Source organism: Peribacillus sp. B2I2, assembly GCF_041261685.1.
Taxonomy (GTDB): Bacteria; Bacillota; Bacilli; order Bacillales; family DSM-1321; genus Peribacillus.
On the sequence record NZ_JBGCCB010000001.1, the window covers coordinates 5,363,378 to 5,421,048 of the forward strand.

At 42.1% G+C, this 57,671-nt stretch carries 56 protein-coding genes (2 of these 56 running past the window's edge); 8 read left to right on the top strand and 48 right to left on the bottom strand.

Annotated features, from left to right (window positions below; translation table 11 throughout):
* The 26 genes from atpF to ABIE66_RS26890 form a co-directional block, all read right to left on the bottom strand.
* A protein-coding gene (gene atpF / locus ABIE66_RS26765) for a F0F1 ATP synthase subunit B (RefSeq protein ID WP_289318259.1) crosses the window boundary here: on the bottom strand, positions 1–237 show its start. The gene continues 285 nt to the left of window position 1, outside the view; only the first 237 of its 522 coding nucleotides appear in the window; its start codon is at positions 235–237; the stop codon falls past the left edge of the window.
* Between the two features lie 166 nt (positions 238–403).
* Positions 404–628: a F0F1 ATP synthase subunit C gene (gene atpE, locus ABIE66_RS26770; protein ID WP_048685857.1), complete on the bottom strand. Its 225-nt coding sequence runs from the start codon at positions 626–628 to the stop codon at positions 404–406.
* A 64-nt stretch (positions 629–692) separates the two neighbouring features.
* On the bottom strand, positions 693–1,388 hold the full coding sequence (gene atpB, locus ABIE66_RS26775; RefSeq protein WP_370016864.1) for a F0F1 ATP synthase subunit A: 696 nt from the start codon (positions 1,386–1,388) through the stop codon (positions 693–695).
* Between the two features lie 22 nt (positions 1,389–1,410).
* Complete coding sequence (locus tag ABIE66_RS26780; RefSeq protein WP_048685860.1) at positions 1,411–1,779, bottom strand: ATP synthase subunit I; 369 nt, start codon at positions 1,777–1,779, stop codon at positions 1,411–1,413.
* Positions 1,780–2,248: 469 nt separating this feature from the next.
* On the bottom strand, positions 2,249–4,474 hold the full coding sequence (locus ABIE66_RS26785; RefSeq protein ID WP_370016865.1) for a S8 family serine peptidase: 2,226 nt from the start codon (positions 4,472–4,474) through the stop codon (positions 2,249–2,251).
* Between the two features lie 85 nt (positions 4,475–4,559).
* On the bottom strand, positions 4,560–5,702 hold the full coding sequence (wecB, locus tag ABIE66_RS26790; protein WP_370016866.1) for a non-hydrolyzing UDP-N-acetylglucosamine 2-epimerase: 1,143 nt from the start codon (positions 5,700–5,702) through the stop codon (positions 4,560–4,562).
* 23 nt (positions 5,703–5,725) lie between these two features.
* Positions 5,726–6,355 carry a uracil phosphoribosyltransferase gene (upp, locus tag ABIE66_RS26795; protein ID WP_289314309.1) on the bottom strand — a complete coding sequence of 210 codons (630 nt, stop codon included), beginning with the start codon at positions 6,353–6,355 and terminating at the stop codon, positions 5,726–5,728.
* Between the two features lie 237 nt (positions 6,356–6,592).
* The gene (locus ABIE66_RS26800) at positions 6,593–7,834 is read right to left on the bottom strand and encodes a serine hydroxymethyltransferase (protein ID WP_289327054.1); all 1,242 of its coding nucleotides are present in this window, start codon (positions 7,832–7,834) and stop codon (positions 6,593–6,595) included.
* Positions 7,835–8,202: 368 nt separating this feature from the next.
* Complete coding sequence (locus tag ABIE66_RS26805; RefSeq protein ID WP_370016867.1) at positions 8,203–8,796, bottom strand: TIGR01440 family protein; 594 nt, start codon at positions 8,794–8,796, stop codon at positions 8,203–8,205.
* 84 nt (positions 8,797–8,880) lie between these two features.
* Positions 8,881–9,327: a ribose 5-phosphate isomerase B gene (gene rpiB / locus ABIE66_RS26810; protein ID WP_289314307.1), complete on the bottom strand. Its 447-nt coding sequence runs from the start codon at positions 9,325–9,327 to the stop codon at positions 8,881–8,883.
* A 167-nt stretch (positions 9,328–9,494) separates the two neighbouring features.
* Positions 9,495–9,710 (bottom strand): hypothetical protein, encoded by a 216-nt coding sequence (locus ABIE66_RS26815; protein ID WP_370016868.1) that lies wholly within the window; start codon positions 9,708–9,710, stop codon positions 9,495–9,497.
* A gap of 367 nt (positions 9,711–10,077) precedes the next feature.
* A complete protein-coding gene (locus ABIE66_RS26820) occupies positions 10,078–10,521 on the bottom strand; it encodes a low molecular weight protein arginine phosphatase (RefSeq protein ID WP_370016869.1) in 444 nt (147 codons plus the stop codon).
* Between the two features lie 143 nt (positions 10,522–10,664).
* Entirely contained in the window at positions 10,665–11,231 is a 567-nt protein-coding gene (locus ABIE66_RS26825; protein ID WP_289327058.1) for a manganese efflux pump MntP, read from the bottom strand.
* A gap of 75 nt (positions 11,232–11,306) precedes the next feature.
* Complete coding sequence (locus ABIE66_RS26830; protein ID WP_289327059.1) at positions 11,307–12,356, bottom strand: L-threonylcarbamoyladenylate synthase; 1,050 nt, start codon at positions 12,354–12,356, stop codon at positions 11,307–11,309.
* A gap of 287 nt (positions 12,357–12,643) precedes the next feature.
* Positions 12,644–13,573, bottom strand: a complete 930-nt coding sequence (spoIIR, locus tag ABIE66_RS26835; protein WP_370016870.1) for a stage II sporulation protein R — start codon at positions 13,571–13,573, stop codon at positions 12,644–12,646.
* A 149-nt stretch (positions 13,574–13,722) separates the two neighbouring features.
* A complete protein-coding gene (gene prmC, locus ABIE66_RS26840; RefSeq protein ID WP_370017124.1) occupies positions 13,723–14,592 on the bottom strand; it encodes a peptide chain release factor N(5)-glutamine methyltransferase in 870 nt (289 codons plus the stop codon).
* Positions 14,585–15,655, bottom strand: a complete 1,071-nt coding sequence (prfA, locus tag ABIE66_RS26845) for a peptide chain release factor 1 (protein WP_289327411.1) — start codon at positions 15,653–15,655, stop codon at positions 14,585–14,587. Before prfA ends, prmC begins: the two co-directional genes overlap by 8 nt.
* A 164-nt stretch (positions 15,656–15,819) precedes the next feature.
* Positions 15,820–16,275, bottom strand: coding sequence for a hypothetical protein (locus ABIE66_RS26850; protein ID WP_289327061.1), 456 nt, complete (start codon positions 16,273–16,275; stop codon positions 15,820–15,822).
* Positions 16,276–16,514: 239 nt separating this feature from the next.
* Entirely contained in the window at positions 16,515–17,120 is a 606-nt protein-coding gene (locus ABIE66_RS26855; protein ID WP_289314299.1) for a thymidine kinase, read from the bottom strand.
* Between the two features lie 137 nt (positions 17,121–17,257).
* Positions 17,258–17,458 (bottom strand): 50S ribosomal protein L31, encoded by a 201-nt coding sequence (rpmE, locus tag ABIE66_RS26860; RefSeq protein WP_053348458.1) that lies wholly within the window; start codon positions 17,456–17,458, stop codon positions 17,258–17,260.
* 149 nt (positions 17,459–17,607) lie between these two features.
* A complete protein-coding gene (rho, locus tag ABIE66_RS26865) occupies positions 17,608–18,897 on the bottom strand; it encodes a transcription termination factor Rho (protein WP_289314298.1) in 1,290 nt (429 codons plus the stop codon).
* Between the two features lie 328 nt (positions 18,898–19,225).
* Complete coding sequence (gene glpX / locus ABIE66_RS26870; RefSeq protein WP_289327062.1) at positions 19,226–20,188, bottom strand: class II fructose-bisphosphatase; 963 nt, start codon at positions 20,186–20,188, stop codon at positions 19,226–19,228.
* A gap of 97 nt (positions 20,189–20,285) precedes the next feature.
* A complete protein-coding gene (locus ABIE66_RS26875) occupies positions 20,286–21,569 on the bottom strand; it encodes a UDP-N-acetylglucosamine 1-carboxyvinyltransferase (protein ID WP_125159891.1) in 1,284 nt (427 codons plus the stop codon).
* Positions 21,570–21,780: 211 nt separating this feature from the next.
* The gene (gene fsa / locus ABIE66_RS26880; protein WP_289314296.1) at positions 21,781–22,431 is read right to left on the bottom strand and encodes a fructose-6-phosphate aldolase; all 651 of its coding nucleotides are present in this window, start codon (positions 22,429–22,431) and stop codon (positions 21,781–21,783) included.
* A 194-nt stretch (positions 22,432–22,625) separates the two neighbouring features.
* On the bottom strand, positions 22,626–23,483 hold the full coding sequence (locus tag ABIE66_RS26885) for a class II fructose-bisphosphate aldolase (protein WP_214744241.1): 858 nt from the start codon (positions 23,481–23,483) through the stop codon (positions 22,626–22,628).
* Positions 23,484–23,729: 246 nt separating this feature from the next.
* Positions 23,730–24,101, bottom strand: a complete 372-nt coding sequence (locus tag ABIE66_RS26890; protein WP_289327064.1) for a response regulator — start codon at positions 24,099–24,101, stop codon at positions 23,730–23,732.
* 318 nt (positions 24,102–24,419) lie between these two features.
* On the opposite strand from ABIE66_RS26890, the gene ABIE66_RS26895 reads away from it, so the two are divergent.
* Positions 24,420–24,950 carry a DUF2529 domain-containing protein gene (locus tag ABIE66_RS26895; protein ID WP_289327065.1) on the top strand — a complete coding sequence of 177 codons (531 nt, stop codon included), beginning with the start codon at positions 24,420–24,422 and terminating at the stop codon, positions 24,948–24,950.
* A 349-nt stretch (positions 24,951–25,299) separates the two neighbouring features.
* Here ABIE66_RS26895 and ABIE66_RS26900 read toward each other — a convergent pair whose 3' ends face one another.
* The 10 genes from ABIE66_RS26900 to ABIE66_RS26945 all read right to left on the bottom strand — a co-directional run bounded on the left by ABIE66_RS26900 (position 25,300) and on the right by ABIE66_RS26945 (position 39,188).
* Positions 25,300–26,907, bottom strand: coding sequence for a CTP synthase (locus ABIE66_RS26900; protein WP_289314294.1), 1,608 nt, complete (start codon positions 26,905–26,907; stop codon positions 25,300–25,302).
* Positions 26,908–27,316: 409 nt separating this feature from the next.
* On the bottom strand, positions 27,317–27,907 hold the full coding sequence (gene rpoE, locus ABIE66_RS26905) for a DNA-directed RNA polymerase subunit delta (RefSeq protein ID WP_370016871.1): 591 nt from the start codon (positions 27,905–27,907) through the stop codon (positions 27,317–27,319).
* Positions 27,908–28,102: 195 nt separating this feature from the next.
* Entirely contained in the window at positions 28,103–28,264 is a 162-nt protein-coding gene (locus ABIE66_RS26910) for a hypothetical protein (protein ID WP_289327067.1), read from the bottom strand.
* Between the two features lie 139 nt (positions 28,265–28,403).
* Positions 28,404–31,670 (bottom strand): fused isobutyryl-CoA mutase/GTPase IcmF, encoded by a 3,267-nt coding sequence (icmF, locus tag ABIE66_RS26915; RefSeq protein WP_370016872.1) that lies wholly within the window; start codon positions 31,668–31,670, stop codon positions 28,404–28,406.
* Between the two features lie 11 nt (positions 31,671–31,681).
* On the bottom strand, positions 31,682–32,332 hold the full coding sequence (locus ABIE66_RS26920) for a TetR/AcrR family transcriptional regulator (protein ID WP_289327069.1): 651 nt from the start codon (positions 32,330–32,332) through the stop codon (positions 31,682–31,684).
* A gap of 115 nt (positions 32,333–32,447) precedes the next feature.
* Complete coding sequence (locus ABIE66_RS26925) at positions 32,448–33,587, bottom strand: acyl-CoA dehydrogenase (RefSeq protein ID WP_289327070.1); 1,140 nt, start codon at positions 33,585–33,587, stop codon at positions 32,448–32,450.
* A 28-nt stretch (positions 33,588–33,615) separates the two neighbouring features.
* Positions 33,616–34,746 (bottom strand): acyl-CoA dehydrogenase, encoded by a 1,131-nt coding sequence (locus ABIE66_RS26930; RefSeq protein WP_289327071.1) that lies wholly within the window; start codon positions 34,744–34,746, stop codon positions 33,616–33,618.
* A gap of 37 nt (positions 34,747–34,783) precedes the next feature.
* Entirely contained in the window at positions 34,784–35,635 is an 852-nt protein-coding gene (locus tag ABIE66_RS26935; protein ID WP_370016873.1) for a 3-hydroxybutyryl-CoA dehydrogenase, read from the bottom strand.
* A 31-nt stretch (positions 35,636–35,666) separates the two neighbouring features.
* Positions 35,667–36,857: an acetyl-CoA C-acetyltransferase gene (locus ABIE66_RS26940; RefSeq protein ID WP_370016874.1), complete on the bottom strand. Its 1,191-nt coding sequence runs from the start codon at positions 36,855–36,857 to the stop codon at positions 35,667–35,669.
* A 201-nt stretch (positions 36,858–37,058) separates the two neighbouring features.
* Positions 37,059–39,188, bottom strand: coding sequence for a (Fe-S)-binding protein (locus ABIE66_RS26945; RefSeq protein WP_289318256.1), 2,130 nt, complete (start codon positions 39,186–39,188; stop codon positions 37,059–37,061).
* 302 nt (positions 39,189–39,490) lie between these two features.
* On the opposite strand from ABIE66_RS26945, the gene cls reads away from it, so the two are divergent.
* Both cls and uvsE read left to right on the top strand, forming a co-directional pair.
* Positions 39,491–40,690 (top strand): cardiolipin synthase, encoded by a 1,200-nt coding sequence (gene cls / locus ABIE66_RS26950; RefSeq protein ID WP_370016875.1) that lies wholly within the window; start codon positions 39,491–39,493, stop codon positions 40,688–40,690.
* A gap of 27 nt (positions 40,691–40,717) precedes the next feature.
* A complete protein-coding gene (gene uvsE / locus ABIE66_RS26955) occupies positions 40,718–41,671 on the top strand; it encodes a UV DNA damage repair endonuclease UvsE (RefSeq protein WP_370016876.1) in 954 nt (317 codons plus the stop codon).
* 51 nt (positions 41,672–41,722) lie between these two features.
* Here the strand turns inward: uvsE and argS are convergent, their stop codons facing one another.
* The 4 genes from argS to speE form a co-directional block, all read right to left on the bottom strand.
* Positions 41,723–43,393, bottom strand: a complete 1,671-nt coding sequence (argS, locus tag ABIE66_RS26960; protein ID WP_370016877.1) for an arginine--tRNA ligase — start codon at positions 43,391–43,393, stop codon at positions 41,723–41,725.
* Between the two features lie 3 nt (positions 43,394–43,396).
* Positions 43,397–43,837: a YwiB family protein gene (locus ABIE66_RS26965; RefSeq protein WP_289314282.1), complete on the bottom strand. Its 441-nt coding sequence runs from the start codon at positions 43,835–43,837 to the stop codon at positions 43,397–43,399.
* A 271-nt stretch (positions 43,838–44,108) separates the two neighbouring features.
* Positions 44,109–44,987 (bottom strand): agmatinase, encoded by an 879-nt coding sequence (gene speB / locus ABIE66_RS26970; protein WP_289327077.1) that lies wholly within the window; start codon positions 44,985–44,987, stop codon positions 44,109–44,111.
* A 14-nt stretch (positions 44,988–45,001) separates the two neighbouring features.
* Positions 45,002–45,829, bottom strand: coding sequence for a spermidine synthase (gene speE / locus ABIE66_RS26975; RefSeq protein WP_053348438.1), 828 nt, complete (start codon positions 45,827–45,829; stop codon positions 45,002–45,004).
* A 208-nt stretch (positions 45,830–46,037) separates the two neighbouring features.
* Here speE and ABIE66_RS26980 point away from each other — a divergent pair, with 208 nt between their 5' ends.
* Complete coding sequence (locus ABIE66_RS26980; protein WP_289327078.1) at positions 46,038–48,107, top strand: transglycosylase domain-containing protein; 2,070 nt, start codon at positions 46,038–46,040, stop codon at positions 48,105–48,107.
* A 148-nt stretch (positions 48,108–48,255) separates the two neighbouring features.
* On the opposite strand, the gene ABIE66_RS26985 is transcribed toward ABIE66_RS26980, so the two are convergent.
* Together ABIE66_RS26985 and ABIE66_RS26990 are read right to left on the bottom strand one after the other, a co-directional pair.
* Positions 48,256–48,765 carry a YwhD family protein gene (locus tag ABIE66_RS26985; protein ID WP_289314279.1) on the bottom strand — a complete coding sequence of 170 codons (510 nt, stop codon included), beginning with the start codon at positions 48,763–48,765 and terminating at the stop codon, positions 48,256–48,258.
* A gap of 38 nt (positions 48,766–48,803) precedes the next feature.
* A complete protein-coding gene (locus ABIE66_RS26990; RefSeq protein ID WP_370016878.1) occupies positions 48,804–49,478 on the bottom strand; it encodes a site-2 protease family protein in 675 nt (224 codons plus the stop codon).
* A 140-nt stretch (positions 49,479–49,618) separates the two neighbouring features.
* Here ABIE66_RS26990 and ABIE66_RS26995 point away from each other — a divergent pair, with 140 nt between their 5' ends.
* On the top strand, positions 49,619–49,804 hold the full coding sequence (locus ABIE66_RS26995) for a 2-hydroxymuconate tautomerase (RefSeq protein WP_061465772.1): 186 nt from the start codon (positions 49,619–49,621) through the stop codon (positions 49,802–49,804).
* Positions 49,805–49,833: 29 nt separating this feature from the next.
* Here the strand turns inward: ABIE66_RS26995 and ABIE66_RS27000 are convergent, their stop codons facing one another.
* The 3 genes from ABIE66_RS27000 to ABIE66_RS27010 all read right to left on the bottom strand — a co-directional run bounded on the left by ABIE66_RS27000 (position 49,834) and on the right by ABIE66_RS27010 (position 52,142).
* Entirely contained in the window at positions 49,834–50,343 is a 510-nt protein-coding gene (locus tag ABIE66_RS27000) for a YwgA family protein (protein WP_370016879.1), read from the bottom strand.
* Positions 50,344–50,375: 32 nt separating this feature from the next.
* Positions 50,376–51,683 carry an HD domain-containing protein gene (locus tag ABIE66_RS27005; RefSeq protein ID WP_148358379.1) on the bottom strand — a complete coding sequence of 436 codons (1,308 nt, stop codon included), beginning with the start codon at positions 51,681–51,683 and terminating at the stop codon, positions 50,376–50,378.
* Positions 51,684–51,920: 237 nt separating this feature from the next.
* Positions 51,921–52,142 carry a YuzB family protein gene (locus tag ABIE66_RS27010; protein WP_048683566.1) on the bottom strand — a complete coding sequence of 74 codons (222 nt, stop codon included), beginning with the start codon at positions 52,140–52,142 and terminating at the stop codon, positions 51,921–51,923.
* A 291-nt stretch (positions 52,143–52,433) separates the two neighbouring features.
* Between ABIE66_RS27010 and ABIE66_RS27015 the strand changes: the two genes are divergently transcribed.
* Positions 52,434–53,180: an RsfA family transcriptional regulator gene (locus ABIE66_RS27015; protein ID WP_370016880.1), complete on the top strand. Its 747-nt coding sequence runs from the start codon at positions 52,434–52,436 to the stop codon at positions 53,178–53,180.
* Positions 53,181–53,429: 249 nt separating this feature from the next.
* Here ABIE66_RS27015 and lipL read toward each other — a convergent pair whose 3' ends face one another.
* Positions 53,430–54,278 carry an octanoyl-[GcvH]:protein N-octanoyltransferase gene (lipL, locus tag ABIE66_RS27020; RefSeq protein WP_289327081.1) on the bottom strand — a complete coding sequence of 283 codons (849 nt, stop codon included), beginning with the start codon at positions 54,276–54,278 and terminating at the stop codon, positions 53,430–53,432.
* Positions 54,279–54,312: 34 nt separating this feature from the next.
* Positions 54,313–55,299, bottom strand: a complete 987-nt coding sequence (gene pta / locus ABIE66_RS27025; RefSeq protein WP_289327412.1) for a phosphate acetyltransferase — start codon at positions 55,297–55,299, stop codon at positions 54,313–54,315.
* Between the two features lie 259 nt (positions 55,300–55,558).
* Between pta and hemQ the strand changes: the two genes are divergently transcribed.
* Together hemQ and gerQ are read left to right on the top strand one after the other, a co-directional pair.
* Positions 55,559–56,308 carry a hydrogen peroxide-dependent heme synthase gene (hemQ, locus tag ABIE66_RS27030; RefSeq protein ID WP_370016881.1) on the top strand — a complete coding sequence of 250 codons (750 nt, stop codon included), beginning with the start codon at positions 55,559–55,561 and terminating at the stop codon, positions 56,306–56,308.
* 399 nt (positions 56,309–56,707) lie between these two features.
* Positions 56,708–57,247: a spore coat protein GerQ gene (gene gerQ, locus ABIE66_RS27035; protein WP_289327083.1), complete on the top strand. Its 540-nt coding sequence runs from the start codon at positions 56,708–56,710 to the stop codon at positions 57,245–57,247.
* A 107-nt stretch (positions 57,248–57,354) separates the two neighbouring features.
* Here the strand turns inward: gerQ and ABIE66_RS27040 are convergent, their stop codons facing one another.
* A protein-coding gene (locus ABIE66_RS27040) for a DUF423 domain-containing protein (protein ID WP_054398573.1) crosses the window boundary here: on the bottom strand, positions 57,355–57,671 show its 3' portion. Its footprint extends 52 nt past the window's final position; only the last 317 of its 369 coding nucleotides appear in the window; the start codon falls outside the window, past its right edge; it ends in the stop codon at positions 57,355–57,357.

The following is a 57,671-nucleotide window of genomic DNA, read 5'->3' on the forward strand; positions in this document are numbered from 1 at the left end:
TTTTACGATTTCACGTTGTTCTTCTAAATATTTAAGTGCTTCTTGTCTGCTAGCTTCCGCTGCTTGAATTTCATTTGCAACATGTTCTTCACGTTGAGTCATGATGCCCATTAGAGGACCCCATGCAAATTTCTTCAGCAACGCTAACAAAATGATAAACATTACTAATTGGTATAACATGTCTCCGCCATTAAAGCCATGAGACGTTGACCCAAGTACAAAGCTGCTTGTTAACACGCTTGGTTCACTCCCTTCACGAGTTTCACTTCTTAAAGCGTTCATTCATATGAACTTTAGAAAACTATGCTCTTAAACTGTATAAAAACAGGATTGTGGACATAAAGGAAAGGCGAAGGTTCACATGGAACGAACTTCGCCATTTTTGAACTTTTTGAAGGTTCTATTAACCACCATATACCATAAACGCAATTACTACTGCGATGATAGGCATCGCCTCAACTAAACCTACCCCGATGAACATTGTTGTTTGAAGCATACCGCGAGCTTCTGGTTGACGAGCGATACCTTCTACTGTTCTTGAAACGATAAGACCATTACCAATACCTGCACCTAGTGCTGCTAAACCAATTGCAATTGCTGCTGCAAGAAGACCTACTGAACCTGTCATTATAAATATCCTCCTTAGATTGTATCAAAATTTATTATTTTTTTAGTTCTAAATGAACTTATAATTAATGGTCGTCACTGACTTTATGAGACAGATAAACCATTGTTAACGTGACAAAGATAAACGCTTGGATACTGCCGACGAAAATACTATAGCCTTGCCATACTAATGTAGGCACAATTGCACCAATAAATCCGGCAGGTCCACTAAATGCTAGCGATCCCGCTAATAAACTCAGCAAAACTTCACCAGCATAAATGTTACCATATAGACGCAGACCAAGTGTCAAGGAGTTTGTAAATTCCTCCACAAGTGTCATTGGGTTTTTATAAGCTTTAAAGTAACCCTTGGCGCCTTTCATTTTTATTGCATAGTAATGCGTTAAACCTAAAACCATGACCGCAAGAGTCAATGTGATAACTGGGTCGGCTGTTGGTGATTTCCACCAAAGCACACCATCGTAACTAATTGCAAACGGAAGACCTAGCATATTGGACACAAAAATGTACATTAGCAAAGTCATACCAAGCAGTTGAAACTGACCACCTGTTCTCCAGTCCATGTTACTATTAATAATACCCTTAACGAAATCCATAATCCATTCCATGAAATTCTGCATGCCAGTTGGCTCCATTGCAAGCTTACGTGTACCAAGCACAGCAAGTATGAACACAACTAGACTAGCAACTGTTATCATTAGGACGTTACTCAAGTTAAAGGTCAGACCCATAAAATCGTGTAAGGGTGCTCCATGATTCAACTATATTCACCTCTCTTCCCCGCTATCGACGTATTAATTGGATGAAAAAATCTATAAAAATGACAATATAAGCTGTCATCAATCCCCATACAACACTTATCAGATGAAAATGCTCCGGAAATTCCAATGCAATGAGTACCGCTAGACCTGCGGATGCCATTCGAGTCATTGTCCCAAGAGATTTTGTTTTCTTTCCTTCATCGAGCGCCTGACTGAACTTTTTCATTTTCTGATTGATCAGCCATAAATTGTATAAACTCAAACTCGTACCCAGTATAAGCCCAGCAAAAACGGCTTGATAACTCGTAAGTCCCCATCCAACAACATAAACCGCCAGAAGAAAAATTATATATTTACTCTGCCTGTTGAACATGATTTTCATTTCTGGCATTTTTCATTTAATCTCCTGAGAAATATTTTCGTACTGAATGAAGCATTGCTTGTAAACCTAGCAAGTCCACAAAGAAGGCCAATTACTAATAGCAGCGGTTCGAATCTTAGGTTCTGACAAGTCATCTTTCCAAAGAGAAGATACCGAACAAAACTGATCCGACTATTTGAGAAAGAATCGCTGACATCAAAGTCATAGCCATTTTTAGTAGGCAATTATTTGACGCAAGTTGCATCCTCGCGGTTGAATTTGGTGGAGGATAGAAGACATTTCATGCTGTAAAAATCTGCATGCAGGGCTACTGAAAACCCTCTCATTTTACATCCTTTGTTAGCATACAATAGGCTAGAATCAATGTCAATGAGTGGTTAGTGAAATTTGTCACAGGTTTGTAATTATTAACGAATTGTTCACAAATTATCTTTTTTATACTATTGACATCCATTTTATTTTACATATTGTCCTGTGTTTACTCAATAAGTAACGTCTTTTCTATCCGATCTTCCCTTCCACCTCTTCTCGCAAAGATTATCGCTTTATACACTCCTTTAGGCGGCAGGTTCTTTTTCAATACATCTTTTTTGATCAAACCGGATGGTGCCGGTCTCGACCAATCCAAATAACCAACGAATTTCAAGCTGTCTTCCTCATAAAGTGCAATCCCGAATTCTTCAGCCCCCCGGGGAAGGTACATTTCGTATCGGTATGTGCCTTCCTGGTCTCCTTGACCGAAATCAAAGCCCATTACCCTAGGATAATCCGGTTCTTCCTTTACATATAAATAAGGAAGGGATATTTTTTTGGTTCCTTCCATTATAAGAAGGTATCCATCAAAGACTCCCTTTTTCAGCTTGGCTGGGTTGACCTGCAGTCCCACTTTAATCTTTTTCTTTTCCCTCGGATTCAAAGTAAGGGATTTCGGCAATTCCCAAGTGAGGCCGGTCTCTTTTAATGGGACCATAAAAGAGTACTTCCTCCTTTCCTTTCCGGTATTTTCAATGATTATCGTTTCATGATGCTCTTCAATTCCTTCTTTTTTGGTATACATTCCAAACGACAATGAGCTTGGATTCAAGAGAGTGTCCACTTTTAATGCTTCGTCGATCTGGATGCGTCCAGCCCCCTGTTCATATGTGTGATACAACTGATTAGCGGACTTCCTCAATGGCTTGGAAGTGCTCATCAATGCAGATTTCACTTGATCAGGAGTCCATTCCGGATGTTTTTGCAGGATTAAGGCGCATGCTCCTGCAACATGCGGTGCTGACATACTTGTTCCATCCAGGGACATATATCCTTTAGGAATGGTGCTCTCAATTTCCACTCCCGGTGCCAATACGTCAGGCTTTATTCCCCATGATACGGTTACCGGCCCCCTAGAGCTAAAATCAGCGAGCCTATCTTGCTCGTTCTTATAAATAAAATTAACGGTTTTGCTGTGCTCTTGCTCCATGATTCGCTTAAGTCGCAATCCATCTCTTCTACTAATAGAAGCAGCAGGGATGTTCATTTCTTTTTCCAAGCTTCCAGTAAAGGTCCCGCTCGTATTATTATAAACAATGACCCCTTTTGCACCTGCTTTTTCTGCATTGGATACTTTTTGCTGGAAGGTAAGTGTGCCGCGCTCCATCAACACAATCTTATCCCGAACATGCTTCAGGTCTTCTTCATTTCCCAGTCCCCCGTATATGACATCCTCAGAAAATGTCAGCTTCCATTTCTCAGAGCCTTGAAACAAGGTTAAATGAGATTGATACTTTTTCGAACCAAGTCCGTAGACCATATAGGGAACCCTTAATGGTGGGGTCGACGCTCCAACGGAAATCGCTTTTTCTGCTGTTCCAGGGGAGCCGACAGTCCATACAGCCGGACCGGAATTCCCGTTTGATGTCACGGCAACGATGCCGCTTTCCACAGCCTTATTCAATGCAAGAGAGATAGGTAAATCAGGGCCATTCACGTTATTCCCAAGAGAGAGGTTCAATACATCCACCTTATCCTTCATAGCTGACTCAATAGCCGTCAGGACTTGCTCTGTATCCCCTGCTCCACCTGGTCCCAAAGCTCGATATGCATATATCTCCGCCTCTGGTGCGACGCCTTTCATTTTTCCATTGGCCGCAATGATACCTGCCACATGAGTTCCGTGTATTGTATCCAGCTCGCCTTGATTTTTGGTTTCCATCGGATCTTCATCACCATCAACCAGATCCCACCCTCCTTTATAAGCACGTTGTAAATCTGGATGTGTATAATCGAGCCCAGTATCGATAATTCCCACTTTTACCCCTTTCCCGGTGATTCGGTGATTCTCCTTATCGAAAAAACCCCTCACCCTGCCTCCTCCTATGTATGGGACACTTTCATCCAACACGGCATGATACATGGATACTTCCGTTACTGCCTGAATTTCATTCTCCTTTTTGAGTTGTTCTATTTCATTCATTTTCCCATGTAAGGAAAATCCATTCAGGGCAACCGAATAAACATTCCTTAATTGAAGGGATGGATATTTTCCAAGCAGTTCTTTGATCTTTTTTTGCTGAAACGCCTTATCCATAGTGACAACAGCCGTTACTTCCTTAGATTCAGATAGTTTTGGTAAAGGAGGCAGAATGACAGATGCCAATCCCTTTTCATTTGAATAAATACATATAAAAAGGAAAACAAACAATATGAACGTTTTCTTTCCCAATATAATCATCCCCTTAGCAGTTATCTTTTCTCAACAACCTTGGAGTATGCAAATAAAAAAGGAAAAGCCGCATGGCTTTTCCTTTTTATGATTCAAATCTAGTTGGTGGTACATTTACTTGCTTAAAATAGTAACGGATGGCTTCAGCTATGCGGACCGAAGCATTTCCGTCCCCATATGGATTTGAAGCTTTGGACATCTTTTCATGCTCCCCTTTATTGGTGAGCAATTCATGTGCCATATTAAATATGGTTTGTTCATCAGTACCCGCCAACCTTAAGGTTCCGGCTGCAATCCCCTCTGGGCGTTCAGTCGTATCCCTTAAAACAAGAACAGGTACACCTAGTGACGGTGCCTCTTCTTGAATTCCTCCAGAATCAGTCAAAATCAGATAGGCTCTAGAAGCGAAGTTGTGGAAATCCAATACGTCCAGGGGTTCGATTAAATGAACCCGCGGATCGTCCCCGAGAATTTCGTTTGCCACCTCTTGAACAACAGGATTTAAATGGACAGGGTAAACCACTTGAACGTCATCATGCTCAGCAATGATTCTCTTGACGGCCCTGAAGATATTCCTCATTGGTTCCCCTAGATTTTCTCTGCGATGGGCGGTTAGTAAAATGAGCCTGTCTTCCCCTAGTCCATTTAAAACCGGGTGGGAATACGTGGACCGTACAGTTGTTTTCAAAGCATCGGTTGCCGTATTTCCCGTCACGAAGATACTGTCTCTCTTGTTTTCGTTCAACAGATTCTCTTCTGCTTTTGAAGTCGGCGCAAAATGCAAATCCGCCATCGTACCGGTGAGCTGTCGATTCATCTCTTCCGGATAGGGGGAATACTTATTCCATGTGCGCAGCCCCGCTTCTACATGTCCAATGACGATCTGATTATAAAAAGCAGCCAGACTTGCGACAAACGTTGTGGTTGTATCACCGTGGACAAGAACAATATCAGGCTTGGCTTCCTTCATTACTTTATCAAGACCATTTAACGCTCTTGTTGTAATATCAGCAAGCGTTTGCCTTTCTTTCATTATGTTCAAATCATAATCTGGCTGAATGGAAAATAATTCGAGAACTTGATCTAACATTTGTCGATGCTGAGCCGTAACAGCAACGATCGGGTTGAAATATTCTGGGTGTTTTTGAAATTCGAGTACTAAAGGAGCCATTTTGACAGCTTCTGGTCTCGTCCCGAAAATTGTCATGACCTTTATCGGTTTGTTCATTCGTGACACCTCAGTTTCTTTCCTTATTTTGTGCCGAATAAACGATCTCCTGCGTCTCCCAGACCTGGAACGATATAACCATGTTCATTCAGTTTTTCGTCAAGTCCTGCAATATAAATATCAACATCAGGATGGGCTTCTTTCAATGCTTCCACACCTTCTGGAGCTGCAATTAAGCACATGAATTTAATATTGACTGCACCGCGCTTTTTAATAGAATTGATCGCTTCGATGGCTGAACCGCCAGTTGCTAACATCGGGTCAACGACAATGCATTCTCTTTCTGCCAAATCACTTGGCATTTTCGCATAATATTCAACCGGTTTCAATGTTTCGGGATCACGGTAAAGACCAACATGTCCGACCTTTGCAGCAGGAATCAGCTTAATGATTCCGTCCACCATCCCTATGCCTGCACGTAAAATCGGGACGATCCCCACTTTTTTACCAGAAAGCATTTTCACTTTCGCTGTGCTTACAGGTGTTTGGATTTCCACTTCTTCAAGCGGCATATCCCTTGTGATTTCAAATGCCATCAATGATGCAACTTCATCCACTAGTTCGCGGAATTCTTTTGTTCCTGTATTTATATCACGTATATAGGCTAATTTGTGTTGAATTAACGGGTGATCGAAAACATAAACTTTTCCCATTTAGCATCTCTCCAATTCCATTGCTTAGTTTTGCGCTTTTTTATGATTTCCCTAATCGAATAGAAAAATTTTTCGTGTCCTTTTAAAATTCACTTCAACCTATTTTACAGAAAAACGTTTCAATCTTCAATAAAGGTTTAGATGTCAGACCTATTTTCACTATTCGGACTCTTCTAACATACTAACCTCTATAAGGTGCAAAAAAACCGCCCCCTTTAAAAGGGAGCGGCTCCGTTATTACAATGAAGGATATAATTCAAATTTGTTCGATAATGATTCAACACGCTGTTTTGCTTCTTCAAGCTTAGCAGTGTCTTCATTATTTTTCAAAACAAGTCCGATGATTGCAGCTATTTCATCCATGTCTTCCAGTCCGAAGCCACGTGATGTCACTGCCGCAGTCCCAATACGAATACCACTCGTAACGAATGGTTTTTCCGGATCATATGGAATCGCATTTTTGTTAACGGTAATACCGATTTCATCCAAAACATGTTCAGCGATTTTTCCCGTTAATCCAGTAGAGCGCACATCAAGAAGAATCAAGTGATTGTCCGTTCCATCAGAAACTAGGGTGAATCCTTCTTTCTTTAAACCTTCGCCCAAGCGTTTAGCATTGTCGATGATTTGTTGTGCATACACTTTAAATTCATCTTGAAGCGCTTCTCCGAATGCAACAGCCTTAGCGGATATTACATGCATCAATGGACCGCCTTGAATTCCAGGGAAGATGGATTTATCGATCTTCTTACCGAATTCTTCTTTACAGATGATCATCCCCCCGCGTGGTCCGCGAAGTGTTTTATGAGTGGTTGTCGTTACAAAGTCAGCATAAGGAATTGGGCTTTGATGTAATCCAGCCGCAACTAAACCTGCGATATGAGCCATATCGACCATTAAATAAGCACCGACTTCATCTGCAATTTCACGGAATCGCTTGAAATCAATTTCCCGTGGATATGCACTTGCACCCGCTACGATCAATTTCGGTTTGTGCTGACGCGCTTTTTCCAATACATCATTGTAATCGATACGGTGATCTTTTTCGTCGACACCATATTCAACAAAATTGTAGTTAACACCACTGAAGTTAACTGGACTTCCGTGTGTTAAGTGACCTCCATGTGAAAGGTTCATTCCAAGCACTGTGTCGCCAGTTTGAAGCACTGTAAAGTAAACGGCCATATTGGCTTGAGCTCCAGAGTGAGGCTGTACGTTCACATACTCTCCGCCGAAAATTTCTTTCGCACGCTCACGTGCAAGATCTTCAACGATGTCGACATACTCACATCCGCCATAGTAACGTTTTCCAGGGTATCCTTCTGCATACTTATTAGTCAGGACCGACCCTTGAGCTTCCATGACAGCTTCACTCACGAAGTTTTCAGAAGCAATAAGCTCAATTTTACTTCTTTGACGCCCTAATTCCAGTTGAATTGCGTTAAACACTTGCTCATCTTGCTTTGCTAAACGATTCATTCCGTAATTCCTCCTCAAATTGTGCGTGATTCGCTTTTTAGTTTTTATGTGCAACATGCCTTCAGGAAAGCATGAAAAAGCCTTACCAATAATTATTAGAAAATTCTACTCCATTTTAACATGTCTAATTTAGAAGCGATAGTCTATTTTTATCGAACATTAAATGTTTTTTCATTTAAAAATGTTCGTATTTAACATCTAAAACATGTTAAATAGCTCTTTAACCCTATATTTAATGAGTAAAATCACCATTCTATTAGCACCACAAAATAAAGTTTTTTTTGTGAACCCTACTTGAGCTTTACGATTTTGCCCACATTCAATTAAAACAGCATTCCCCATCCGAGAAATGCTGTCTCACCTACCCATTAAATACAACTATTGTTTTCAGGGATGTCCTGATAAACGGCCCGCTCCCCGCCAATTAGTTTCGGGCGGGTTTTTGCCATGGTCACATGTGCATGTCCTATTTCTTTAATTGCAGATCGAACTGGAACCGCCACATGCTTCAAATGCATGCCAATGAAGGTGTCCCCAATGTCTATCCCTGCGTCCGCTTTAATGCGCTCAACGACGACAGCATCTTTCCATTGTTGATAGGCGAACGTCGCCATCGATCCCCCAGCTGTTCTGACAGGTACAACCGAAACTTCTTCATAATTGTTTCGAACCGCGATTTCCCTTTGCAAAACCAATGCCCTATTTAGATGCTCACAACATTGATATGCTACCTGGACACCCGTTTTTTCTTGAAAATCGTTCACTACGGAAAAAATCATCCCCGCAACGTCGAGGGTCCCTTCAGTACCGATCCGTTTTCCGATCACTTCACTTGTACTGCAACCGATTACCAGTAGCTGTTTCTCTTTTAAAGCTGCCTCTTCTTGAAACTCAAATAATAGTTTCCGAAACTGGTTTTCCCATATCTCAAGCTCACTTGAAAATGTAGCATCACTTGTCATGAAAACGCATCCTTTCAATAAGAAAACTTGCTATCGGAAGAAAAGGGAGATCCCTCTAGATCCTTTTTTCCAAAACCTTAACGATTAGCTGTGTTTACCTTCATACTCCGCTATCTTTCCGATCCTGTTTTGATGACGCCCGCCTTCAAATTCCGAAGTCAGCCATGTTTGTGCAATTTCCCTGGCAAGACCCGGGCCAATGACACGTTCACCCATCGCTAACATATTGGTATCATTATGCTGACGGGTCAATTTCGCACTATAGACATCATGAACCAATGCACATCGTATCCCTTTGACCTTATTGGCTGCAATGCTCATTCCAATTCCAGTGCCACAGATTAAAATACCCCGATCGAACTCACCCTGTGCCACTTTTTCAGCAACCGGCAAGGCATAATCAGGATAATCCACTGAAGTACTGCATTCACAGCCAAAATCTTCAAATGGAATCTGTAACTCATTCATTAAATTCTTTATTTCTTCACGGATATGTATACCACCATGATCCGAAGCAATCGCAACTTTCATCAAAATCCTCCTCTAACTTTTATTTGATTTTATTGTGTCACAAAATTATGAAAAGATAAAGGATGGCCAGCCTTTTTCTGACCTCAAAGAAGCAGGAAACCAACTCAGGTTTCCTGCTGAAAAAATGCCAAGTGTGAAAGCGTGTAATCGTCCTGTTCAACTTTCCGCTAGCACTTTAAGATCAATCGCCGATTTTCCGACTTTTTCCATGACAATTGCTTGTTCGCTTGCATAGCCGTTACTTCTTCCGCTCCAGCAGATATTTCTTCTGCAATGGCAACCACTTCTTGGGACTGCCTTGATTCTACACTTTCGATTAGATGGTCAACAAGCTCAGTAATATCTTTTACTGCAGCGACCACATTATGTACCGTTTTTGTCATTCCATCTATCGCTATATCCGTACCCGTTCCTTTTTGGGCTTCTTCATTTGGCCGATATGACTTGATCGTGTTTTACAACGTCTGGACCTCAACTTGAATAGTTTGAACCAAATTTGAAGTACTCCTGAACAACAGCAGCAAAAAACGCAAGAACCCCCGATCCCAATATGCCTAATATAAGCGTCCCTACACTAAAACTTAGCGAACTCACCTTTTCAAATAAAATTGGTGGGAGCACGAAATTGGAACACTGAAAGGATGAATAGACAATCAGAGCTTGGGCTGTGATGAAGAAAACTAAATTTTTTCGCAAGCCAAACTATTATAATGTGTTCTTTCTTCCATTCTTTTTTCCCCTGTAGATCGTTTACTCTTTGAGCCTTATGACTAATTCTTCTATTAGTTCCTGCAGTTCCTTGAACGTCTCTTGATAAATGCCTTCAGAACCGCCAAACGGATCCATTATGTCCCTGTCATATTTATCGTCAATAACGAATTCTTTCAAAGTAAAAGTCTTACCGATCATCTTGGGGTATGTACGGATGATGACCGCTTTATGCCCTTCCGTCATGGTGAAAATATGAGTAGCCCACTCCATTTCCTTCTCGGATAAAGGCGTTGAATGATGATTATGCACTATTTCATTTTCAATCAATACATTTTTAGCATGCAATGAAGCATCCTGGCCGGCTGAAGCATAAACGCCAGCGGACTTCACTTCAATACCCTCAATATTCTTGTTTTTTAATATCGCTTCTGCCATGGGGCTTCTGCATGTGTTGCCCGTACATACAAATAATACTCGTATCATTTTAACGCCTCCTTTTTAACATTATAAGCTATAGCCCGTTCTTTATAGTCAAAAAAATAAGCACTCTTGATGTCATAAGAAAAAATAAAAACCGCCCCGGTAATCGGAACAGTTGAGGAAGGAAAGATATGAAGTCAAGTGAATTAAAAAGAGAATAATAATTTCAATCCAAATGCACACAGGATGCTTCCGCCAAGAATCTCACTATACACCCCGAGCAACCCTTGCATTTTTTTACCCAGTAAAAGCCCTGCCCACGTTAAAAAAGTGGCAGCCACCCCAAAACAAAGAATGGTTAAAATCGTTTTTGCACCGTAAATACCCAAGGTTAACCCTACTGAGAAGCTATCCAGGCTTACACCTAAAGCAAAAATGAATAGACCTTTCCCGACCGGAGCCAGCATCTTATTTTCCCTGATACCAGCTTCTCCCTTTTTACCTGGGATAAACATTTGGATACCAAGAATGATCAACAATAGACCGCCGGCATACGTAGCAAAGGTCCCGAATTTTTCTGAAATGAAACGGCCTGCCCCCATACCAAGCAAGGGCATCCAAATATGAAAAATACCTACTATCAGCCCTATAAAAAATATTTGCCTCAACCTTAGCTTAAACATTCCCATTCCAAGGCCGACAGAAAAGGCATCCATTCCCAACGCGAATGCCATGAGCAATAAGGTGATGATTTCCCCAGCAAATGTATTCATTCCAATCCTCCCTCGGACGTGCCTACTACATGTTATGCATGTCCGAAAAGAATTAGAAGAATAAATCAGTCCTTATTACACATGTTCCTCGATGATTTGATGACCTGCTGCCTTCTCAAGACGGTTCATGACAGCGGCTCCGATCCCACATTCAGGAAACATTTCACTAAAAATGATATCGACCTCCAGCTCATCAAACTGTCGTAAAGTATCATATAAGCCTGTGGCAACTGTATGTAAATCCGCTAACGAACCTGGGACAACCACATAATCCGCTTGATAGTACTGTTGATGCTCTAAAGCCGTTATGATGCCTACCTTTAACCCGTCACTTCTTTTTTCATCCACAAGTTTCTGAAGGAAATCCTGATTACCCTTGACTAAGTATAGAGGGGCCTTCGGAGCATAGTGGGTATATTTCATGCCCGGAGCTTTTGGCGCCGTTTCCTGATTCTTCAAAGCGACATCTTGCCTGACTTCTCCAATAACAGCTTCCAGCTGTTCCAGAGTCACCCCGCCAGGCCTTAAAATAACAGGGACTTCAACTGTACAATCAAGCACTGTTGATTCTACACCCACACCCGTAGTCCCGCCATCGACTATACCTGCAATCCGGCCCATCAAGTCATCTTCAACATGTTTAGCTGAAGTGGGACTTGGTTTTCCTGAAGTATTTGCACTTGGAGCTGCAATGGGCAAATCACTCGCACGAATTAGCCCGAGTGCAACCTGATGATCCGGCATCCTGACAGCCACCGTCTCCAATCCAGCTGTCACAAGATTCGATAGCTGGCCCGGTTTTCGTTTCATGATCAAAGTCAAAGGACCCGGCCAAAACTCAGCCATCAGCTTCCGTGCTTGATCAGGAATCTCCTCTACAATACCTGACAACTGATCAGCTGAGGCTATATGAACGATTAATGGATTATCACTCGGACGCCCCTTTGCTTCAAACACTTTTTTGACTGCCTCGTCACTTTTGGCATTCGCTCCAAGTCCATAAACGGTCTCTGTAGGAAAAGCAACCACTTGATTATCCTTTAATAATTCAGCTGATTGTGTAATCTGGGGATAACTTTGTAAATTATCCACATCTTTATCCACTGACCAAACTTTCGTTTTCATCTTAAACACCATCGCCTTTTAACATTTCTTATTTTATATAATCGCTTTTATATGAACGGTATTATCAACTTATCGTCCTAATTTCACTTGAAAGATACTTTGAAAGTATAAAAGAAGTATACACATAATTCAAGTGTTATCCACAAAATGTGGATAACCATACCGAAACCGTGGATAAGTTTGTGGATATTAATGATTAATGACAGACTTTTTTGATTTTTTGTTAATAACCCTGTGGATATGTTTTCAAAATTATCTGATCATAAAAAAAGAGGGCCCCCCTCTTTTTAAAAAAGATCATTTAGGATTTCTGCAAATAAGGACTTCACTTCCACCTCTGGCTCCTTTTCCCCTTCATATAATTGTTGACCTTGTTCAGTGGATGCCGCAAGTTTAACCTTGTTTTCACCTACATTCCCATCAATCACTTCCTCCGTTACTTCATCCATACCTTTTTCTTCTGTCACTTCTCCTTTTACTTCTGGCTCTATAACCTCTTCTTTTACCTCTTCTTGCGGTATTTCCACACTTTCCTCAATTGCTTCTTCTTCAACTACTGCCTCTGGCCCTTTTACCTTTTCATCCGGTACTTCTTCTTCAACCGCTTCCTCTGGAACAGGTTCTTTCTCCTCATTCGTTGCAGCATAAGCCTTCCCTTCCGAAGTTACAGATTCTTCATCTTCATCCTCGACAATTGGACTTTGACTTACAGCCGTTCCATTTGAAAAATCCAAGAAACATAGTGGAGGAAATAACACACACCACCAATTAGCCCCTTCCCCTTCACCAAGTGTGATGATCACAGCTTCATAATCCCCTGCCGGATATAAATACTGCCCGTAAAGTTTTGTCGGAAATTCGGCTTGTCCAAAATCCACTTTTACTGACTGTTCCAAACCATGTTCCTTTATAACTGCCTCAGCCGTGGCTTGAATATCTGGTAGATGCGAGGTGATCACATCCCTCGCTTCATCCAATGAAGTAAGCTCCTCGACCCATTTTGTGATATCTTCATTTACCTGATCCCTAATCAGCCGTTTAACCGCTTGATCCTTTTCTGTATCACTATTAGCAAGTATCCTCAGACGAATCGCCTCATCCGGAATTACCATCGTTTCTTCTGCACCGACCATCTCCGCTTTAGGCATATATATACTTACAATCGTTCCTATTGTTAAGATTAATAGATAAATAATGGCTAAATGTTTAGTTTTCATCGCCTTCGCCCCCTCACATGAATTAGTCTCACCATTTTCCAGCTATCTTAAACTAGTAAAAATAAAAAAATTGATGCTGGAAATATAGATTCCAAATCGATAATGAGGGATGTCCATATAAAAAAATCCGCCTCACATAGGGAGACGAATCATTTTAATTCAGCAAAGACCATTCGATCTTTTTCATTAATGTCATTTACAACGGATACTTCTGCGGCAGGAAAAGTCCGCTTCAATAAATCGGCAACTGCCTGGCCCTGCCCAGTGCCCACTTCAAAACCGATCAGTCCAGGCACCTCCATGATCAGAGGTAACTGTTCCATAAAGCGGCGGTAAAAGTCCAGACCATCGATACCCGCAAATAATGCACGATGGGGTTCATGACCCGTTACGACTACAGACATGGATTTTTGATCATCATTTGGTATATATGGCGGATTAGATAAAAGGATGTCCACTTTCTGGTTTATGTTAATCAACGGCTGAAGTAAATCACCTTGCACGAACTGCACTTCGGCACCAAGTGATTCGGCATTTTTCTTCGCCACCTCAAGTGAAGGATCTGCTATGTCCGTGGCCGTCACCGACAAGTTTGATTTTTCAAGCTTCATCGTAATGGCGATTGCACCGCTGCCTGTCCCAATATCCGCTAAACGGAGCTTCTGTCCCTCCATAAAAACGGCCGGAAGCTTACGTAATGTATAATAAATCAATTCTTCTGTTTCAGGTCTCGGTATCAGCACTTCTTCATTCACAAAGAAGGTCCGTCCATAAAATTCTTCACTGCCTATTATATATTGGATGGGCGTTCCATCAGCATGAAGCTCAACTGCTGCCTTAAATTGTCCAAAATCCGCTTCACTGAGCTCATCATGAAGGTTGGCCAGTAACTGGGAGCGCGTTAGTTTTAAAAAATGCTGTAACAGGATCTCCCCTGCATTGGCGTCACGATCATTTTCCTTTAAAAAAGAAGAAGCCCATTTAAGGGCTTCAAACACTTTCAAGGCAGAATTATTCATCTGCATTTTCCAGCCTGGAAGATTGGTCTTCCATGATTAAAGCATCCACGACATCATCCAGTTTACCTTCCATGATTTGATCCAGCTTTTGAATCGTTAAACCAATACGGTGGTCGGTAACGCGGTTTTGCGGGAAGTTATACGTGCGAATCCTTTCGGATCGATCGCCCGTTCCAACAGCAAGCTTTCTATTTTGGTCATATTCAGCCTGCACTTCGCGATGAATTTTATCATACACCCTGGCACGCAAAACCTTCATTGCTTTTTCTTTGTTCTTGATTTGTGATTTTTCATCTTGACAAGATACAACCGTATTCGTCGGAATATGTGTCAATCGCACCGCTGACATGGTCGTGTTGACACTTTGCCCTCCAGGACCGCTTGACGCAAAGGTATCGACACGAACATCCTTATCATGGATTTCGACTTCCACTTCCTCAGCTTCCGGTAAAACGGCAACCGTGGCTGTAGAAGTATGAATCCGTCCACCTGATTCAGTTTCAGGTACTCGCTGAACGCGATGGGCTCCATTTTCGAATTTCAATTTTGAATAAGCGCCATTTCCATTAATCATGAATATGATTTCCTTGTAGCCTCCAAGCCCTGTAGGACTTGCTTCAATGACTTCAGTCCGCCAACCCTGAACCTCAGCAAAACGGCTATACATTCGGTATAGGCTACCTGCAAATAAGGCCGCCTCGTCTCCGCCTGCCGCTCCGCGGATCTCCATGATTACGTTCTTATCATCGTTAGGGTCTTTAGGAATGAGCAATATTTTCAGTTTATCCTCAAGGCCTTGTATGGTCTCTTCAAGTTCATTGATCTCTTCTTTAACCATTTCGCGCATATCCGCATCAAGTTTGTCCTCCAGCATCGCCTTGGCTTCCTGGAGTTGCTCACGAACCGCTTTATATTCTTTATAAGCCGATGCCGTCTCTTGAATACTGGATTGCTCCTTGGAATATTCCCTTAGCTTCTTAGAGTCATTAATGATCTCCGGGTCACTTAATAGTTCATTCAATCTTTCATATCTATCTTCTACTGCTTGCAATCGATCAAACAAATTATTCACCTCATAAATTTTCCAAAACATCTCCATGAAACGTATTGGAAGTAATCCATCTTTTCTAACTATAAATAAGTAGTTCAGTGCCCCAGCTTAGTTCACTTCTAGGTTAATTATAGTATAGGTGAATAATCAACGTCAAAGAGGATTCAAAATTGTGGTTATTTCTTTAATTCAACATCTATATTATATTGGGGCACAACCTTGGTTATCATGCCTTGAATTCGCTGCTTTTCCTTATTTCTTTCTTTTTCCGTCTTGATTTCGCCGTTATCATGGACCGTAACATGTATGGTATTGCCATTAAACCAAACGGAGCCTGCCTCATAATTAGTTTCCGATTTAATGATCCCTCTGATTTCATCAATTTCCTGCCCCATGGATGGAGAATTATTGGATGTATGATGCGGTGTGTTGAGGACTTGATCCGATGGACGTTCCGCTTCATTATCCCAATCATTATTGGACACACGACTTAAACCATTGCCAACAAAATCCTGGCCATCCCGGGATTGATCACCATATTCCGAATCATTATTTATTGCATTGTCATTCTGACCGCATGCCGTTAGTGCAGCAAGAAGAAAGGCCGTCATAAAAAACAGTTTTGATTTCATATTTTTTCCCTCCATTTTGACTAGTTAAGAAGAACATTTCCTTGTTAGCCTTCCCAAAATGGGGCAGTATTTATCTTTTATTTCCCTTCCATGTATTGGTCTTACCACCTGAATACCTTCAGCAGTTTTTTCACGTAGATCTTACCGCCTTTAGAATAAACACACTTTCAGCTATGATTTAACCATTTCTTCAAAAAAAAAGTACCCTAAGATCTCATCGGATCCTAGGGCACCATCATTCAAATATGTTCTTTAATCCCAACAGCTTGCTTACCTGGAACTTCGTGATGATGGCGGCAGCGGGGCTCGTATGATTCCGATGCACCCACAAGGATGATCGGCTCATCATAGGAGGCCGGCGCCCCATCTATCAACCGCTGTGTCCTGCTCGCAGGAGATCCGCACACTTCACACACAGCCTGTAGCTTAGTCACTGATTCTGCCAGCGATAATAGAACGGGCATAGGACCGAATGGTTCACCTCTGAAATCTTGATCGAGTCCAGCCATAATCACTCGATAACCGCTGTCCGCAAGATGCTGGGCAACCCCGATAATTTCATGATCAAAAAATTGAACTTCATCTATTGCAATGATATCCAAGGGCTTGTCCAAACACTTAAAAATATCCGTTGAATGGGCAATCGGTTTTGCCATCACAGAAGAGCCATTGTGTGATACGACAGCCTCTTCCGCATAGCGATTATCTATAGCTGGTTTAAATACAGCTATTTGCTCTTTAGCAAATTGAGCACGGCTGACTCGTTTAATCAATTCCTCAGACTTACCTGAAAACATGCTTCCGCAAATAAGCTCGATCCAGCCTGTTTGTTTCATTACATACATGGAAACAGCTACTCCCTTCCACCTGTCGATCCCTTGGCCATAATTGAAGTGGACCCGGCTTTATATAAATTCTTACTTGTTTACAGAAAAGAAAAAACAGGCAAGAAAAATACTTGCCTGTTTTTAAAAAGTCCGGCTTATTTAATACCGTATTTTTTGTTGAAACGATCAACACGTCCGCCAGCTTCAGCGAATTTTTGACGACCAGTATAGAATGGATGGCACTCTGAACAAGTCTCAACTTTGATCTCTTCTTTAACTGAACCAGTTTCAAAAGTGTTTCCGCAAGAGCAAGATACTTTTGAAAGTTTATAATTTGGATGAATTCCAGTTTTCATTCTTTTCAGCTCCTTCTGCCCTGAATCATTCGAAACAGAGTTATATACTTCAAGGTGAGGGAAAAACACTCTCACATTTATTGTAAAAACACATGAACTCATTATAGCAACTTAAGACTAGTTGTGCAACAGTTTGTTTCTTTCACTGTTTAAGAACGTTTTACGCTCGCTGGTCCCTTTTTCATTTCTGTCATTTCTTCATCCAACTTACTGAAAAATTCTTCATTGCCTTTTGTCTGTTTTAGACGGCGAAGGAATTTCTCTGAGAAATCAGGTGAATCCGACATCGTTTTCCTAATGGCCCATAGTTTATCCAGGCGATCTTTCGGAATTAACAATTCTTCTTTACGAGTGCCTGAGCGACGAATGTCGATTGCAGGGAAGATACGTCTTTCGGCAAGTGCACGATCTAAATGCAGTTCCATATTACCCGTACCTTTAAACTCTTCATAAATGACATCGTCCATTCTTGAACCCGTATCTACCAATGCTGTAGCAAGGATCGTCAGGCTGCCGCCTTCCTCGATATTCCTTGCCGCACCGAAGAAGCGTTTTGGACGATGGAATGCAGCAGGGTCAATCCCTCCGGATAATGTACGCCCGCTCGGCGGAATGACAAGGTTGTAAGCACGGGCAAGTCGAGTGATGCTGTCCATTAAAATGATTACATCCCGCTTATGCTCCACAAGTCGCATAGCCCGTTCTAACACTAGCTCAGCTACCTTAATGTGGTTCTCCGGCACTTCATCGAACGTTGAACTTACCACGTCTCCAGCAACGGAACGTTCAATGTCCGTCACTTCTTCCGGGCGTTCATCGATCAACAGCACAATCAATTCGGATTCAGGATGGTTCGTGGTTATCGCATTGGCAATTTCTTTGATGAGCATCGTTTTACCAGCTTTTGGCGGTGCGACAATCAACCCACGCTGTCCAAAACCGACCGGTGCCAGGACATCCATAATTCTAGTTGATATGTTCTTCGGTGTCGTTTCCAGTTTGATTTGCCTGTTTGGATACAACGGTGTTAAACCTGGAAAATGAACACGCTCTTTAGCTGATTCCGGATTATCGCCATTGACGGCTTCAACATGCAGCAATCCATAATAGCGCTCATTTTCTTTTGGAGGCCTTACCTTACCGGACACTTTATCTCCATTTCGCAAATCGAATCTGCGGATCTGTGAAGCGGAAATATAAATATCCTCCGAGCTTGGAGAATAATTAATTGGACGCAGGAATCCAAAGCCTTCAGAAGGGATGATCTCTAAAACGCCCTCCATGAATAGGAGACCATCCTGCTCAGCTTGTGCTTTCAGGATAGCGAAAATAAGTTCCTTTTTTGAAAGTTTGCTGTAATAGGAAACTTTATATTCACGCGCGTGCTCATAGAGATCCTTTAGTTTCATGTTTTCTAAATTAGAAATAGTTAAATTCATTATGACACCACACTTTTATTAATTAAACGTTTTCACCCATACTGAAAAAGAAATGGTTTGTTAGATGGAAGAAAAACCGCAATCCATGTACCCGACCAGAGTTTTCTTAGAAAGGATGATACATTTTTACATGTAAAGAAGAAAATTATTTGAAGGCTTCTTGAAGTTTGGAGTGAAAGGGCAGATTTTATATATCTAAATCAATTAATAGTAGACCAAGCTTTATTTTACTTTTTTTATTTTAATTATTCAACTTAAATTTTTTAAAAGAGAAAGCGAGCGATGAAACCGCTCGCTTTTTATCGGTGATACTTTCTAAAAAACGTTCTCAGTCAATCAAACCATTCGGTTTAATTTTAAGACTGTGGCGTCCATCAATGAAACGAACGGTACCAGATTTAGCACGCATGACTACGGATTGTGTTTCGCCGTAATGCCCTTTAAATTGTACACCGCGTAAAAGTTCTCCATCAGTCACACCTGTCGCAGCAAAAATCGCGTCATCTCCGCGAACAAGGTCTTCCATTCTCAGGACTCTTCCTACATCAAGGCCCATTTTTAAACAGCGTTCAACTTCTTCATCACTTTGAGGAAGAAGCTTACCTTGAATTTCCCCTCCGAGGCATTTTAAGGCAACAGCTGCAATAACTCCCTCTGGAGCTCCGCCAGATCCGAATAAGATGTCAACACCGGTAAGATCGAAAGCCGTATTGATGGCACCGGCTACATCTCCATCGTTGATCAACTTGATACGTGCCCCAGCCTCACGAAGTTCGTGAATGATTTTCGAATGGCGGTCGCGGTTCAATACTGTTGCGACTACGTCTTGGATATCTTTATTTTTTGCCTTGGCTACCGCTTTCAGGTTGTCCAACACAGAAGCATTGATATCAATCTGACCAACAGCCTCGGGACCGACAGCTATTTTATCCATATACATATCCGGGGCATGAAGCAAGTTCCCCTTATCGGCTATCGCCAATACAGCCAATGCATTCCAGCCGCCAGATGCAACGATGTTCGTTCCCTCCAAAGGATCAACTGCAACATCCACTAGTGGCCCAAGACCAGTACCAAGCTTCTCACCAATATAAAGCATTGGCGCTTCATCCATTTCCCCTTCACCGATTACAACCGTCCCTTGCATGGGAATAGTATTGAAAACATCCCGCATTGCAGTTGTTGCTGCATCATCTGCTTCGTCTTTCTTTCCTCTTCCCATCCAACGAGCAGAATTTAGTGCCGCCGCCTCTGTTACGCGAACAAGCTCCATCGATAAACTTCTTTCCATTTCCGGTTCCCCCTCATGTACACTAGCATGATTTATTTATATTAGTATAACACATTATATCATATATAGTAACACAATGAGGTAACAAGAAAAGGGATCAGCTTTTAAGCTGCTCCACCTCTTCTTGCGTCATTTCTTCACGCCAAATCGTTGCTCCCAAACCTGAAAGTTTCTCAACCAGATGGCTATATCCGCGATCTATATGTTCAAGCCCGGTCACTTCTGTAATCCCTTCAGCCATTAAACCGGCAATTACCAGAGCTGCTCCGGCACGTAAATCGCTTGCCTTCACTTTTGCCCCATGAAGTTGGACAGGACCATCAATGATGCCCGCTCTGCCCTCGACTTTGATCTTCGCATTCATGCGTCGCAGTTCATCAATATGCTTGAATCGTGCCCCGTATATCGTATCGGTCACCATGCTAGAACCGCTGGCTTTTGTTAAAAGAGAAGTGAAAGGCTGTTGAAGATCTGTTGGAAATCCAGGGTAAACCAACGTCTTGATATCAACGGATTTATATTTTTCTCCCGGTGAAACAAATATCTGATCATCACCGGCTTCAATATTAATCCCCATTTCCCTCATTTTGGCAGTCAATGACTCCAAATGCTGGGGAATGACATTGTCGATCAAGATTCCTTCACCGACAGCAGCGGCTAAAATCATGAAAGTACCGGCTTCAATCCGATCCGGTATGATTGTATGTTTGCACCCATGCAAACTTTCCACACCATCAATACGGATGATATCCGTTCCTGCCCCCTTGATTTTCGCTCCCATATTGGTCAACAAAGTGGCAACATCGATGATTTCCGGTTCTTTCGCAGCATTTTCAATCACAGTGCGGCCTTTGGCCAAAACGGCGGCAAGCATAATATTGATCGTTGCCCCTACACTAACGACATCCAAATAAATGCGTGCTCCCCGTAGCTCGTCCGCCCTAAGGTAAATGGCTCCTTGTTCATTCGTCACTTGTGCGCCTAGTGCTTCGAACCCCTTAATATGTTGATCTATTGGGCGAGGTCCTAAATGGCAGCCTCCAGGCAAACCTATCACTGCCTTTTTGAATTTACCAAGCATTGCCCCCATTAAATAATAAGAGGCTCGTAACTTCTTAACTCTTCCATTTGGAAGAGGCATTGAAATCATCCTGCTGGGATTCACTGTCATTTCCCCATCATCAAAGGATACCTCACCGCCAATTTCCTCCATTAACTCTTTCAGCATCTGAACATCCGAGATATCAGGCAGGCCTTCAATCGTTACGGGAGAGTCCGCTAAAATTGTTGCAGGGATAAGGGCGACCGCACTATTTTTTGCTCCGCTGACACGAATGCTTCCCTTTAAAGGATAGCCACCGGCAATTTTAAGTTTTTCCATAATAAACTCCCTTCCACGCTAAGCACTTAGATGCTACTTTCAAAAAAAGTAATATTTTACCACAGGAGAATTTCATAATCCGACAACATTCACTATCTAGTTCTTTAGTTTACACAAAAGTAGAAAATTCATGTAAAAAAAAGATAAAAATTTCTAATTTATGTTAATTTTATTTAAACGGTGCAATCTATAGTGACTTAGCGGCAAGGCATTATGCTTCAGTACGTGAATTCCAATCCTTCAAGAAAGCTTCAATCCCTTTGTCCGTTAATGGGTGGTGGAATAATTGAATTAAAACTTTATAAGGGATCGTTGCAATATGTGCCCCTTTAAGAGCCGCTTCTGTAATATGCATCGGATGGCGGATAGAAGCTGCAATGATTTCAGCATTGATATCATGGATCGCGAATATGTCAGCAATATCCGAAATTAAATCCAAACCATTTTGGCCGATGTCATCCAAGCGTCCTAAAAATGGCGATACATAAGTCGCTCCTGCCCTAGCTGCCAATAATGCTTGGTTAGCACTGAAAATAAGGGTGACATTTGTTTTGACACCTTGTTTTGTAAGAGCTGCAACAGCCTTCAAACCGTCTGGAGTCATTGGTACTTTAATCGTGATATTAGGTGCAATCGCAACAAGTTCTTTGGCTTCAGCCATCATTCCTTCAAAATCAAGCGCAATGACTTCTGCAGAAACGGATTCCTTAACAAGGCTTGTGATTTCTTTTAGCCGGTCATGGAAAGAAACTCCCTTTTCTCTTGCAACAAGGGACGGGTTAGTCGTAACTCCAGCTAAAACGCCCAGTTCGTGCGCTTGTTTGATTTCTTCCATGTTTGCTGTATCTATAAAGAATTTCATAAAATAGCCTCCGTATGTAATCGATTTTTTCTTTCCCTATATGCATCTGAATTCTAATTCTTCAAAAAATAGAGCTTGGATTCAGCCCTGCATCTAAAAGAAACCATTAGGGGAGGTGCCCCCCCCCCAATGGAAACATTACCTATGGCATCTTACATGCAAAGGGATGGAACCCTTATGCTGCAGTTGAAAAATTATGCTTTGCCGTTTGAACCAAATTCACGTATTTTGCCGATGACAGTTTCTTTAATAGCTTCACGGCCAGGAACCATGAATTTACGAGGATCGTATACTTCAGCATCGTTATTCAAAACTTCACGAACAGCTTTTGTGAACACAATTTGATTTTCCGTATTCACATTGATTTTTGATGTTCCAAGAGAAATCGCTTTTTGGATATCTTTCGTAGGAATGCCTGTACCGCCATGAAGAACAAGAGGTTTGTTCGTTAAATCCCGTACTTCTTCCATTTCTTTATAGCCTAGGTCAGGTTCACCTTTGTACGGTCCGTGAACGGATCCCAATGCTGGAGCAAAACAGTCGACATTCGTTTCTTTAACTAACTGTTCACATTCTTGAGGATCTGCATATACGACTCCATCAGCAATTACATCATCTTCTTGTCCGCCAACCGTGCCCACTTCCGCTTCAACCGAAACATTTCGTGCGTGAGCGAATTCGACAACCTTCTTGGTTGTTTCGATATTTTCTTCGATTGGATGGTGTGAAGCATCGATCATTACTGAAGTGAATCCAGCTTCGATAGCTTCTTTACATTTATCAAAACTTGAACCATGGTCAAGGTGAATGGCCACAGGAACAGTGATTTTCATGTCTTCCAACAATCCTTGAACCATCATGACAGTCGTTTTAAAACCACCCATGTGACGGGCAGCCCCTTCGGAAACACCAAGGATGACTGGAGATTTTTCTTGTTCTGCAGCAGCTAGGATAGCTTGGGTCCATTCCAGGTTATTGATATTGAATTGACCTACTGCATATTTTTCATCAAGAGCTTTATTCAGCATATCTTTCATAGAAACTAAAGGCATTTGATTTCCTCCTACTAGTGGATGTTATTATTTTTAAAGTTAATTCTTTCTAGATATTCCCTAAAACTAAAGTAGCATACGCTTATAAATCAGAATATCTCTCCTCTTTTAGCATATCAATACATCAAAAAAACAGCAACAAATACACTATGCCAAGCCTCAAATTTTATTCCAAAAAAAACACGGCCCTCTTAAAAAGATAGCCGCGGCAATTCTTTCGTCAATAATATTGAATTTTCAAGACCGTTAACTAGATTGAATAGGTAAGTATTCACGAACGGCTTTTCTAATATCATCAATATCAAACGGCTTTGCAAAGTGGGTCATTGCACCCAAATCCTTTGCTTCTTGGATCATATCAAGTTCACCATATGCGGTCATGATTATAACCCGGATGTCCGGCTCGACCACTTTCATCCTTTTCAGGATCTCAATTCCATCCATTCCCGGAATCTTCATATCCAGTAATACAAGATCAGGTGAATGGTTATTTAGCACTTCCAAGGCTTGAATGCCATTTGCAGCTTGAAATGTTTCATACCCTTCTTTATGTAAAACCTCGTTCAATAAAATACGAATCCCAAATTGATCATCAACAATCAATATTTTCCCTGGCATTTTATCACCTCTCCCCTTCCCGATTTATAAAATTAAATGTATTAGCCGAATCGGCCATATTACCCGAAAAAGGGTAGTTACATAGATTGCGTCAAATCACATGTAGTCCAACGCATTGATTTCATTCATGATTTCTATGTTCATATTCGATAATTGTAACAAAATTCCTGCTATATGGCTAAAAGGATTTTTAATTTTTTTTGTTTTTTCGACCGATTTTGTAAATTCAGCCCTTTGGATCAAAAGCCCTGAAACCTGTCAATGCAAGGGAAAGTCCTTTATAATTAAGTATATTATTTTTTAAAGGAGTCCCTACTCATGTTAAAAATTTTCTCGACACAGATAAGCGGTTTATTTAAAAAAATGATTGATAATGAAGCCTTTGAAATGGAGGATGCCGGACGCTTGCTGGCTCAGGCTGTAGTTGGGGATGGCACTGTGTTCATTCACGGTATTGGTGAAATGCAGGGCGTCACTGCCGAGGCTTTAGATGGGGCAGAACCCTTCCCTAAGGCACAAAGATATGAATCAGTAGAAACTATTTCCGGGGAAGATCGATTCCTTATATTCAGTCGCCATTCGGATGATTTCGAAGCTTTGATGCTAGCAAAACAACTAAAGGAAAAAGATATACCATTTGTTGCGGTTTCTACATCCGTTCCTTCTAAAGAAGATTCACTTTTAGAGTTGGCTGACGTACATATAGATTTACGTATCCAACGAGGATTGATTCCCGATGAAACTGGAAATCGATATGGGTACCCTACCCTCATTGCCGCTCTTTTCGCTTATTATGGGATTAAATTCACTCTTGAAGAAATCATAAAAGAATATGAAGATGAAGAATGATAAATTCATCATCTAAAAAGGGGTTCGGGAAATATAACTTCCTTCAAATGATGTTCCCGAGCCAACTGACCCATAGCAACACCTTCAACTCCTCAAGTATGATTGCTATCTAAATGTTGTAACAAAGTTGATTGGAGCGGGTGTGCGAGACTGCTGCGGGGAAAGCGCGTCTAAGGGAGACCCCGCAGGCGCAAGCCGAGGAGGCTCCATGACTGCCCATGGAAAGCGAGTGCCTGGAATGGAAATCAACGTCCAAATTGTACAAGCCATAAAAAAACTGTAGGCAAACTCGATTTCCTTCAAGTTTGCCTACAGTCTGAAACAGCCATATGGGCTGTTTTTTTGTTTATTAAAGTTTTGCGCTGCGCTTTAAAGACATACCGACAAAGTCACGGAATAGCGGCTGTGGACGGTTAGGGCGTGACGTGAATTCCGGATGGAATTGAGAAGCCACAAACCAAGGATGATCTTTCAATTCAATGATTTCAACCAGACGACCATCTGGACTTGTACCGGAAAAGACGAATCCTGCCTCTTCCATAGCCTGACGGTAGTGGTTATTGAATTCATAACGGTGACGGTGACGTTCATAAACAACCTCATCATTATAAGCTTCGAATGCTTTAGTTCCTTCGATAAGCTTACATGGATACAGACCAAGACGCAGTGTACCACCCAAATCTTCAACATCCTTTTGCTCAGGAAGAAGATCGATGATTGGATCTGGAGTATCCTCTTTGATTTCAGCTGAATGTGCTTCTGGCAATCCTAAGACGTTACGTGCATATTCAATGGATGCCAACTGCATGCCTAAACAAATTCCGAAGAACGGTGTTTTTGTCGTGCGGGCAAATTCGGTGGCTGCAATTTTCCCTTCGATTCCACGATCTCCAAAACCACCAGGAACAAGGATTCCATCTGCACCTTGAAGAAGTTCGGCAACATTTTCTTTTGTTACATCTTCAGAATTCACCCAGTCGATTTCAACATCTGCATCAAATGCGTAACCTGCATGCTTAAGTGCTTCCACTACAGAAAGATAAGCATCTTGCAATTCAACATATTTTCCGACTAGGGCGATTTTCGTTTTCTTTGATAAAGAAGTAACCTTTTTGACCAATTCTTTCCAATCTTCCATATCCGCTTCGCCACAGTCCAATTTCAAGTGATCACAAACGATTTGATCCATATTTTGTGCTTGAAGCGCAAGAGGGATGGAGTAAAGTGTATCCGCATCAAGACACTCGATAACAGAATTTTTATCAATATCGCAGAATAAAGCGATTTTATCCTTCATATCTTGTGAAATTGGGCTTTCTGTACGTGCAACGATGATATTTGGCTGAATGCCAAGACTGCGTAATTCTTTTACACTATGCTGTGTCGGTTTTGTTTTCATTTCACCAGCAGCTTTGATGTAAGGTACAAGTGTACAATGGATATACATAACATTATTGATTCCGATATCACTTTTAATTTGACGAATCGCTTCAAGGAATGGAAGTGACTCGATATCCCCAACAGTACCACCAATTTCGGTGATGACTATATCTGCATTCGTTTCATTACCTGAACGGAAAACCCGTTCTTTAATTTCATTCGTGATATGGGGAATGACTTGAACTGTTCCACCTAAATAATCGCCACGGCGTTCTTTTCTCAGGACAGTCGAATAAATTTTACCTGTAGTCACATTGCTGTGTTTACCAAGGTTGATATCAATAAAACGCTCATAGTGACCCAAATCCAAATCCGTTTCAGCACCATCATCCGTTACAAACACTTCACCATGTTGATATGGACTCATCGTACCTGGATCCAAGTTGATATAAGGGTCAAACTTCTGGATGGTAACATTCAATCCCCTATTTTTTAAAAGTCTACCTAAAGAAGCGGCCGTTATCCCTTTTCCCAAGGAAGAAACTACTCCACCTGTCACAAAAATATATTTTGTCATCTTATATCCTCCTATAGAATGTTTTCTTCCAATGCTGTTCTTCACATTTCAATCAGAACCTGCATCAAATCTTCCGCCACACAAGCGGTTAAAAGCTAAAAACCGTAAATCGGTACAAACCATTAATCACTTAAAGGTCTTTAGTGAGAGTCATGCAGGATACATGAACAAGAATAAATTTCCTTAAATGACAGTAAACAAAATATGTTCTCTATAGTTTTTACAATTCTACGAGAAATCATTTTTAAAAATAAAAAAATGATGTCATTTATTCATTCCATCATTAAAAACAAAAACGCTCCGCTTACAATAAAAGTAAGGGAGCGATATAATTTAATCATTGTGTCCTTTTTTAAGGAGCCCAAAAATGATTCTACAAATTTCGCCTCAAAAAGTCAAGGGCGATTATTTATTTCTCTTTATCTTCATCCAACTCTTCTTCGTCTTCATCTTCGTCCTCATCATCTTCCAGGACAAATGCATCATCTTCAATTATTTCTTCTTCCAGATCGTCATCATCATCCACGTCATCATCCAAAAGCACTTCGTCGATAACTGGAGTACCTAGGATATCATCATCGTCGTCATCTTCATCTTCGTCCAGATCATCGACATCTTCTTCAAAGTCAAGATCTTCGTCTTCAAGTTCATCGAAATCGTCGATAACGACAGCAGCCTTTTTAGCTTTCTTTTTCTTTTTAGGTTTAACAACATGTACAACTTCTTCTTCGATTTGGTCAACTGGGTACCATGTTTTCAATCCCCAGCGGTTGTCTCCAAGTGAAGTGAATCGGCCATCCACATTTAAATCCGTGTAGAATTGTGCGATTCTTTTTGCCACTTCCGCTTTAGATAAATGGTGCAGCGAAGCTAATTCACTTATTAATTCTTTAAATGGAATCGGTTCATTTCTTTCCACTAACAAATCATATGCCATCTCAATTAAGGACATTTCCAATAATTGCTCTTTTGAGTGTTGTTTTAAACTCAAATTCCGCACTTCCCTTCTCTATTCAAACACTGAAATCCGTGTTTTTTCACATAAAAAAATAATCTAAAACAGTATTTCGATAAAATAACGACAATTCCTGCTAGACATATACTCCATTATAAACAATCTAAATGGGTTTATGCTAGTTCTATCTGATACTTTCACAGATTTACCTTAAGGTCTCTCGTTCACAGGACTGAAAAATCATTCATTTTCTTTTTTCGATTTCTGACGATAGGCTGCCGTAAAAAAGACAACAGTCAGGATAAAAAAAGAGATGGCACCCAATTGGTGCTCATACAGCTCAAATAAAATAATGATGGCAAGAATGTAACCTATGATCAACCCAATCATTTTCAGGTTCATTTTCTCAACTCCAATAGGGCTGATTCTTCATTTTTGCCCCTTTTCCAAATAATTATAAGGTAAAATCTTCATTTTGTTAAAAAAGACGGAAATTTTTTAAAAAAAGAGGCTCCTAAACGTCGGAGCCCCCCTTCTTACACTACATATTTCTTCGATATTGACCGCCTACATCGTATAGCGCCCTGGTTATCTGGCCCAAACTGGCCACTCTCACGCAATTCATGAGTTCAGCAAAGATATTTTCCCCATTCATGGCAGCCACTTTCAGTTTTGTCAGGGCTTCATCAGTGAACTCCTTATTTCTTTCCTGAAATGCCTGAAGGTTGATGATTTGCCCTTCCTTCTCTTCTTTTGTTGCACGGGCAATCTCCATGCTGTTCACAGCTTCTTCAGAAGGAGGATTTGGGTTCAAATACGTATTGACCCCAATGATAGGCAATTCGCCCGTATGCTTTTTCATTTCATAATGCATCGATTCATCCTGGATTTTCCCGCGCTGATACTGTGTCTCCATTGCACCCAACACACCGCCTCGATCATTGATGCGATCGAACTCTTGCAGTACAGCCTCTTCAACCAGATCCGTCAATTCCTCTACGATGAAGGAACCTTGCATCGGGTTTTCATTTTTTGAGAGCCCATGCTCCTTTGTAATGATCATTTGTATGGCCATTGCCCGGCGAACGGATTCTTCTGTAGGCGTCGTGATGGCTTCATCGTACGCATTGGTATGCAGGGAGTTACAGTTGTCCTGCAGTGCCATTAAAGCCTGAAGTGTCGTTCTGATATCATTAAAATCAATTTCTTGCGCATGAAGGGAGCGCCCTGAAGTCTGTATATGATATTTCAGCTTCTGGCTACGTTCATTCGCACCATATTTATCCCGCATGACTGTAGCCCAAATCCTTCTTGCCACCCTGCCGATAACCGTATATTCCGGATCCAGTCCATTCGAGAAGAAGAACGACAGATTCGGGGCAAAGTCATCAATATTCATTCCGCGGCTTAAATAATATTCAATGTAAGTAAAGCCATTTGCTAATGTAAAAGCCAGCTGTGAAATGGGATTGGCACCCGCTTCTGCAATGTGATAGCCAGAAATGGATACAGAGTAATAGTTCCTGACTTTCCGATCGATGAAATAAGCTTGAATATCCCCCATTAACCTTAAAGCAAATTCCGTAGAGAAGATGCATGTATTCTGGCCTTGGTCTTCTTTCAGAATATCCGCTTGAACAGTTCCGCGTACTGTTTGAAGAGTATAAGCCTGCACTTCTTCAAGTTCGGCTTCCGTAAGAGAACGGCCTAACTCTTCTTCTTTCCGTTGAACCTGCTGATCGACTGCAGTATTCATATACATGGCCAAAATGATTGGTGCCGGTCCATTGATGGTCATGGATACAGAGGTCGAGGGGTGGCATAGGTCAAAGCCTGCATACAGCTTTTTCATGTCATCCAACGTACAGATACTGACTCCGCTTTCCCCTACCTTTCCATAGATATCAGGCCGGTGATCAGGATCCTCTCCATATAGAGTTACAGAATCGAAAGCCGTACTTAGCCGTTTAGCATTATCATCCTTTGACAAATAATGAAAACGCCTGTTGGTTCGGTCGGGCGATCCTTCGCCGGCAAATTGCCGCTTCGGGTCTTCCCCTTCACGCTTGAATGGAAAGACTCCCGCTGTGTAAGGAAAGAAGCCCGGAACGTTCTCACGGAATACCCATCCTAAGATCTCTCCATAATCAACATATTTAGGCAGTGATACTCTCGGAATCATTAAACCTGATAAACTTTTAGTTTTCAGCTTCGTGATGATTTCTTTATCCCTGACTTTCGTTACAAACTGTTCCCCCGCATACTTTTCCTTTAAATCCATCCATCCAGAAAGGATTTTTTTAGATTCAGGTGATAAATTCGAAGCGGTTTCCTTTTTCAATTTTTCTAAAGAAGCCACCATGTCTTCGTTGTTCTCATTTTCCTTAACTGCTTCAATTGCTCCTTCAATCTGGAAAAGCCTGCGGGCAATACGCACTTGTTCAGCCGCACGTTTATGATACGATCTGACCGTATCACTGATTTCACGTAAATAATAACGACGATCAGTTGGAATTATGACATTTTGCTTGTAAACATCCGCTTCTTTCGAAAAGGCGGTACTCCAATCCGTCCCTGATTTTTCATTAAGCTTTTCAATCAGTGCAGCGAATAAAGCATTGGTGCCTGGGTCGTTGAATTGTGAAGCGATCGTTCCATATACTGGCATTTCAGATGGATCTTGATCAAAAAGCGTACGGCTTCTTTGGTATTGTTTTTGAACTTGGTTTTTAGCATCTTCAGAGCCTTTGCGCTCATATTTGTTAATGACTATCAAGTCTGCGTAATCAATCATATCGATTTTTTCAAGTTGGGAAGGCGCACCGAATTCACTCGTCATTACATACATGGATACATCGCATATCTCGGCAATTTCTGCATCTCCCTGACCAATTCCACTCGTTTCAACGATGATTAAATCGAAGCCAGCTGCCTTCACGACTGAAATGGCATCCCTTATCGCCAAAGACAACTCACTTTTTGAATGACGCGTGGCCAAGCTTCGCATATAAACACGCTCTGAAAAAATCGCATTCATTCTAATCCTGTCACCAAGCAAGGCACCGCCTGTTTTTTGTTTGGTCGGGTCGACAGAAAGAATGGCGACTTTCTCGTCTGGAACTTCGTTAATGAACCTTCGTATCAATTCATCAGTCAATGAACTTTTTCCGGCGCCGCCCGTCCCTGTAATCCCAAGGACCGGAACCTTCTTTTCCGAAGTCTTGATCTGCTCAAAAAGACTCTCCACCGCTGCCGCCGATTCCTGTGAAGCATCGAGTCTATTTTCAGCAAAGGTAATGAATTGGGCAATGGCATTTGTCCCCCCTGCGATCAATTCATCAAAACGTTCCTGTAAAGATGGTTTGACAGTCGAGAAATCACACTCCTCCATCAATACATTTATCATGCCTTGAAGCCCATATTCCCGACCTTCATCGGGAGAAAAGATACGGGCAATCCCATAATCATGGAGTTCCTTAATTTCCCTCGGGATGATGACCCCGCCTCCGCCGGCAAAAATCCGAATGTGCTCGGCTCCCTTTTCCTTCAGTAGGTCATACATATATTTAAAATATTCCACATGCCCGCCTTGGTATGATGACATGGCTATGCCTTGAACATCTTCCTGGATGGCCGCATTCACGATCTCCTCCACCGAACGATTATGACCTAGGTGAATGACTTCTGCCCCGCTGGACTGAAGGATTCTCCTCATTATGTTGATAGATGCATCATGTCCATCAAATAAACTCGAAGCTGTAACGAATCTGATATGGTTCTTCGGTTTATACACTTTGACTGTACTCATTTGGCTCCTCCTTATTGAAACATATTTATATCAGTGCTTTTCTGAAGCGATACATTTTGAATCAATAATTGCGTCTGCAGTTCAACATACTCTTGAAGCGTATACTGTTTATGCAAAGCCCATCTTCTAAAACTCCACATCTGTCCCTGAACGAAAATGTTATGTGAAACAAGGCTTATTTGTTTTTCAGTCAAAAACAGCTCCCCATTCTCAACACATTTCGTTATCACCTTTTCGAACATGCCTACCATCCGAAGTTCCTTGTTCAGAACATAAGGTAAGGCATCTTTCGTCAAAGCTTTCACTTCCTGATACATGACCAGCACTTCGTCCTGCATATCATCCATCACTTTATAAAAATAGGCGATCGTCAGCTTCAAACTTTCAAGTGTCCCATCACTCTGTTCTATTTCTTTCTGAAGCTTTTCCTGGACTTCATCATAGATAAAGTCACAGACGAGATATAATATATCTTCCTTGGTTCGGATATACTCGTATAACGTGCCGATACTAAAGCCGGCCGCTTTGGCGATTTCCCTGGTAGTCGTACGATGAAATCCCTTTTCCTTAAAAAGGGTCACCGCTCCTTTAATCATTTGTGTACGCCTTTTTTCAACCAGCCGCTCATCCTTTACAGATGCAAGAACCTCTCTTTTTTCCATTTTCAAACTCCTTTTAGAAAGCCCATCATTTAATTACCAAAGACATCCTTCCATATAAATTGAAAAGGGAATTCCGGTAAGGGCAGTGCCTTATCGGAAAACCTCAGTTTCAATCCTATTTAGTAACCATCCGTGAGATGACCAGCTTTTGAATTTCCTGTGTACCTTCGTAAATCTGGGTTATTTTCGCATCGCGCATATACCGCTCTACTGGATAATCTTTTGTATATCCATAACCCCCGAAAACTTGGACGGCTTCTGTCGTCACTTTCATTGCTGTATCCCCGGCAAAAAGTTTGGACATGGCCGACTCTTTTCCATAAGGAAAGCCCTCTGATTCCAACCAGGCAGCCTGATAGGTTAATAGCCTGGAAGCTTCAACACCTGTTGCCATATCCGCCAATTTAAAACCGATTCCTTGCTGTGCAGAAATTGGCTTGCCGAATTGGACGCGCTCTTTTGCATAATCAACTGCGGCATCCAATGCACCTTGGGCTATGCCTACGGCCTGGGCAGCAATTCCATTCCGTCCGCCATCAAGCGTCATCATTGCAATTTTAAAGCCTTCCCCTTCTTTTCCAAGGAGATTTTCTTTAGGAACTCGGCACTCATCAAAGATGATTTCCGTGGTCGGTGATGAACGGATTCCCAGCTTCTTCTCTTTTTTACCAACACTAAAACCAGGGAAGTCCTTTTCAACGATAAAGGCACTCGTTCCTTTTTGTTTGGATTTTGGATCTGTCAATGCAAACACGACATATGTATCCGCAATCCCGCCATTCGTAATGAAGATTTTTGAACCGCTGATAATATATTCATCACCTACAAGCTTTGCAGTCGTTCTCATACCGCCTGCATCTGAGCCTGAGCTGGGTTCAGTCAGGCCGTATGCACCGATTTTTTCACCCTGTGCCATCGGGCGAAGGTATTTTTGTTTTTGTTCTTCAGACCCAAATTTATATATTGGCCATCCTGCGAGCGAAGTATGGGCTGATAAAGTCACCCCAGTAGAAGCGCAAACGCGGGAAAGTTCCTCAATCGCTATGCAATACGCTAAGTAATCACTTCCAATTCCGCCGTATTCCTCAGGCCACGGAATCCCAGTCAATCCAAGTTCAGCCATTTTATCGAAGATCTCACGGTCAAACCGTTCTTCTTCATCCCTCTCGGCAGCTGTCGGAGCCACTTCATTCTGGGCAAAGTCGCGGACCATTTTTCTGATCATTTCATGTTCTTCCGTTAATTTAAATTGCATGGCTATGCCCTCCAAAAATTTATCGTAATTATAGATTCTTACTGATGACCATTCTCTGTATTTCGCTGGTACCCTCATAAATTTCAGTTACCTTTGCATCCCTGAAATAGCGTTCGACCGGATATTCCGTTGTATAACCATAGCCTCCGAAAACTTGGACTGCTTCTATCGCCACCTCGACAGCCGTCCTCGAAGCGAATAGCTTAGCCATGGCCGCCTCTTTACCGCACTTCAATCCATGCGAGCGTAAATAAGCCGCCCGATAGACCAGTAGCCTTGAAGCTTCTATGCCCGTTGCCATTTCAGCCAGTTTGAAACCAATCCCTTGCTGTTTGGCAATAGGTTTGCCGAATTGCACCCTGCTTTTTGCATATTGGACGGCATGTTCCATGGCACCCTCAGCAATTCCCAGCGCTTGGGCAGCAATCCCGATCCTTCCCACATCCAAGTTGGCCATTGCGATCTTAAAGCCTTCACCTTCTTCGCCAAGGAGATTGGCTGCAGGGACTTTCATATCCTCGAACGTTACCTGCACGGTGCTCGAGCCATGAAGGCCCATTTTACGTTCATCTTTACCGATGATTAAGCCTGGGGTTCCTTTTTCCACGATAAAAGCTGATATTCCCTTGCTTCCCATCTGCGGATCGGTTGAGGCAAAAACAATGAATACATCAGCTTCCCCGCCATTTGTGATGAATACCTTTGATCCATTTATTCGATATACTCCGTCTTCCTTTACCGCCTTTGATTTCAAACTCGCAGCATCCGAACCTGAGCTTTGCTCAGTTAAGCAAAAGGCGCCAAGAAATTTACCAGCAGCTAACTTAGGCACATATTTTTGCTTCTGCTCATCCGTTCCAAAATAAACGATTGGATTTGTGCCAACAGAAGTATGAACGGACAGTATGACACCGAGAGTGGGACTTACTTTGGAAATCTCGTTGATGGCGATGATATAAGACATAAAGTCCATACCCGTGCCACCGTATTGTTCCGGGATAGGGATTCCCATCAAACCAAGCACACCCATTTTTTGCAGTATCGTTTTTGGAAATTCGCCTCTTTCCATTGCCTCGATATGAGGGGTAATCTCATTCACCGCAAAGTCGCTTACCATCTTCCGTATCATTTCCTGTTCTTCGGTAAACTTGAAATCCATTCCTTCACTCCTTCCTAGGTGCAAATTCTTTCTATGATTAGTTATATTCGTAAAAGCCGCGTCCTGATTTCTTGCCTAGCCACCCAGCTTTTACATATTTCCTTAACAGCGGACACGGTCGATATTTATCGTCACCCAGTCCTTGGTGAAGGGTTTCCATTATGTATAAGCATGTGTCGAGCCCAATGAAGTCAGCTAGTGTAAGCGGGCCCATCGGATGGTTCATTCCCAGCTTCATTACATCATCGATCGCCTCTTTAGTAGCGACGCCCTCGTAAAGTGTATAGATGGCCTCATTGATCATCGGCATTAAAATCCTATTCGCTACGAAACCTGGAAAATCATTGACTTCCACCGGTACCTTGTTCAAGGTTTCTGCCATCTTTTCAACTTCTTTATAAACTTCATCCGATGTAGCAAGGCCACGAATGATTTCAACCAGCTTCATGACTGGAACGGGGTTCATGAAATGCATGCCAATTACCTTTTCAGGCCTTTTCGTGGCTGCGGCTATCTCGGTAATCGGAAGCGAAGAAGTGTTGGATGCAAGAATGACGTGCTGTGGTGTGATTTCATCCAACTCGGCGAATATTTTTGTTTTAATTTCCATATTTTCCACTGCAGCTTCAATTACTAAATCCACCGCTGCTGCATTTTTCAAATCCGTCGATGACGTCAAGCGGGAAAGGATTGAATCTTTCTCCTCGGATTCCATTTTCCCTTTTTCAACTTGCCGGGAAAGGTTCTTGGTGATTGTCCCTAATCCCTTTTCTACATACTCATCTTTTAAATCGTGTAAAAGAACTTCATAACCGCTCATTGCACAAACCTGGGCAATGCCAGATCCCATCTGTCCCGCACCAATGACCATCACTTTTTGAATGCTCATGAAAACCCCTCCTCAATAATCTATGAAACTATCATCCTTGTTTCGGCACTTCGATTAAAATGGCATCTCCCTGACCGCCGCCACTACAGATCGCTGCAATGCCCAAACCTCCTCCGCGACGTTTCAATTCATGCATCAGTGTAATGATGATGCGGGCACCACTTGCACCGATTGGGTGACCTAATGCTACAGCCCCTCCGTTAACATTCACTTTTCCCGGCTCGATGTTGGCAATTTTCCCACTTGCCAGTGCAACCGCTGCAAATGCTTCGTTCACTTCAAACAAATCAATTTCCTCTATCGATTTACCTGTCTTCTTCAGGAGTTCATTTATGACCAAACCTGGCGTTTTAGGGAAGTCCTTTGCTTCCACTGCAACTTCTGCATGAGCTAAAATATAGGCAAAAGGCGTTTTCCCTTCTTTTTCCGCACGTTCCTCACTCATCAATACGAGTGCACCGGCCCCATCATTGACACCCGGAGCATTACCAGCCGTAATGGTCCCCTCATTATTGAAAGCTGGACCTAATTTAGCTAACTTCCCGGCAGATGTATCTTTTCTTGGGGCTTCATCATGTTCGATGGTAATTGGTTCGCCTTTTCGCACAGGCACCTGTACGGAAATGATTTCTTCTGCAAGAATACCGCCATCGATTGCTTTTATCGCCTTTTGATGACTCTCGTAAGCCCAGCTATCTTGTTCCTCACGGGTGATTTCAAGATCCTCGGCAGTACTGTTTCCGTAAGTCCCCATATGAGCGCCTGTAAAGCTGCAGCTAAGTCCATCCGAAATCATGGTATCCTTCAGTTCGCCATCACCCATCCTTAGTCCCCACCTTGCTTTCGGAAGGATATAAGGCGCATTGCTCATCGATTCCATTCCGCCGGCAATAATGATTTCTTCTTCACCAAGGCGAATGATCTGATCAGCAAATGTGACACTGCGAAGTCCTGATGCGCATACTTTATTAATGGTTTCCGTTTTCACTTCCCAAGGCAACCCAGCATGACGTGCTGCCTGGCGGGAAGGTATTTGTCCTTGGCCCGCTTGAAGCACATTCCCCATGATGACCTCGTCTACTTCGCTGCCTTCAATCCCTGCCCGAACAAGTGCCTCTTTGATTGCAATTCCACCAAGTTGTGATGCCGTCAAACTGCTAAGACCACCGCCAAATTTACCAAAAGGTGTTCTCACACCGCTAATAATCACTGTTTTTGCCATCATTATTTCCCCCTATAAGTAACATTGATTGAACGCTCGCTCAATATGGAGTTAAAAAAATAGTGTTGTAAGCGCTTAATATCATACTATATTATACAATTTTCCCAAAAATGAAAATATTTAGTGTGTAAATATTGAAAAAAATTACCTGCTTCCATTTATTTCATCCCATATAGAAGAAGCAGGCAATTCCATTTTAAATTAGGATGCAATCGATTTATTTTCACCAATGACCGCTTTTTCGAGTAGTTCTGCTACATCATACGTTTTAACATTTTCCTCAACTTCTTTTGCTTTCGTCCCATCAGATAGCATGGTCAGGCAATAAGGACATCCGGAACTGATCACTGTTGGACTGACGGCTAGTGCTTGTTCAGTACGGGCCACATTAATGCGGTTACCCGTTTCCTCTTCCATCCACATCAAACCGCCTCCAGCTCCACAGCACATACCCTTTTCACGGTTACGCTCCATCTCGATAAGCTTCACACCATCAATGGATTGTAAAATTTCACGCGGCGGGCTGTAAACTTCATTGTACCTTCCCAAGTAACAGGAATCGTGGAATGTAATGGTCTCATTCACCGGATACTGTGGCACCAACCTGCCTTCACTAACAAGTTTGGCTAACAATTCAGTATGATGGTACACTTCCGCTTCCAATCCGAAATCCGGATACTCATTCTTAAAGATATTGTATGCATGCGGATCGATCGTAACGATTTTCTTTATTTCATTCTTTTGGAATTCTTCTATATTTTTCATTGCAAGTTCCTGAAAAACAAACTCATTACCCAATCGACGAGGAGTATCCCCTGAGTTTTTCTCCTTATTTCCGAGAATCGCAAACTTGACGCCCGCTTCATTCATTAATTTAGCAAAGGAAAGGGCAATTTTCTGGCTTCGGTTATCGTACGACCCCATTGAACCCACCCAGAATAAATACTCGAATTCTTCTTCTGCCTTTTGTAATTCCTTCACGGTAGGGACGCTAACATCTTCCCGAAGGCTGCGCCAATCTTCTCTCTCTTTACGGTTCAGTCCCCACGGGTTTCCTTGACGTTCAATATTTGTCATGGCACGTTGAGCATCAGGATCAAGCCTGCCCTCTGTCAACACTAGATAACGGCGCATATCGATGATTTTGTCGACATGTTCATTCATTACCGGGCATTGATCTTCACAGTTCCGGCATGTGGTACAAGCCCAAAGTTCTTCTTCCGTAATGACTTCACCAATCAAGCTCGGGCTGTAAGCTTCCGTTGCTGCAGCTGATTCCTGCGCCCCCTGCGCGGCACCAGCCAAAGCTATCTTATTTCCCTTGTTATTTCCAAAAACAAAAGATGGTACCCATGGCTGCTTCGTTGTAACAGCAGCGCCTGTATTTGTTAAATGGTCACGCATCTTGATGATGATATCCATTGGTGACAGCATTTTACCGGTACCTGTAGCCGGGCACATATTCGTACAGCGCCCGCACTCCACACAGGCATAGAGGTCCACCATTTGATACTGCGTCAAGTCTTCGATATATTTGGCACCGTAATATTGATTGCCTTCTTTGTCGAGGACCTCTTCTTCCAAATCAACCGGTTTCAATTTCCCTGGATTGTCCAGGCGATTCAGGAATACATTTATCGGACCGGCAATCAAGTGAGCATGCTTAGATTGCGGGATATAAACAAGGAAAGATAGTATGATCAGTAAATGCAGCCACCAAGCTACATAAAAAACGACTGTTGCTGCTGTTGTCCCCATCCAGCCGAATAGGAAAGCGATGCTTGATGCGACTGGCTCTGACCAAGTTGCATCGTGACCATGCCAGATCATTCCCATTCCATTCCCCAGTAATACGGTAATCATGATACCGGTAATGAAGATGACAACCAAACCTGCTTTGAAATCCCTTTTCAAGCGAACGAGCTTCTCGACATAACGACGGTAAGCCGCCCATAAGATTGCAACAAGAACGGTAAGCGTCACAATTTCCTGGAAGAAAGTAAAGGCTGGATAAACAGGGCCAAACGGTAAATGCCACCCCGGTCTTAAACCTTTGACGAAAAAGTCAATTGCGCCAAATTGCACTAAGATGAAACCATAAAATAACAAGGCATGAATGATTCCGCTCTTTTTATCCTTAAAGAGCTTCTTCTGTCCAAATACATAAACCCCTATTTTCACAAGACGATCTTTCACACGGTTATCGAATTCCACTTTTTTGCCAAGTTTTATATAAGCTATACGAGTTTTTATCAAATAGACAAATAAACCGGCGGCGTAAGCGATTACAAGCAGGAATGCAACTAAGTTGATCCATAGTAAGCCATTCATTTCCATGCAGTCTTTCCCCCCTCTAAGTAAATTGTAAATGCCAGGTAACCATTTAAATAAAATAGAAAAATGGCATTTTTCTGAAATTTGATTAATTCCATTATATAATGAATGAGCATTCAGTCAACTTTTTTCTTTCTAAAAAAAATTTAGTTTTATGCACTTTAATGTATAATTCGACAATTCCGTAAATTCCCCTTCTGTATTCTAAAAAAAATGAGGACCCTTTCCCCCGCTTTTTAATGGTTACTAACAGGGAATTTGAGCCAAACTAAAATGAAATCATTTAGGGGGGATTTTTTTTGAAAATAATCACTAAGCTTGCCTCTATATTTTTATTGATCTTCACTTGGTGCTGGGTTGATCTTAAGTTAGGGCATAAGCGTTATATGAAACAGGCAACCAACGTTAAATATCCGCCTCGGAACAGTGACATGACTGTATTCACTTCAGGGAAAATCCTGTTTGATGATTTTATGAAAGAGGTCAAGCAAGCTAAGGATTCCATCCATATCCTTTTTTATATTGTAAAAAATGATAAATTCAGCAAGGACTTTTTGAATTTACTGCAATCAAAAGCGGAAGAGGGCGTGGAAGTGCGGCTTTTAGTCGATTGGGTAGGAGGTAAAAAGATGTCCCGCAAATCCATTCAGGAACTAACTAAAAGCGGCGTTCATTTTTCTTTTAGCTTTAAACCGAAACTCCCCTTCCTTTTCTATACAATACAAAAAAGAAACCACCGTAAAATTACAGTGATAGACGGCAAAATCGGCTATCTTGGCGGCTTTAATATCGGTAAGGAATATATAAACCAAGGGGAGAAGCTGAACCCTTGGAGAGATTATCATTTGAAAATGACCGGAGAGGGGGTCAAGGACCTTCAGGAAGTCTTCCTCACGGATTGGTTCCATGATACAAACGAGGATTACAGGGGAACACCTGCCTATTTCCCGACACTGAATCCTGGGTCGCAGGCAAATCAGGTTTTTGTCACGAATGGAAGTGATCTTGAATTGTCCATGACACGATTGATTCAGCAAGCCAATAAAAAAATCATTATCGGGACTCCATACTTCATTCCCAGTGAAACTTTATTTCACGAATTAAGGGAAGCCCTTGCACGCAATGTTTCCGTTACGGTCATCGTGCCCGAAAATTCAGACCATGCCCTTGTCAAGGAAGCTTCCTTTCCCTACTTTCGGGTACTATTAAAAGAAGGGGCAGAAATCATGCAATTTCAAAAAGGGTTCTACCATTCCAAAGTGATACTGATTGATGATACAATCTGTGATATCGGTACGGCTAATTTTGATAAACGCAGTTATTTTTTAAATAGTGAAATCAATTGTCTGGTATTTGACCCGACATTCATAAGAGATGTAGAAAAGGAATTGGCGGTCGACCTAGCTGAATCCAAGCCATTAAGCGGGGACGCGCTATCCATGAATGTAGTCCGTTCAGTAAAAGAATCGTTGGCTTCCATCCTTTCCCCTTTTCTTTGAAATCCCGTTGTTCAAGGAGAAAATATAATGAAAATAAGATTTGGTTTCGTATCCAACGCCACCTGTTTATGGGAAGCTTCTCCAGCTAAAACACTTACTTTCAAGCGATATAGCACACTTGGCACGGAAAAAGGGATGGAAAAACTCCTGAGTGTGACACGGCAGAACATTGAAAATACCTTAAGGGTCCTTCAATATAACACCGCCCACCAAGTAGAAATATACCGGATGTCCAGTTCCATTGTGCCTTTAGCCACACATCCCGAAATAGAATGGGATTTCGTGACTCCTTTTAAAAAAGAGTGGAAACAGCTTGGGGATTGGGTTACTGCACACAAGATGAGGGTCAGTTTTCACCCCAATCAGTTTACGCTGTTTACCAGCCCTAAACCCGAGATTACACAAAATGCCGTAAAAGATATGGAGTTCCATTATAAAATGCTGGAAGCAATGGGCATTGCGGACACCTCTTTCATCAATATCCATGTCGGTGGGGCCTATGGTGATAAAGAGTCCGCCATAGTAAGGGTTCATGACAACCTTAAATCGCTTCCTATGCATGTCAAGGAAAGAATGACTTTGGAGAATGATGATAAAACGTATACAGCATCTGAAACACTGAGCGTATGTACAAGGGAAGGCATCCCACTTGTATTCGATTACCACCATCATCTCGCAAACCTTTCAGATGAGCCACTTAACGAGCTGCTCACCGAGGTGTTCACCACTTGGAGTCAGGCAGGGGCGGTACCAAAGATTCATATTTCATCCCCAAAATCGGCAGGTGAATTTCGCTCGCATGCAGATTATATCGATTTGGACTTTATCATGCCCCTTTTTAAAGTTCTTAAAGAGCTTGGACAGGACGTGGATTTCATGATCGAGGCCAAGATGAAGGACCGGGCAATGCTGCAGCTAATTGAAGATATATCTAAGGTTCGTGGTGTAAAAAGGGTGAGCGGCGGTGCAGTCGAGTGCTAATTAACCTAAAAAAAAAAGCGGCTGTTTCGCTAGAAACAGCCGCTTTTTCCATTACATTTTTTCCGGTGCCGAAACCCCGATTATAGCTAATGCATTCTTTAAAGTAATTTGGACGGATTTAACCAGTCCTAGACGTGCCTTACTTCTCTCCAACTTTTCAACATCCAAAACCTTATCGGCATTGTAGAAGCTGTGGAATGTGGAAGCGAGGTCGAATATATAATTCGTCATGCGGTGAGGCATACGTTTTTCGGCTGCTTCCGCTATTGCCTGCGGGAATTCACCTAACTTCTTCAAAAGCTCCACTTCTTTTTCAGTAGAAAGGGAAGAGAAATCAGTGATTCCTTCATAGCTGATCCCTTGTTCCACACCTTGGCGTAAAATGCTGGAAATGCGGGCGTGAGCATATTGTGCATAATAAACCGGGTTATCATTGGATTGTGATACCGCAAGATCCAAATCGAAGTCCATATGAGTATCCGCACTTCTCATCGCAAAGAAATAACGTGTTGCATCCAGTCCTACTTCCTCAATAAGATCACGCATCGTAACTGCTTTACCAGTACGCTTACTCATCTTCATTTTCTCGCCATCCTTGTACAGGTGAACAAGCTGGATGATTTCCACTTCAAGCTGCTCACGTTTGTACCCTAACGCTTCGATCGCTGCTTTCATACGCGGGATATAGCCGTGGTGGTCCGCACCCCAGATATTGATCAACGTTTCAAAGCCGCGCTCCAATTTATTCCGGTGATAGGCAATATCAGGTGTCAGATATGTGTAAGACCCATCCTGTTTAATAAGCACCCGGTCCTTGTCATCGCCTAATTCCGTAGAGCGGAACCATGTAGCCCCTTCTTCCTCATAGACATGGCCCCTTTCCCTCAACACTTTGAGGGCTTCATCAATTTTACCGTCTTCATATAGGGATGTTTCCGAGTACCATACATCAAATCCGACACGGAAATTTCCCAAGTCCGTTTTCAATTTTTCCATTTCATATTTCAAGCCGTACTCACGGAAAAATTCAAAACGTTCCTTTTCATCCGCATTTACATATTTATCCTCATATTCACTTGCGAGCGTTTTACCGATTCCAATGATATCTTCGCCATGATAACCGCCCTCAGGCATATCCTTTTCGAGGCCAAGTGCCTGGAAATAACGGGCTTCTATGGAAATGGCCAAATTATTGATTTGATTACCTGCATCATTGATGTAGTATTCACGTGAAACATCATAACCTGCTTTAGACAGGATATTACATAACGTATCACCTACTGCTGCACCACGGGCATGACCTAGATGGAGATCACCGGTCGGGTTCGCGGAAACGAACTCCACTTGGATTTTTTCACCTTTTCCAAAGTCACTTTCCCCATATGCTCCATCCACTTTCAAAATGACAGGAATCAATTCGGTCAAATAAGAATTATTCATGTAGAAGTTTATGAAACCTGGTCCTGCAATTTCTATTTTTTCAATGGACGCTTTTGAATTGTCAAAGTTTTCGATGATTGCTTCGGCTATCATTTTGGGTGCTTTCTTTGCAACCTTCGTTAATTGCATGGCCATATTCGTGGAGTAATCTCCGTGTGTTTTATCTCTTGGAAGTTCCAATACAACATTTGGAATCTGCTCTTCCGTTGCTAAACCAGCTCTAATGACCGCCGCTTTAATTTCTTCTTTCAGTTTTTCCTGTACCTCTTTTACTATATTCATGTGCTATGCTTCCTCCTTATAGGAAATCGTCATCTCATATTGACCGGGTTCGCTTCCCTGCATATGTAACGTATATTTAAGAACAAGTTTCCCTTGTTTGGACTGCTCATCCCATTGATGATGAATTTTCTTTGTGGTCGTCCGTAACCCTAACCTGCCATATATACTTTCATAATGTCCATTTGTCGCTTCCTGTAGGCGGAAAAGCTGCCTCATTTTAATGGCACCATTTCTAAGCAGGATCGTTTCATCCTTTTTGTGCTTGATGGTCGTTTGTGTTTGACCGACTTCACTTTCCTCTTTATATTGCAAATATAAATCTGAACCTTTATACATTTTTGTACCAAATGTGACCAGCTCATACGTTTCGGTTTCTGAGCCATGCTTGATTTTTGTCTGTAAAGTCACTTTAATAGCATGCTTATCTATATCATGAAGAGTCAAAGCTACACTTCCTTCATCATGTCGTTCTTAACTTTATAAGTATAAATACTCTTCAAGGAAGTTTCAACTTGGAGCGGAAAATAAAATGTAATTCCAAAAAATTGAGGATAAACTGTCGAAATCATCTTGTTGCAATTCATTTGATTTTAACGCAATAATGACTCCATTGGGTGGAATTAAAAAAGAGTCAATCAGGTGTAAATTCTTTTCAGGGATGGATAAAAAAAGACCATTCCTGCTAAAAAACAGGAACAGTCAAGTCTTCCATCCATTAACCTTTTTGAACCCAACCTAAAATCATTTCGCGAATCAGCTTGCTCGCCGTGTTCGCTGTCTGCTCGGATGGGTCATAAATCGGTGCAACTTCAACTAAATCGCAGCCGACTACATTAATTTCAGATCGGGCTATCTCATGAATCGAAGCTAAAAGCTCTTTTGAAGTGATGCCCCCACAATCTACGGTGCCCGTTCCTGGCGCATGCGCTGGATCAAGAACATCGATGTCGATCGTTACATATACAGGACGCCCTGCTAACTGCGGCAGTACTTCTTTAAGAGGTTCAAGAACTTCAAATTTAGAGATGTGCATGCCGTTTTCTTTTGCCCATTGGAATTCTTCCTTCAAACCGGAACGGATGCCGAAAGAGTATACATTTTTCGGACCGATAAGCTCCGCGGATTTGCGGATGATGGAAGCATGGGAAAGTGGTTCTCCCTCATAATCCTCACGTAAATCTGTATGGGCATCCATATGGATGATGGCCATATCGGGATACTTTTTGTACATGGCTTTGATGACAGGCCATGTGACAAGGTGTTCGCCTCCCATCCCCATTGGGAACTTACCTGCATCCAACAAGCTGTCGACAAATTTTTCAATCATATCGATGCTGCGCTGCGGATTACCAAATGGTAATGGGATATCTCCGGCATCAAAGAATTTAACTTCTTCTAATTCACGATCTAAATATGGGCTGTACTCTTCCAAACCAATCGAAACTTCTCGAATCCGGGTAGGGCCGAAGCGGGAACCAGGACGGAAACTTACGGTCCAGTCCATCGGCATACCGTATAGCACAGCTTCAGATTCTTCAAAAACTGGGTGGCTTTTAATGAATACATTGCCTGAATAGGCTTCATCGAATTTCATGGTCCACGCCTCCCTTATTTCACTAAATCTTGAACGAATTTAGGCAGAACGAAAGCTGCTTTATGAAGTTCTTTTGTATAATATTTCGTTTCGATTTCATGAAAACGGTCTTCCGTCACTTCTAATGGATTATATTTTTTCGACCCGATCGTGAACGCCCAAAGGCCGCTTGGATACGTCGGGATATTCGCTAAATAAAGGCTAGTGATTGGGAATATTTCTTTTACATCACGTTGTACATCACGAATTAAGTCTGCTTTAAACCAAGGATTGTCTGATTGTGCCACAAAAATCCCATCTTCTTTCAAAGCTTTGGAAATCCCGGCATAAAAACCTTTAGTGAATAAATTGACAGCAGGTCCAACAGGTTCAGTTGAGTCGACCATGATCACGTCATATTCATTTTCACTTTTGGCGATGTGCATGAAGCCATCCCCCACTTGTACGTCTACACGCGGATCTTCAAGCATGCCTGCAATTTCAGGCAAGAATTTCTTTGAGTATTCGATGACTTTCCCATCGATATCCACCAATGTAGCTTTTTTTACGCTTGGATGCTTCAGGATTTCACGGATAACTCCTCCGTCCCCTCCGCCAACAACCAAAACGTTTTCTGGATTAGGATGAGTGAATAAAGGAACATGGGCTACCATTTCATGGTAAACGAATTCATCACGCTGTGAAGTCATTACCATGTCATCCAACAATAGCATATTGCCCCACTCTTCCGTTTCAATCATATCCAGCTTTTGAAACTCAGTTTGCTCCGTATGTAAAGTACGATTCACTTTCATCGTAATACCAAAATTCTCTGTTTGTTTTTCAGTAAACCAAATGCTCATTTATTAACGCTCCTTTTCCATTTCATATTGTCAGTCACCTAATAGGTTCCCCAAAATCGGTATAGTCATTAGCTAGAAAAATTATAGACGAATCTAGCAGAAATGCAAGATAAATTTCGTAAATGCAGTTCTTATGTTTAAAAATTTCTTTTTTTTCCATAATAGTAATAGATAATAGATTCTTTTTCTGATAAGAGAGGTGAAAGCAATGGAATTGATTCCAAGCGAACGATTTAAAAGGACAACTAAATATGTACGGGCCTTCATTATCCTTGCCACAATCGGGCTCACTATACTCTTTGTATTGCTTCTCTCCTTACTGATTTATGCAAAAATATTAGGTCCGCCTCCTTTGGTCGTGCCGCAGTCCACTCTCTATTATAGTGATAGCGGAAATGTGATCGGGGAAACCGATAATGGCCAGAAACGTTATTGGGCCGGAATGGATTCGATTTCACCACAGCTCATCAAAGCAACTGTCGCTGTTGAGGACCGTCAATTTTACACTCATAATGGATTTGATATAAAACGGATCGGCGGTGCCATCCTTGCGGATATCAAAGCAATGTCCAAAGTCCAGGGTGCAAGCACCATTACCCAGCAGTATGCCAGGAACCTTTTTCTTGGTCATGACAAAACGTGGTCGCGGAAACTCAATGAAGCCTTCTATACTGTACGTTTAGAAATGAACTACTCAAAAAAGGAAATTCTAGAAGGCTATTTAAATACGATTTACTATGGCCATGGCGCATATGGAGCCCAAGCTGCAAGTCAATATTACTTTGGCAAGGATGCCAAGGATTTGACTCTTCCTGAAGCGAGCATGCTGGCCGGAATACCAAAAGGTCCGTCAAATTATTCTCCATTGGATAACTTTGAAAAAGCGAAATCAAGGCAGAAAGTTGTCCTGCAAGCCATGAAAAACAAAAGCTACATTTCAGGAAAAAACATCGCGGAAGCATTGCAAACATCCCTTACATTAAAGGGCGAGCACGGAACGGTCACCAATAAAACCGCTCCTTATTTCCAGGATGCGGTCAAGCAGGCTTTAAAATCACAGCTTCATTTAGATGACCGGACGATCGAGCTAGGCGGACTTAAGGTCTATACCACACTGGATGAAACCCAGCAGGATGTTGCCGAAGAGGTCCTTTCCACTACCATACCCAAGTCTTCAGGGATTCAAGCTTCGATAGTGGCAATGGATCCGGACACCGGGGAAGTCCGTGCACTGGTCGGTGGTAAAGATTATGCGGAGTCGCCATTCAATCGAGCTACACAGGCTGTTCGCCAGCCCGGTTCCACGATGAAGCCATTGCTATACTACTCAGCGCTGGAGAATGGTTTCACACCATCTACCACTTTAAAAAGTGAGATTACTACATTTTCTTTCGATGATGGTCACTCGTCATATACACCGCATAATTACAACCATCAATATGCGGAAGGCGAAATAACGATGGCTCAGGCCATTGCTCTTTCCGATAACATCTTCGCCGTAAAAACACACCTGTTCCTTGGGGAACAGACCCTGGTTGATACAGCGCATCGTTTCGGCATCACGGCGAAAATGGATGCCGTTCCATCCCTTGCACTTGGTACGTCAGGTGTAAGGGCGATTGAAATGGTGAATGCGTACAGCATTCTGGCTAACGGCGGCAAGAAGGTTGAACCCGTGTTCATCAAAAAGGTTGAAAATCAAAAAGGTGAAGTGATTTTTGATGGCAATAAGAAACCGGAACAGATTTTGGATGAGGATAAGGCATTTGTCATGACTCAGATGCTTACCGGGGTTTTTGATGAAACCTTAAATGGCTATACGAAAGTGACCGGCAGCACCATCAGCTCCCAGCTGACCCGCCCATATGCCGGCAAATCAGGTTCCACCCCGACGGATAGCTGGATGATTGGTTACACACCGGAGCTTGTAGCTGGAGTATGGACTGGATATGATCAAGGTAAAAAGATCGAGAACCCTGCTGAAAAAGGCTATGCAAAGAAAATCTGGGCTTCTTATATGGAAAAGGGCCTACAAGGTAAACCAGCAAAATCGTTTAAGGAAACGGAAAACGTAATCGGGGTAAACGTGAATCCCGTCAGTGGAAAATTGGCAACAAAGGATTGTCCTGCCTCAAGACTTACTTATTATGTTAAAGGCTCCGAACCTGTCGAATACTGTGCCGAGCACTTTAAGGGTGAAAGCCCGAAACATGCCCCAAAAGGAGAAGAACAAAAGAAGGCACCGTGGTACAAAAAAGTCTTAAAACCATGGGGATAACGAAAAACCCCGAAGCCGGTAGCGGCTTCGGGGTTTTTCTGTCCTAGTTCCACAGTGTCTAAACTGCTGTCTTTAAGTTTACTTATTTTATCCGTTTCCTACAAGTGAATTTTTCACTAAACCTAACATTTCATCGATTAAATCAGATTCAAACCGTCAATGACTCCTTGAGCAGTGCAGAAGAGCGCTCCCACATTCCTGCATCATGGTTTTTCAGGAAGTCTGCAAGTATACGTTTGGATTTATCATCCATGTCCTCGACGATGATTTGCCGTTTCAGTGATTTATCCATCCGGTTAACATGCTCCGGAAGCGATTTATAACCGCGTCTAATTGAGCGGTCGACCGTCATTTCACAAGCTGTCACACCTGCATAGTGCGGACCATTTTGAGTGGCTTCAATGGTCACCCAAACAAGCCAGTAAGGTTTGGCATTCGGGACCTCTTCTTTAGTCTTTAAAAATTTAATTCCTTTTTCCACTGCACTCCTTGCATGCATCGCGCCGATATCGACCTCGGCTTCACCTGCATCCACATCGATTATGACCGGAGAAATATTATCGAGCGTTAAAACACCTGCTCCATATCCGCCATGACCTTCTGTAGGGTCGTTTTTTATAATATTGAAGCCTACCTTTTTCTTTGGTTGTTCTTCCATGTTTATATCCCCCTTTATGGTTTGTCATTTCCTATCGTTTAAAAAAGAAAAAGTGTAAAGAACCGACTCAGGACGTCGCCTACCAATGGTACAACATTGTTCAAAATCGGGCCAATTGTATACTTGCTCAGCGGTGTGATGATCAGAATCAAAAAAATCAGTGAGCCATATTGTTCATACTGGGTCATTTTTGCCCGCAAGTCAGCTGAAACAAGATCCTGTACGATCCTATAACCATCGAGCGGCGGCAGCGGTAACAGATTAAATACAAACAAAAGGATATTTAAGTTGATGAGCACCTCGAAGAATGGCTGAACGAAGAACGGTAAATCAGGTCCAACGCCTGCCGCCAGCAACCCATAAAAAATCAAATACCCCAAAATTGCAACAAGCAAATTACTGAACGGACCGGCAAAAGAGACAAGCACCCCTGCCAATTTTGGATTCTTGAAATGAAAACGATTAACCGGTACAGGTCTCGCCCAACCAAATCCGGCTATCAATATCAACAGAGTTCCAATCGGATCCAAATGCGAAATCGGATTCAATGTGACTCTTCCTTCATTCTTTGCAGTCGGGTCACCGAACTTATAGGCTACATAAGCATGTGAAAATTCATGAACCGTAAATGCGATTAACAGTGACACAATAACATATGGAAGCTGTTCCAAAGGATAAACCAAAAACCGTTCTATTTGCTCCAAGAATTGCATTGATAGCTTCTCCCCCAATATTTATTACCGTTAGTATACATCAAAAGAGCAAGAAGTGAAAAAACTCTGACTTCCGTGTCTTGCAATTATTTTTCCATTGTGAAACACTACAAGATGAGAGAGGAAGGGGGGAATGAGAGATGCCATATGTAACAGTCAAAATGCTTGAAGGCCGTACAGACGAACAAAAGAAAGCTTTAGTTGAAAAGGTGACTGCAGCCGTTACGGAAACAACTGGAGCACCAGCTGAAGCCGTTACGATTTTCATCGAAGAAATGTCAAAAAATCACTTGGCAGTAGCCGGTGTCCGTAAAAGCGATCAATGAGCTTTACATAATGGGGAAAAGCTAAGCCATCAATTCGGCTTAGCTTTTGTTTTTAACTGCTCAATATATTCATATGCCTCATCAATTTCTTCAAGCGTATATTTTTGTTTGCTTTTCAGCGTGAAAAGTTTCTCGGTGACTTCTTCCTTTTCAAGCGTGTCAAAGTATAACACCGTTGAAACAAGCTCCAAAAACCGGGCATTCTGTTCGTTCATATCCAGTAAGCATGCCTCAAGAGCTGGCATCTCCACTTCCTGGATGGATAGGAAATCCTGGCCGGCGTCCGTAATCGAATAACAATACTGATAATACCCTGCTTTTTTTTCCCTTACTTCATTCAAGTAACCCATTTCGCAGAGCTCTTCAATCCGTAAGGTCAACTCCTCCGAATATGGTCCGTAAAAGTGAAACTGAAACTTCTCATGAAATGGGAAGGACAGCTTCTTCGCGATATAAACGATTTTTTGTAATTTTTTCCGACCCGAGATTTCACCGGCAGTAGAAATTGCATTGATAATGTTTGCATGATCCTTAAACAAGGCTCGTCACTCCTCACCAAAAATGTACCACTTTAATCCGATAGCTCCAAAAGCTTACGAATCTGTTTTTTTATATTTTTCTTCGTAGATTCATCACGCAATAAATCTGCTGGATAATACAACTTATGATCCGTTCTTCTTTTTCCTGAAATTGCATCGACAATTTCGGATTCACGCGATAATTCCCGAATTTCGCCATTATTTTTCAGCAAGTGAATCGGCAGTCTCTCCTCTTCCTCACCTGGCCGGTAAAAATCATACGGCAGATCCGATGAAGAATCTACGACGAGATAATAATCCGGATCGATGCCCGCCTTCTTGAATAAAGTCCTTAATTCCATCAATCTGTTCATTTGACTGTTCGATGGATGGAATTCCACATATTTAAATAGTTTACGGTTAACGAAGCGAGTGCATAAATCTTTTAAAATCGCATCGTTTTCCTCTTCCCATGCTTCGAAATAATAGAGCATCACCGCTTCATCCATTTTCAAATAGTCCGTTAAAGTCACTTCTCCCTTGAACAATGAATAAAAATGGTGCGGTTCTTGAGCAAACTCATAACCGGATTCATATAAATGTTTCGCCCTATGTAGAATCTTGGTAAGTATGACCTCCGCACTTCTCGTAACTGGATGGAAATAAACCTGCCAATACATTTGGTAGCGACTCATGATATAATCCTCAACCGCATGCATCCCGCTTTGTTTTATGACGGCATGTTCTTCCCTGGGCCTCATTACACGCAAAAGCCTTTCCATATCGAAATGTCCATAACTCACGCCAGTGAAGTAAGCATCACGCTGTAAATAGTCCATTCTATCAGCATCGATCTGACTTGAAATCAGGCTGACTACTAATTTGCCTTTATAGGTTTTCGCTATGACTTCTGCCACTTTTTTCGGGAAATCACGCCCTACTCGAAGGAGGATCTTATTCACTTCCGTATCGCCGACGATTATCTGCTGCGTGAATTGCTCATGATCCAGGTCAAACACCTTTTCAAAAGAATGAGAGAAGGGACCATGACCCAAATCATGCAGAAGGGCTGCACATAGGGATAGTAACCGTTCCTCAGGTTTCCACTCCGGTCTGCCCTCGAAAACATCATCGACGATTCTCCGAACTATCTCATATACTCCAAGCGAATGGCTAAGCCGACTATGTTCCGCACCATGAAAGGTTAAATAAGTCGTTCCCAGCTGTTTGATCCTTCGAAGACGCTGGAATTCCTTCGTTCCTATTAAATCCCATATAACCCGATCACGAACATGTATATATCGGTGCACCGGGTCCTTGAATACTTTTTCTTCTTGTAATTTTTCGCCGGAATATTCCATGAACTACCCTCTTTTTCATAATCTCGATGCACTCATTATAGCGTGTTTTGACAAAAAACCCTAACTTTCCCCTTTCTAGTAAGAGGGGTCATTTTGTAAGAAAACGGAAGTTCCCGTCGGATTTAGTCTCGAAAATAAGGAAATAAAAAATCACCGCAGTTTGTTGAATCTGGGTGATGAACAGCTTGTTCCATTTATCAAAAGCAAACAATCCACTCCAACTATATCTCATGGATCCTACTTTAGTTTTTTATTGATTTTATCTAGTAACTCGTCTTCTGTCGGTGCAGCAACTGGACGGTTATTGACGAAGGCAAATGATTTCTTTCTGCCAGGACCGCAATAGGATTGACAGCCCACTTCAATTTTCGCGTCGGGATCAAGCTTTTCAAGACGGGGGATCAATGTTTTGATGTTTACCGCCAAGCAGTCATCACACACTCTGAATTCATTGGACATCCTCCGGTACCATCCTTTCCATGACAAACTATTTTTCTTTCCATTTATATGACTAAAAGGTATTTTACCGTTTCTACTTATTAATATCAAGAGGGCTGGATGATGTGAAAAGGAAAGGGCAACCGCTAGCAAATGATGTAATTAATCAAAAAACTAGTATCCTTTCAACCTTTTTGTATAAAAAATCCAAATTTTGTCCAAAATGCTAGTAGAACACTCCATAAATCACTGCCACACGATATTTTATATAGTTATTTATTTTAAAAGTTACCAGAAAGGGAGTATGTAGAAATGAAGGTTCGTCAAGACGCCTGGACAGAAGAAGATGATTTGCTTTTGGCAGAAACGGTATTGCGCCATGTGCGGGAAGGCAGCACTCAGCTAAATGCATTTGAAGAGGTAGGAGATAAGTTGAATCGCACCTCTGCCGCATGCGGATTCCGCTGGAATGCAGTTGTCCGCCATAATTATGATAAAGCGCTATCCCTTGCCAAGAAACAGCGTAAGCAACGGCAAAGGATTCTTGGAAAAGATCAAGGAGGGAAAAAACGGCTTCTTTATACACCGCCGTCCCCAATGATTTCGGACATAATGGTTTCTCAAGTACAAGAAGAGGAACTAGAGTTGCAATCCGAAGTCGATACCACCAATTATGAAGCAGCAGAAGAATTCGTTGTGGCTGAAGCTCTCGCTCCTAAGCCACAGAACACTCCAGTAACTTTGGAAAAAGCCATGAACCTAGATACCGTCATCGCGTATTTGGAATCTATGAATGGCCGTATGCTTCAAGCCGAAGTATTAAAAACCGAAAATGAAAGATTGAAGCTCGAAATTAAAGGACTGAAAAAGCGAAACGAAGATTTGGAGAATAAAATCAGCCACTTAGAACAAAACAGCGGCTTGATGCAGGAAGATTATGAAACTTTGATGAATATCATGAACCGAGCAAGAAAGCTGGTCTTGTTAGAAGAAGAGGAACGTCCGGCAACTAAGTTCAAGATGGACCGGAATGGAAATTTGGAAAAAATGGCTGAGTAATTTGATAATGTGGGGTTCAGTTACATAGATCAACCACATGCTAAAGGCCATTCACCCATGTTTATCCGAAAAAGGGAGCCAACAAGGCTCTTTTTTTCATGGCCAAGAAAAAAGGATAAAATCGTCCAAGGATGTTCGGTGATTATACCTCTGCTGCCTATCATACAATCCCTTTTACAGTTTCAGTGAATGCTAAAGTCGTATTACATGCAAAAGGCCGTCCCTGACACAGGAACAGCCTTTTGCATATCAATCCTTTATTGAATCGAATACTTTATCATTGCGTTCCACCACTCTTGTCAAGTATGCCTCATATAACGGCCATTCCTGAACAGAAAGAGTGTCAGAGAATATCTTTCCGCTATGTTCCTTCAAGACATGAAGGAATCTGAGCATCACATCCTGAACACTCAATTGCACGCCCAATAATTCTGTAAGGGATGCCATTACCGAAGGGACGATATCAGGATAAACGAATTTGGTTTCTGCATTTCCTTTAGCTGCATCATAAAAACCCTTAACGAGACTGGCACGTTCAGCCCCGCTTCCATTAACACACAAATAGATTTGCACCGCTACGCCATTACGAATCCTGCGTTGGGATATACCCGCAAACTTCTGCCCATTTATACTTAAATCATAACTTCCAGGACAATAGGAACCGACGATTTCCCTTGCCTCCATAGTGACTGGGAAATCGGAAAACATCAATTGGACAAGCTCCCACATCGCATCATATCCACGATTGATTTCAATTTTTCGCTCATTTTCAGGAAAAATGAGCGAAAAATTCAGGACCCCCTCATCCAGCACGACTGCCAGCCCTCCGGAATTCCTTACAATGGCCTGATGATCATGTTCTTTTAAATGATCCAAACCCTTTTTAAGGAAGGGCAACTTCGTATCCTGTATACCCAGGACGATGGTTCGATGGTGTACCCACGCTCTTGCTACGGCTGCTGATTTACCTGACCCTACGGAAGCGCAAAATGTATCATCCATCGCAAAGGACTCTAGAGCAGGAAACTGAGGTCCAACGGAGGATTGATCAATAACCCGCCACTCTTGTTGCATTAATAATGAATCTGTTTCACTCATACGAATCTCCCTCTACTTTTTATCCTCAAGCGGCCTATTGATACTGCGCCACAATCCCCTGTGCCGCTGTAATGACTGCCAGCTTATATACATCCTCTTCACTGCATCCCCTCGAAAGGTCATTTACAGGACGGTTCAGCCCCTGAAGGATCGGGCCGACCGCTTCGAAGCCACCCAAGCGCTGTACCATCTTGTAGCTAATGTTCCCTGCTTCGAGGCTTGGGAAAATAAAAACATTCGCATCCCCCTGAATAAGGGAATCCGGTGCTTTTTTTCTTGCTACCGAAGGAACAAAAGCCGCGTCAAACTGAAATTCCCCATCCAAAATGATTTCAGGATCCATTTCTTTTGCCAATTCGACGGCATCGACTACTTTTAGCGTCTCGGGTGATTTTGCCGACCCCTTCGTAGAAAAGCTCAACATAGCCACACGCGGTTCGATATCGAACATTAGTGCAGTCTTCGCACTTTCGATTGCGATTTCGGCCAGGTCCTGGGAATCAGGGTTTATATTTATCGCACAATCCGCGAAGACATATTTTTCTTCTTCCCGGACCATGATGAATACACCCGATGTTTTTTGGACGCCTGGCTTTGTCTTGATGATCCTTAGGGCGGGGCGAACCGTATCGGCAGTCGAATGCGTTGCACCACTCACCATTCCATGTGCCAGTTTCATATGGACGAGCATGGTTCCAAAATAGTTCTCATCCTTTAAGATTTCACGTGCTTGTATATCAGTCTCTTTACCTTCACGGACCTTCACAAACGCTTCAACCATTTCATCCATCATGATATAATTCTTCGGATCATATATTTCGATTGCATCAAGGGAGATTTTCAAATCCTTTGCCTTCTCTTGAATCAACCCGATATCCCCGATCAATACAGGTGTCACCAGTTTAGCTTTGGCAAGCCTGCCTGCCGCTCCCAAAATCCGTTCATCCAACCCTTCTGGAAAAACGATCTTTAAATTATGCCCCATAACTTTTGATTCCAAAATTTCAAATAAATCACTCACTGGCTCTTCCTCCTTTTTTAGATACGTTTCCCCTGTTTTTCCTATATTTAACCATTCGGCAAGAATTCCATAGTCGTCTTCTTTTAAGAATACTCTAGCAGCTAGGTAAATTCCAGCCACTTTGGTCACCAACCATTCCGTAAATTTGAAATTTGTTTGAACACCGAAAAACAGTGATGGTGTTTGCGGGTTGATATAAATTTCCTTATACTGAAACTATGATATATTAAAGTTATAATAAGACTTAGGAGTGATCGTAATGAGTGAAGCAGCACAAACACTGGATGGCTGGTATTGTTTACATGACTTCCGTCTGATCGACTGGGCTTCTTGGAAAACCTTATCAAGTGACGAACGCCAATTGGCTATCTCAGAATTCCAAGGTTTACTGGATAAATGGAATATGACACAAAGCGACAACGAAGGCAGCCATGCCCTATATTCCATCGTTGGTCAAAAAGCGGACTTCATGCTAATGTTTGCCCGCCCAACCATGGAAGAATTGAATGTAATTGAAAATGAATTCAACAAAACCAAGCTTGCCGAGTATACAATCCCCGCTTATTCATACGTTTCCGTCGTGGAATTAAGCAATTACTTGGCAAGTGGAGATGGTGAGGACCCTTATCAGAACCCTCATGTTCGTTCTAGACTTTATCCGATACTTCCAAAAGCGAAACATGTATGCTTCTATCCAATGGACAAGCGTCGTGATGGAGATGATAACTGGTATATGCTTTCCATGGAAGAACGCAAAGGCTTAATGCGTTCCCACGGCTTGATTGGCCGCAGTTATGCCGGTAAAGTAAAACAAATCATTTCCGGTTCTGTCGGTTTTGACGATTATGAATGGGGCGTTACACTATTCGCGGATGATGTCCTTCAATTTAAAAAATTGATCTATGAAATGCGTTTTGATGAAGTGAGTGCACGATACGCTGCATTTGGTTCTTTCTTTGTAGGCAATATCCTGCCGGAAGAAAACGTACCTTCTTTCTTATACGTATAAGACGATGAGCTTCCGGTTTCCGGAAGCTTTTTCCTTTTGCGTCCACTCCTTTTTATTTTTCCCCATCTTTGGAATAAAACCAATGCATATCCCATACATTTTCAATAGTGATGAATTTATTTTTTCACAGTCCCATTCAGCTTCAGGAAAATTAACAAGGCAATTCCTGACTTCAGCGAGGTGAAGGAACGTTACTTCCATTCATTAGCAGACAAGAGGGTTCGAATTAAAACATGAACGGCAACCGTTACGTATCACTCAAATTCATTGTGGTTTTTTAAGCCACCCGGGGATTATCCAGAACTACCGGTCGCTATAAATCGCACTGTTTCTCCCATTCCACACTCTCGGATTGTCCAAATTCCACAAAATCAAATAAACCTTTTAGGAGGGAATGCAATGTCACAAAATAATCCTTATGGTAATTACCCGTACGGAGGAAGCCCCTATTACCCCTATGAAAATAATGAGCCTAACCTGCGGCAGCAGAATCCTAACCCGCAACAGGGTTACCAGCAGCAAGCATACCAACAGCCACAAATGCCCACTAATGGAGGCACGCAACAACAAGTGCCCATGACGATGAATGGAGGCACGCAACAACAAGTGCCCATGATGATGAACGGAGGCACTTCCGGACCACAGATACCTGGCATGCTACCGGTCGAAGCGTCGTACATCGAGAACATTTTGCGTTTGAATAAAGGGAAATTAGCCACTGTTTATACCACGTTTGAAAACAACACGGAATGGAATGCAGTGATCTTCAAAGGAATCATCGAGGCTGCAGGACGCGATCATTTGATCATAAGCGACCCTGAAACGGGAAAACGATACTTAATTCCGATGGTATACTTAGATTATGTAACGTTTGATGAGGAAATCGAATATGACTATCCATTTGGAGGCGCTGGGCTTGCCACCTATCCGCCAAGGTGAAGAAACTTCCATAAAGAAGAGCCTCAGAATCTATTTGATTTTGAGGCTCTTCTTTATTGGGGGTGACTTTTCTAATTAAGCTGACTTAAGAAGATCAGCTGTCTTCATTACAAGTATTTATATGCAGCAATGATCATTAGGACCCAAGCAACCAAGAATGAGACTCCGCCAAGCGGTGTGATTGCTCCCAGGACCTTGATTTGCGTAACGCTAAGAACGAATAGACTACCGGAAAACAGGATGATTCCTATTAGCATGAGCCAGCCGGACCAGTTGATTAGCGGACTTGAAATCTTCCCAGCCAATAAACCAAGCACTAATAAACCCACCGCATGGAACATTTGATATTGAACAGCGGTTTGCCATGTTTCTAAATATTTATCAGGAATTTTCCCTTCCAGTCCGTGTGCACCGAATGCACCTA

Bases quoted from the DNA above. Each gene is read 5' to 3' on its own strand.
- ABIE66_RS26815 (WP_370016868.1), bottom strand. From the start codon at position 9,710: ATGACAAAAACGGTACATAATGTGGTCGCTGCAGTAAAAGATATTACT.
- prmC (WP_370017124.1), bottom strand. From the start codon at position 14,592: ATGAATAATTCTGCCTTGAAAGTGTTTGAAGCCCTTAAATGGGCTTCT.
- ABIE66_RS26820 (WP_370016869.1), bottom strand. From the start codon at position 10,521: ATGATACGAGTATTATTTGTATGTACGGGCAACACATGCAGAAGCCCC.
- ABIE66_RS26940 (WP_370016874.1), bottom strand. From the start codon at position 36,857: ATGGCAAAAACAGTGATTATTAGCGGTGTGAGAACACCTTTTGGTAAA.
- ABIE66_RS27015 (WP_370016880.1), top strand. From the start codon at position 52,434: ATGAAGGTTCGTCAAGACGCCTGGACAGAAGAAGATGATTTGCTTTTG.
- ABIE66_RS26825 (WP_289327058.1), bottom strand. From the start codon at position 11,231: ATGAATACATTTGCTGGGGAAATCATCACCTTATTGCTCATGGCATTC.
- rho (WP_289314298.1), bottom strand. From the start codon at position 18,897: ATGAATTTAACTATTTCTAATTTAGAAAACATGAAACTAAAGGATCTC.
- speE (WP_053348438.1), bottom strand. From the start codon at position 45,829: ATGAGCATTTGGTTTACTGAAAAACAAACAGAGAATTTTGGTATTACG.
- ABIE66_RS26990 (WP_370016878.1), bottom strand. From the start codon at position 49,478: ATGCAATTCTTGGAGCAAATAGAACGGTTTTTGGTTTATCCTTTGGAA.
- uvsE (WP_370016876.1), top strand. From the start codon at position 40,718: ATGAAAATAAGATTTGGTTTCGTATCCAACGCCACCTGTTTATGGGAA.
- ABIE66_RS26935 (WP_370016873.1), bottom strand. From the start codon at position 35,635: ATGAGCATTCAAAAAGTGATGGTCATTGGTGCGGGACAGATGGGATCT.
- upp (WP_289314309.1), bottom strand. From the start codon at position 6,355: ATGGGAAAAGTTTATGTTTTCGATCACCCGTTAATTCAACACAAATTA.
- ABIE66_RS26875 (WP_125159891.1), bottom strand. From the start codon at position 21,569: ATGGAAAAACTTAAAATTGCCGGTGGCTATCCTTTAAAGGGAAGCATT.
- ABIE66_RS26995 (WP_061465772.1), top strand. From the start codon at position 49,619: ATGCCATATGTAACAGTCAAAATGCTTGAAGGCCGTACAGACGAACAA.
- ABIE66_RS26830 (WP_289327059.1), bottom strand. From the start codon at position 12,356: ATGAAAACGAAAGTTTGGTCAGTGGATAAAGATGTGGATAATTTACAA.
- glpX (WP_289327062.1), bottom strand. From the start codon at position 20,188: ATGGAAAGAAGTTTATCGATGGAGCTTGTTCGCGTAACAGAGGCGGCG.
- ABIE66_RS26945 (WP_289318256.1), bottom strand. From the start codon at position 39,188: ATGAATGGCTTACTATGGATCAACTTAGTTGCATTCCTGCTTGTAATC.
- ABIE66_RS26910 (WP_289327067.1), bottom strand. From the start codon at position 28,264: ATGAACCTGAAAATGATTGGGTTGATCATAGGTTACATTCTTGCCATC.
- ABIE66_RS26930 (WP_289327071.1), bottom strand. From the start codon at position 34,746: ATGGATTTCAAGTTTACCGAAGAACAGGAAATGATACGGAAGATGGTA.
- ABIE66_RS26895 (WP_289327065.1), top strand. From the start codon at position 24,420: ATGTTAAAAATTTTCTCGACACAGATAAGCGGTTTATTTAAAAAAATG.
- atpE (WP_048685857.1), bottom strand. From the start codon at position 628: ATGACAGGTTCAGTAGGTCTTCTTGCAGCAGCAATTGCAATTGGTTTA.
- icmF (WP_370016872.1), bottom strand. From the start codon at position 31,670: ATGAGTACAGTCAAAGTGTATAAACCGAAGAACCATATCAGATTCGTT.
- ABIE66_RS26850 (WP_289327061.1), bottom strand. From the start codon at position 16,275: ATGAAATCAAAACTGTTTTTTATGACGGCCTTTCTTCTTGCTGCACTA.
- ABIE66_RS26980 (WP_289327078.1), top strand. From the start codon at position 46,038: ATGGAATTGATTCCAAGCGAACGATTTAAAAGGACAACTAAATATGTA.
- gerQ (WP_289327083.1), top strand. From the start codon at position 56,708: ATGTCACAAAATAATCCTTATGGTAATTACCCGTACGGAGGAAGCCCC.
- ABIE66_RS26805 (WP_370016867.1), bottom strand. From the start codon at position 8,796: ATGACAAGTGATGCTACATTTTCAAGTGAGCTTGAGATATGGGAAAAC.
- rpmE (WP_053348458.1), bottom strand. From the start codon at position 17,458: ATGAAAACTGGAATTCATCCAAATTATAAACTTTCAAAAGTATCTTGC.
- spoIIR (WP_370016870.1), bottom strand. From the start codon at position 13,573: ATGAAAACTAAACATTTAGCCATTATTTATCTATTAATCTTAACAATA.
- speB (WP_289327077.1), bottom strand. From the start codon at position 44,987: ATGAAATTCGATGAAGCCTATTCAGGCAATGTATTCATTAAAAGCCAC.
- ABIE66_RS26900 (WP_289314294.1), bottom strand. From the start codon at position 26,907: ATGACAAAATATATTTTTGTGACAGGTGGAGTAGTTTCTTCCTTGGGA.
- ABIE66_RS26985 (WP_289314279.1), bottom strand. From the start codon at position 48,765: ATGGAAGAACAACCAAAGAAAAAGGTAGGCTTCAATATTATAAAAAAC.
- ABIE66_RS26780 (WP_048685860.1), bottom strand. From the start codon at position 1,779: ATGCCAGAAATGAAAATCATGTTCAACAGGCAGAGTAAATATATAATT.
- ABIE66_RS27005 (WP_148358379.1), bottom strand. From the start codon at position 51,683: ATGGAATATTCCGGCGAAAAATTACAAGAAGAAAAAGTATTCAAGGAC.
- argS (WP_370016877.1), bottom strand. From the start codon at position 43,393: ATGAATATAGTAAAAGAGGTACAGGAAAAACTGAAAGAAGAAATTAAA.
- ABIE66_RS26800 (WP_289327054.1), bottom strand. From the start codon at position 7,834: ATGAATCGTTTAGCAAAGCAAGATGAGCAAGTGTTTAACGCAATTCAA.
- ABIE66_RS26885 (WP_214744241.1), bottom strand. From the start codon at position 23,483: ATGCCTTTAGTTTCTATGAAAGATATGCTGAATAAAGCTCTTGATGAA.
- ABIE66_RS26925 (WP_289327070.1), bottom strand. From the start codon at position 33,587: ATGCAATTTAAATTAACGGAAGAACATGAAATGATCAGAAAAATGGTC.
- ABIE66_RS26890 (WP_289327064.1), bottom strand. From the start codon at position 24,101: ATGCCAGGGAAAATATTGATTGTTGATGATCAATTTGGGATTCGTATT.
- hemQ (WP_370016881.1), top strand. From the start codon at position 55,559: ATGAGTGAAGCAGCACAAACACTGGATGGCTGGTATTGTTTACATGAC.
- wecB (WP_370016866.1), bottom strand. From the start codon at position 5,702: ATGAACAAACCGATAAAGGTCATGACAATTTTCGGGACGAGACCAGAA.
- ABIE66_RS27010 (WP_048683566.1), bottom strand. From the start codon at position 52,142: ATGTCCAATGAATTCAGAGTGTGTGATGACTGCTTGGCGGTAAACATC.
- ABIE66_RS26855 (WP_289314299.1), bottom strand. From the start codon at position 17,120: ATGTATGTAATGAAACAAACAGGCTGGATCGAGCTTATTTGCGGAAGC.
- rpiB (WP_289314307.1), bottom strand. From the start codon at position 9,327: ATGAAAGTTGCGATTGCTTCGGATCATGGTGGTATACATATCCGTGAA.
- lipL (WP_289327081.1), bottom strand. From the start codon at position 54,278: ATGAGTGAAACAGATTCATTATTAATGCAACAAGAGTGGCGGGTTATT.
- ABIE66_RS26920 (WP_289327069.1), bottom strand. From the start codon at position 32,332: ATGGAAAAAAGAGAGGTTCTTGCATCTGTAAAGGATGAGCGGCTGGTT.
- fsa (WP_289314296.1), bottom strand. From the start codon at position 22,431: ATGAAATTCTTTATAGATACAGCAAACATGGAAGAAATCAAACAAGCG.